The organism is Streptomyces roseicoloratus, from assembly GCF_004117935.1.
GTDB classification, from domain to species: domain Bacteria; phylum Actinomycetota; class Actinomycetes; order Streptomycetales; family Streptomycetaceae; genus Streptomyces; species Streptomyces roseicoloratus.
In genome coordinates this window covers 57,083-113,370 of record NZ_SDOY01000118.1, presented here as the reverse complement: position 1 = coordinate 113,370, position 56,288 = coordinate 57,083, and the positions used below count along the sequence as shown (strand labels likewise).

Sequence of the window (56,288 nt, the reverse complement as noted above, 5' to 3'; positions counted from 1 at the left end):
TCATCTGCTCCTGCCACAACGTGACCAAGCACGCCATCACCCAGTGCACGAGCCTGCCCGAGGTGAAGAAGTGCACCAAGGCCGGCACCGGCTGCGGCAGCTGCGTGAAGGTCATCGAGAAGCTGCTGCCGGCGGCCACCGACAAAGGGCTCTGCGGCTGCTTCTCGTACACCCGCAGCGAGCTCTACGAGATCGCCCGCACTCTCCGCGTGACCTCGTTCGCCGCGCTGCTCGACTCGCACGGCCGCGCGGAGGCGAAGGGCGGCGAGGGCTGCGAGGTGTGCAAGCCGACCGTCGGCTCCATCCTCGCCTCGCTCAACAACGGCTACATCCTGGACGGTGAGCAGGCCGCGCTCCAGGACACCAACGACCACCACCTGGCCAACCTCCAGCGCAACGGCTCCTATTCCGTCGTGCCGCGCATCCCGGGCGGCGAGATCACGCCCGAGAAGCTGATCGTGATCGGCGAGGTGGCCCGCGACTTCGGGCTCTACACGAAGATCACCGGCGGCCAGCGGATCGACCTCTTCGGCGCCCGGGTCGACCAGCTCCCCTCGATCTGGACCCGTCTCGTCGACGCCGGCTTCGAGTCGGGGCACGCGTACGGCAAGGCGCTGCGCACGGTGAAGTCCTGCGTGGGACAGACCTGGTGCCGCTACGGCGTGCAGGACTCGGTCAGGATGGCCATCCAGCTGGAGCTGCGCTACCGCGGTCTGCGCGCCCCGCACAAGCTGAAGTCGGCGGTCTCCGGCTGCGCCCGCGAGTGCGCGGAGGCCCAGTCGAAGGACTTCGGGATCATCGCGACGGCGAGCGGCTGGAACCTGTACGTGGGCGGCAACGGCGGCGCGACCCCGCGCCACGCGGACCTGCTCGCCCAGGACCTGTCGGACGCCGAACTGGTGCGCCTGATCGACCGGTTCCTGATGTTCTACATCCGCACCGCCGACCGTCTGGAGCGGACCTCCACGTGGCTGGAGCGCCTGGAAGGCGGCCTCGACCACCTGCGGGACGTGGTCGTGCACGACTCGCTGGGTCTGTGCGACGAGCTGGAGGCGCTGATGGCGGCGCACGTGGCGGGCTACCAGGACGAGTGGGCGGCGACCCTCGACGACCCGGACCGGCTGCGGCGGTTCGTGTCCTTCGTGAACGCGCCGGACGCGCCGGACCCGTCGGTGCGGTTCGTGCCGGAACGCGACCAGATCAAGCCGGACCTGCAGATCCTCACGATCGGCACCCTGGAAGGAGCCACCTCCCGATGACGACGCTCGAACTCTCGCTGTCCGACGACTCCTGGATGGCCGTCTGCGAGGAGTCCCGGCTCACCCCGGGCCGGGGCGTGGCGGCGCTGCTGCCGGACGGCCGGCAGGCCGCGGTCTTCAAGGACCGTGCGGGCCGCACGTACGCGATCGACAACCGCGACCCGTTCACCGGTGCGCAGGTGCTCTCGCGCGGGCTGATCGGCTCGGCGGCCGGCCGGCCGTTCGTGGCCTCGCCGCTCCTGAAGCAGCGCTTCGACCTGGAGACGGGCCGGTGCCTGGACGACGACGAGGTGACGGTGACGGTGTATCCGGTGCGTACGGTCCGGCCGACCGCCGACGCCCGGCCGACCACCTGACGTGCGCGTACGGCCGGCCGCCCGGGGCACCCGCCCCCGCGGCCGGCCGTACGGCCGTTCCACGCCGTCCGGCCGTTCAGCCCTGCGGGGCCTCGCCCGCCACCGCCGCCGGGTCCATCCAGAAGACCTCCCAGTGGTGGCCGTCGGGGTCGGCGAAGGAACGGCCGTACATGAAGCCCATCTCCAGCGGCTCCTTCGCCGGAGCGCCGCCGACGGCCAGCGCCCGGTCGGCCAGTTCGTCGACCTTCTCGCGGCTCTCGGCGCTCAGCGAGAGCATCACCTCGGTGCTCTTGGCGGCGTCGGAGATCTCCTTGCCCGGGGCGGTGAAGCTCCGGAACTTCTCCTCGGTGAGCAGCATCACGCAGATCGTGTCGCTGATGACGACGCACGAGGCGGTCTCGTCCGTGAACTGCCGGTTGATGGTGTACCCGAGCTTCTCGTAGAACGCCTTGCTGGCGTCGAGGTCCGTCACCGGCAGGTTCACGAAGATCATCTGCGGGGCCATGGTGTCACTCTCTCTTCCGTGGGTGCCGTGTCGGCGCTTTCAGGAGTGGAGACGGCCGGGCCCGCCGGAACTCATCGGTGTCCCGGCACCTTCCTCGAAAATTCTTTCCGCTCAGGCCACCGACCGCAGTCTGAGCGCCGCCAGCGGTACGAAGCCGCCGCTGCCACCGACGCCCTCGGGCGCGTCGGTGGACGCGTCCCGCCCGCCGAGCCTGCGGAGCATGGCCAGGGCGATCCGCTCGCCCTGCGCCTTGGCGCGCTCGGCGACCGGGCCCTGGTGGAGCCCGTCGACCGTGGCGTGCCAGAGCTGCACCCAGCGCCCGAAGTGGGCGGCGGTCAGCGGCCGCGCGGAGTGCAGGGCGGCGTGCGGCGCGAAGGCGTCGCGCCGGTACTCGGCGGCACGGAAGAGGGCGCGCTCCCAGAAGTCGGTGATCCTCGGCAGATGGGCGTCGAGGTCGGTGCCGGCGATCTCGGTGAAGAACGGCCCGATGAGCGGGTCGGCGAAGGCCGCCTCGTAGAAGCGGCGCAGCAGGACGTCGAGATCGTCACGGGAGCCGATGTCACGAACGGCACGAGAGGCACGCATACGCCCAGGATCCCCGATGCGGCCCCGCCGGGGCCAGTGCCGAAGGTCCCCTCCTGACCCCGCTCGCGCCGCGTACCGCTCGCGCCCGTACCGGTGCCGGAGGGCCGTCCGTGACCGCCGGCCGTCACCGCGCCGCCGTACGGACGCCGCAGGCCGCGCCGCCGAGGGGCGGGACGGGCCTCTCGGCGGCGCGGCCGGCCGGCGGCCGGACCGTTGCGGGGCGGCCGCCCGTCCTACGACGTCACCGTGCCGTTCCGCGCGTAGGCGGTCCGCTCGTAGGCGGGCGTCTGCACCGGGGCCTGGCCGCCGTTGCCGCCGAGGAGGGCGGCGCCCAGGGGCGTCAGGGTGTGCAGGACCGCGTTGCCGTGGCGCAGGGTGGTGACCAGGCCGGCCTCCCGCAGGACGCCGGCGTGCTGGCTCGCGGAGGCGAGGGACACCCCGGCCCTGCGGGCCAGTTCGCTGGTGGTGCCGCCGTCGCCGATGGCGTTCAGCACCGCGGAGCGGGTGTGCCCGACCAGCTTGGCCAGCGACGGCAGGCCGGGGGCGCGTACCGTCGGCGCCTCGCAGTAGGTGATCGGGTAGACCAGGACCGGCGGCAGGTCGGGATCGCGCAGCACGACCGGGGTCCCGCGGCAGAAGTACGAGGGCTGGAGCAGCAGCCCGCGGCCGTCGAGGTGGACGTCGCGGTCGACCGGGTAGTCGGCCTCCAGGACGGGGCTGCGCCAGCGCAGCATCGGCGGCAGGGAGGCGAGGAGCTCGTCCGCGCCGCCGTCGAGCAGGGCCCGGCCGCGGCGTGCCCGGTCGGCCTCGACCCGGGCCTGGATGTGGGTCCAGTACGGCTCGACGGCGGCGCGGTGGTAGCCGCGGAGCGCGGTGAGGAGCCGGCCGAGCATCCCGGCGCCGCCCTCGGCGAGGGACCGCAGGGCGGACGGGACGGCCGGGCGCCCGGAGCGGGCGGCGCCGATCAGCGCGAGCTCGGAGCGGAGCCGCGCGGGCGGCGTGGCGCGGACGGCGTCAAGCCCCTCGTCGAGGCCGAGGATGCCCTGGGGCGGGGTGAGGAAGTCGGGGAAATAGCCGCGGCTCGGCACGAGCGCGGCCAGCAGCCGCGTCTCGCCGCCCAGCCGTATCCGGGCCTCGGACCGCCATTCCCCGTAGACCACGGAGCCGCGCCGGTCCCTTAAACGATGAAAACTGAGAATCGTTTCCCACAGAACGTCCGGCTGTGCGGCCATCCGCACCCCCGCCAAGTCGTTTCCGGTGAAATGAATCCGCAGCATGGAACCCCCACCTGTGCACTCGCAACCACCCCCGCGGACGAGTATGCACACCATCACTGCACGTTACCAGGGTGTTTCAGCCACACTTGAAAAGCCTCGCGGCGAACGGCCGGGAACCGAAAAGCTGTGCACGTCGGACGGGAAACCTTCAGGACCGAGGTGACGCGACGAAGACCGTGGGGGGCTTTGGCGCGTCCGGCGGCGGTCGGCGAGGGTTGCGGCTCACCCGCCCGACGAACCCAATGGGCGCGGCCACCGGGTGGGGATCCGGGGGCCGCGCCCGTCTCATTCTTTGCGAATGTTCAAGGAAGAATAATTCAATGTTCGCCCGCCACGCGGTGAACAGGAACCCACATTTCCCCAAGGATCGCCCAACAGTCCAACGGGACGAAACACGACGGGGCGGACACCTCCGCACAAGGTGTCCGCCCCGTCTCTCCTGGAAACCGGAGCCGCCGCCCATCGGTTTGAGGGTCGGGGACGAACGGCGGCTCCGGTGGTCTTTGCTACTGAACCGAAGGTCAGCGGCTGTCGCTGCCCTTCGACTCGGCGGCCGCGCGGCCGGCCTCCAGACGCGCCACCGGGATCCGGAACGGCGAGCAGGAGACGTAGTCGAGGCCCACCTCGTGGAAGAAGTGCACCGACTCCGGGTCACCGCCGTGCTCGCCGCAGACACCGAGCTTGATGTCCGGGCGGGTGGCGCGGCCGGCCTCGACGGCCTGGCGGACCAGGGAGCCCACGCCGTCCTTGTCGATGGTCTCGAAGGGGCTGACGCCGAAGATGCCCTTCTCCAGGTACGCGGTGAAGAAGCTGGCCTCCACGTCGTCGCGGGAGAAGCCCCAGACCGTCTGGGTGAGGTCGTTGGTGCCGAAGGAGAAGAACTCGGCGGCCTCGGCGATCTGACCGGCGGTCACGGCGGCGCGGGGCAGCTCGATCATGGTGCCGAGGGCGAGCTTCAGCTCGATGCCGGTCTGCGCCTGGACCTCGGCGATGACCGCCTCGGCCTCCTCGCGGACCAGCTCCAGCTCCTGGACGGTGCCCACGAGCGGGATCATGATCTCGGCGCGCGGGTCGCCCTTGGCGTCGATGCGCTGGGCGGCGGCCTCGGCGATGGCGCGGACCTGCATGGTGAACAGGCCGGGAATGACCAGTCCGAGGCGGACGCCGCGCAGACCCAGCATCGGGTTCTGCTCGTGCAGGCGGTGCACGGCCTGGAGCAGCCGCAGGTCGTTCTCGTGCGGCTCCTTGCGGGCCTCGGCGAGGGCGACGCGCACCGACAGCTCGGTGATGTCGGGCAGGAACTCGTGCAGCGGCGGGTCGAGCAGGCGGACGGTGACCGGCAGGCCGTCCATCGCCTCGAACAGCTCGACGAAGTCCTGCTTCTGCAGCGGCAGCAGGGCCTTCAGCGACTCCTCGCGCTCCTCGTCGGTGTCGGCGAGGATGAGGCGCTCGACGTACTGGCGGCGCTCACCGAGGAACATGTGCTCGGTGCGGCACAGGCCGATGCCCTGGGCGCCGAAGCGGCGGGCGCGCGAGGCGTCCTCGGCGTTGTCGGCGTTGGCGCGGACCCGCAGGCGGCGGACGCGGTCGGCGTAGGCCATGATCCGGTGGACGGCCTGGACCAGCTCGTCGGCGTCGTCGGCGCCGGCGTGCATGCGGCCCTCGAAGTACTCGACGACCGGGGACGGCACGACCGGTACCTCGCCGATGTAGACCTTGCCGGTGGAGCCGTCGATGGAGACGACGTCGCCCTCCTCGACGACCACGCCGGAGGCGGTGGTCATGCGGCGGCGCTTGGTGTCGACCTCGAGCTCCTCGGCGCCGCAGACACAGGTCTTGCCCATGCCGCGGGCGACGACGGCGGCGTGCGAGGTCTTGCCGCCGCGGGAGGTGAGGATGCCCTCGGCGGCGATCATGCCGTCCAGGTCGTCGGGGTTGGTCTCCCGGCGGATGAGGATGACCTTCTCGCCGGAGCGGGACCACTTGACGGCCGTGTACGAGTCGAAGACGGCCTTGCCGACGGCGGCACCCGGGGAGGCGGCGATGCCGCGGCCGATCTGCTCGACCTTCGCGTTCTCGTCGAACTTCGGGAACATCAGCTGGGCGAGCTGGGCGCCGTTGACGCGCTGCAGCGCCTCGGCCTCGTCGATGAGGCCCTGGTCCACGAGCTGGGTCGCGATGCGGAAGGCGGCACCGGCGGTGCGCTTGCCGACGCGGGTCTGCAGCATCCACAGCTGGCCGCGCTCGATGGTGAACTCGATGTCGCACAGGTCCTTGTAGTGCGTCTCGAGGGTTTCCATGATCTGCATGAGCTGGTCGTACGACTTCTTGTCGATCGACTCGAGCTCGGCGAGCGGCACGGTGTTGCGGATGCCGGCGACGACGTCCTCGCCCTGGGCGTTCTGCAGGTAGTCGCCGTAGACGCCCTGGTGGCCGGAGGCGGGGTCGCGGGTGAAGGCGACGCCGGTGCCGGAGTCCGGGCCGAGGTTGCCGAAGACCATGGAGCACACGTTGACGGCGGTGCCCAGGTCGTGCGGGATGCGCTCCTGGCGGCGGTACAGCTTCGCGCGGTCGCCGTTCCAGGAGTCGAAGACGGCCTTGATGGCCAGATCCATCTGCTCGCGCGGGTCCTGCGGGAAGTCGCGGCCGGTCGCACCCTTGACGATCTTCTTGAACTGCTTGACGAGCTTCTTCAGGTCGCCGGCGTCGAGGTCGGTGTCGCTGGTGACCTTCTTGGCGGCCTTGGCCTCGTCGAGGGCGTCCTCGAAGAGCTCGCCGTCGACGCCGAGGACGGTCTTGCCGAACATCTGGATCAGGCGACGGTACGAGTCCCAGGCGAAGCGCTCGTTGCCGGCCTGCGCGGCGAGACCCTCGACGGACTTGTCGGAGAGGCCGATGTTGAGGACGGTGTCCATCATGCCGGGCATCGAGAACTTGGCGCCGGAGCGGACGGAGACGAGCAGCGGGTTGTCGGCCTGGCCGAGCTTCTTGCCCATCTTCTGCTCGAGGGCGTCGAGGTGCGCGCTGACCTCGTCGCGGAGCGCGGCCGGCTCGGAGCCGGAGTCGAGGTAGGTCTTGCACGCCTCGGTCGTGATCGTGAAGCCGGGAGGAACCGGGAGACCGAGGTTGGTCATCTCGGCCAGGTTCGCGCCCTTGCCACCCAGGAGATCCTTCAGATCCTTGTTGCCCTCGGTGAAGTCGTACACGAACTTCTGATCATTGTTTTCCGACACGGGTCTCGACTCCTCGACGACTCGGTTGGCTGCCCTGACGGCGAGGAACATACCCAGATCGAAGGCTTCTGGGGAGGTACGCCTACCGGTCACCCGGTCTTAACCACCCGTCCGCCAGCACTTCGAAAGTAACTGACAGGTAGCTTCCGCTTTCAGACCCCGAAGACCCTTTGACCCACACCAGGCCTACGGCGCTCACATGAGCGCGTAATCGAGCATCTGCGTTCAACTCTTGAACACAAAAAGGGTGGCACCCAGTGCCACCCTTCAAGCGGGAGAGGAGCCCGTAACCTGCTCATCTGAGCGGCACCCCTATCAGGGGTGGCGAGAATCACTCGCTCGGGAGCCCTCCGACCAGCCCGTATCTCAGCCTCCGGACGTGTCCAGCTCGGCGTCCTCGCTCACTCCCGCGCAGTCGTACGGGTCCTTCAACCAGCCATCCGGCAGGACGACCCGGTTGTTTCCGGACGTACGGCCCCGCGGGCCGTCCGCGCCCGCCGGCCACGCCTGATCCAGGTCCAGCTCGCTCAACTGAGCGCGCAGCTCGTCCAGGGACGAGGTGATCGCCAGCCGCTTGCGCATCTCCGAACCGACCGAGAAGCCCTTCAGGTACCAGGCCACGTGCTTGCGGAAGTCGATGACACCGCGGGTCTCGTCGCCGATCCACTCGCCGAGCAGCGTCGCGTGCCGCACCATCACCTCGGCGACCTGCCGCAGCCCCGGCGTCGCGTAGGCGCCCGTGCCCTCGAAGCCCGCCACGAGGTCGCCGAACAGCCACGGCCGGCCCAGGCAGCCGCGGCCCACGACCACGCCGTCGCAGCCGGTCTCGCGCATCATCCGCAGCGCGTCGTCCGCCGACCAGATGTCGCCGTTGCCGAGCACCGGGATCTCCGGCACGTGCTCCTTCAGCCGGGCGATGGCGTCCCAGTCGGCCGTGCCGCCGTAGTGCTGGGCGGCCGTCCTGCCGTGCAGCGCGATGGCGGTGACGCCCTCCTCGACCGCGATCCGGCCCGCGTCGAGATAGGTGATGTGGTCGTCGTCGATGCCCTTGCGCATCTTCATGGTGACCGGCAGGTCACCCGCGTTGGTCACGGCCTCGTGCAGGATCGCCCGCAGCAGCGGCCGCTTGTACGGCAGCGCGGAGCCACCGCCCTTGCGGGTCACCTTGGGCACCGGGCAGCCGAAGTTCAGGTCGATGTGGTCGGCCAGGTCCTCGTCGACGATCATCCGGACCGCCTTGCCGACGGTCACCGGGTCCACCCCGTACAGCTGGATCGAGCGCGGCTTCTCGGTCGCGTCGAAGTGGATGAGCTGCATCGTCTTCTCGTTGCGCTCGACCAGCGCCCGCGTCGTGATCATCTCGCTGACGAACAGGCCCTTCCCTCCGGAGAACTCACGGCAGAGGGTGCGGAAGGGGGCGTTGGTGATGCCGGCCATCGGCGCGAGCACCACCGGCGGCTGCACGATGTGCGGCCCGATGGCGAGAGGGGAGAACGCGGTCATTGGCCCATTGTCCCGCACCGCGCGCGTGGGGCTTCCTTTCGGACCCGGCCGGGATCCGGAAGGGACGCCCCGGTCCTCAGACAGCCGTGAGATCCGCCGGCGCCGCCGTACGGTCCGCCGTGAGGTCCGCCGGTGCCGCCGTACGGTCCGCCTCCGCGGCGTCCGGCGCCCCCGCGCGGGAGCCCACCGCCGGTCCCGTCGGTCCCGCCGGCCCGGCGCCGGCGGCCTCGGTGACGTCCACGGCCCCGGCCCGCGCGGCCTCCTCCGCCAGGACCAGGGCGTGCAGGCGCTCGATCCCGGCGCGGGTCGCCTCGTCCACCGGCACGTAGGTGACCAGGCGCGGACCGGCGGCGGGGCCGAGCCACAGATTGGTGTGGTCGAGGCGGAGCAGGCCGACGTGGGCGTTGTCGATGAGCTTGGTGCGGCCGGACTGGTCGACCACGTCGTGCCGGGCCCAGAGCTCGCGGAACTCCGGCGAGGCCTCCTGGAGCCGCCGGAGCAGCGTCTTCCAGGCCGGCTCGGCCAGGTGATCGGCCATCGCGGCCCGCAGCTTGCCGGCCAGCGCGCGCAGCATCGCGGGCAGGTCGGTGACGACGGCCCGGAACTCCTCGTTGGTGAAGGCCAGCCACAGGCTGTTGCGGTCCTCGCGGGGCAGCGCGTCCAGGTCGCAGAAGAGCCGGCCGAAGGTGCGGTTGTACGCGACGAAGTCGTAGCGGCTGTTCTGCACGGCGGCCGGGATCGGTTCCAGCTGGTCGAGCAGGGCACGCAGGGTGGGCGTGACGGTCGGGCAGGCCGTCTCGGGGTGCGGGTCGGACTGGCCGGCGAGCGAGAAGAGGTGGGCGCGCTCGGTGGGGTCGAGCTGCAGGGCGCCGGCGAGGGCATCGAGGACCTGCGGGGACACCTGGATCGGCCGGGCCTGCTCCAGCCACGTGTACCAGGTGACGCCGACGGCGGAGAGCTGGGCGACCTCCTCGCGGCGCAGCCCCGGCGTGCGGCGGCGCCGCCCGCGCGGCAGCCCGACCTGCTCCGGGCTGATCCGCTCGCGGCGGCTGCGCAGGAACGCGGCCAGCTCGTGGCGGCGCACGTCGCTCTCGGCGGCGGGCTCTGCGGCGGCGGTCGGGGCGGCGGCGGATGCTGCGGCGGCGGTCCCGGTCGGCGTGGCCGTCCCGGACGGTGCGGCGGCCGTTCCGGCGGCGGGCGCGACGCCTGCCGAGTCGAGCGTCATGACGGTCATGCTCCCAGGGTGCCGGGGCCCTCAGCCCGTTGCCAGGTACTGCTTGTACCAGGATAAACGCACTCTGGTACCAGGCTGAGAGGGGCGCGAGGCTCGATCGCGTGACTACGAGAACCTCCCTGTCCACCGTCCGTACCGCCGCCGTACCGGTCGTCGGCCACGCCCGCCCGGCGCTCGGTCCGCTCGGTCTCTTCACCGTGCTGCTCGGCGCGGCGCTGCCGCTGGTCGACTTCTTCATCGTCAACGTCGCCCTGCCCACCATCGACCACGACCTGGGCGCGGGCCCCGCGATGCTGGAACTGGTCGTCGCCGGGTACGGCCTCGCGTACGCCGTCCTGCTCGTGCTCGGCGGCCGGCTCGGCGACCAGTTCGGCCGGCGCCGGCTCTTCCTCGCCGGCATGGCCGCCTTCGGCCTCACCTCGCTCGCCTGCGGGCTCGCGCCGGACGCCTGGACGCTGGTCGGGGCCCGGGTGGCACAGGGTGCCGCAGCGGCGCTGATGCTGCCGCAGGTGCTCGCGACGATCCACTCCTCGACGTCCGGCGCCCGGCACGCCCGCGCCCTCAGCCTCTACGGGGCGACCGCGGGCCTCAGCATGGTGGCCGGCCAGATCCTGGGCGGCGTGCTGGTCGCCGCCGATGTCGCGGGCACCGGCTGGCGGTCGGTCTTCCTGGTCAACGTGCCGGTGGCGCTCGTCGGCCTCGTCCTCGCGGCCCGCGCCGTGCCCGAGACCCGCTCGGACCGGCCCGCGCCGGTCGACCTGCCCGGCACCCTGCTGCTCGCGCTCACGCTGCTCACCCTGCTCGCCCCGCTGACCGAGGGCCGGGCGGCCGGCTGGCCGCTGTGGACCTGGGTGGCGCTGGCCGTCTTCCCGTTCGCGGCCGGCGCGTTCTGGTGGGTCGAGGTACGCGCGGACCGCGCAGGCCGGACGCCCTTGGTGCCGCCGAGCCTGCTCGGTCTGGTCCCGCTGCGCCGGGGCCTCGCGGTGGTGCTGCCGCTGTGCCTGGGCTTCAGCGGCTTCATGTTCGTGATCGCGATCGCGCTCCAGCAGGGCCTCGCGGTGGGCGCGGTGGCCTCCGGCCTGGCCCTGGTGCCGATGGCGCTCGCCTTCTTCGGCGCCTCGCTCGCGGGCCCGCGGCTCGTCGGGCGCTGGGGTGCGAGCCGGGTGGTCCCGGTGGGCGCGGTGTTCCAGGGGCTCGGCATCGGGCTGATCGCCTGGACGGTGGCGCGCGACTGGCCGGGGCTTTCGGTGGGGAGCCTGCTGCCGGGCATGGCGATCGCGGGCCTGGGCCAGGGACTCCAGCTGCCGGTGCTGTTCCGGGTGGTGCTGTCGGAGGTGCCGGCGGAGCGGGCGGGCGTCGGCAGCGGCGTGATGGTGACGACGCAGCAGTCGGCGATGGCACTCGGCGTGGCGACCATGGGCTCGCTCTTCCTCTCGCTCGGCTCCTCCCCCGCGGACATGGGTGCGGCACTCACGACGACGCTCCTGGCGCAGCTGGGCGTGGTGGCCCTGACGCTGCTGCTGAGCCTGCGCCTGCCGTCGTCGAAGGCCTGAGGGGCCGAGCGCGCGAGGGTGCCGACGGCCCGAGGGGACGAGCGTGGGAGGGAGTAGTGATGACAGATATTGAAATCTGTCATCGCTCATGCCATAGTCGAACCATGAGCACACAGACCACCACCTCCCTCCCCACCCGTCCTCTCGGCGCCACCGGACCCCGGGTCTCCGCCCTCGGTCTCGGCTGCATGGGCATGTCCGCCCTGTACGGCGAGGCCGACCGCGCCGAGTCGATCGCGACGATCCACGCCGCCCTGGACGCGGGCGTGACGCTCCTCGACACCGGCGACTTCTACGGCATGGGCCACAACGAGCTGCTGATCAACGAGGCGCTCCGCACCGCCCCCGCCGCCGCCCGCGAACAGGCCCTCACCAGCGTCAAGTTCGGCGCGCTGCGCACGGTCGAGGGCGGCTTCACCGGCTACGACGGCCGGCCCGCGGCGGTGAAGAACTTCGCCGCGTACTCGCTCCAGCGGCTCGGCACCGACCACATCGACGTCTACCGGATCGCCCGCGTCGACCCGGACGTGCCGATCGAGGAGACCGTCGGCGCCATCGCCGAGCTGGTCGAGGCGGGCCACGTCCGGCACATCGGCCTCTCCGAGGTCGGCGCGGACACCCTGCGCCGGGCCGCCGCCGTCGCCCCGATCGCGGACCTCCAGATCGAGTACTCGCTGATCTCCCGCGGCATCGAGGACACGATCCTGCCGACCGCGCGCGAGCTGGGCGTCGGCATCACCGCGTACGGAGTCCTCTCGCGCGGACTGATCAGCGGCCACGTCACCCGCGAGCAGTCCTTCGCGCCGGGCGACTTCCGCGGCATGTCGCCCCGCTTCCAGGGCGACAACCTCGGCCGGAACCTGGACCTGGTGGACCGGCTGCGCGCCGTCGCCGAGGCCAAGGGCGTCACGGTCGCCCAGATCGCCATCGCCTGGGCCCTGTCCCGCGGCGAGGACGTCGTCCCGCTGGTCGGCGCCCGCCGCCGCGACCGGCTCGCGGAGGCCCTCGGCGCCCTGGACGTCACGCTCGACGCGGCCGACCTGACGGCGATCGAGGCGGCCGTCCCGGCGGGCGCGGCCTCCGGTGCCCGCTACCCGGAGAACCAGATGGCGCACCTGGACAGCGAGCGCTGAGGCACCGTCCGGGTGACAGGTACTGTCATTCCATGGCCACCACGGAGACCCTGACCGCCGAGCGCATCCTCGAAGCCACGGAGGAGGTGCTGCGCCGCTACGGCCCGGCGAAGGCGACCGTGGTCGACGTGGCCAGGGCCCTGGGCGTCAGCCACGGCAGCGTCTACCGCCACTTCCGCACCAAGGCGGCGCTGCGCGAGGCGGTCACCGAGCGCTGGCTGCGGCGGACCATCGACGCCCTCCGGCCGTACGCGGACGCGCCCGGGCCGGCCGACGAGCGGCTGACCGGCTGGCTGACCGCGCTCTTCGCCCTCAAGCGCGAGAAGGCGGGCGGCGACCCGGAGCTGATGGCCACCTTCCAGGTGCTGATCGGCGAGAACAGCGCGGTGGTCGACCGCCACGAGGACCATCTGGTCGAGCAGATCGCCGGGATCCTGGCCGCCGGCCACCGTGAGGGCGTCTTCACCGTGCCGGAGGCGGACCTGCCGGCCACGGCGCGCGCCGTCTTCCACGCCACCGACCGGTTCCACAACCCGGCCCACTCCGCCGAGTGGTCGGCCCCGGACAGCGGGGCCGCCTTCGCGGCGGTGGTCACCCTGGTCCAGCGCGCCCTGAAGGCCTGACCCCCCGCGCGTACGGCGAAGCCCCCGGTTCCCTCTCGGAGATGCTCTCGGAACCGGGGGCTTCGCCGTACGTCCACGACCGAGGTCAGCAGCCCAGCAGGCGGGTGGCCAGGTAGCCCTGGATCTGGTCGAGGGAGACGCGCTCCTGCTTCATGGTGTCGCGCTCGCGCACGGTCACCGCGTTGTCCTCGAGGGTGTCGAAGTCGACGGTGACGCAGTACGGCGTGCCGATCTCGTCCTGGCGGCGGTAACGGCGGCCGATGGCGCCGGCGTCGTCGAACTCGATGTTCCAGTTCTGCCGCAGGTCGGTGGCGAGGCCCTTGGCCTTCGGCGAGAGCTGCGGGTTGCGGGACAGCGGCAGGACGGCGACCTTGACCGGGGCGAGGCGGTGGTCGAGGCGCAGCACGGTGCGCTTCTCCATGACGCCCTTGGCGTTCGGGGCCTCGTCCTCGGTGTACGCGTCGAGCAGGAAGGCCAGCATGGTGCGGCCGACACCGGCGGCGGGCTCGATGACGTACGGCGTGTAGCGCTCGCCGGACTCCTGGTCCATGTAGGTCAGGCTGGCGCCGGAGGCCTTGGAGTGCGCGGTCAGGTCGTAGTCGGTGCGGTTGGCGACGCCCTCGAGCTCGCCCCACTCGCTGCCGCCGAACTGGAAGCGGTACTCGATGTCGGCGGTGCGCTTGGAGTAGTGGGAGAGCTTCTCCTGCGGGTGCTCGAACCAGCGCATGTTCTCCTCGCGGAGACCCAGGCCGGTGTACCAGTTCCAGCGCTGCTGCATCCAGTACTCCTGCCACTGCTCGTCCTCGCCCGGCTTGACGAAGAACTCCATCTCCATCTGCTCGAACTCGCGGGTGCGGAAGATGAAGTTGCCCGGAGTGATCTCGTTCCGGAAGGACTTGCCCATCTGCGCGATGCCGAACGGGGGCTTCTTGCGCGCCGTCGTCTGCACCTGGGAGAAGTTGGTGAAGATGCCCTGGGCGGTCTCGGGACGCAGGTACGCGACGGAGCCGGTGTCCTGGGTGGGGCCGAGGTGGGTGGAGAGCAGGCCGGAGAACTGCTTCGGCTCGGTGAAGGTGCCCTTGTTGCCACAGTTGGGGCAGTTGAGGTCGGTGAGGCCGTTCTCGGGGAGGCGGCCGTGCTTCTCCTCGTACGCCTCCTCCAGGTGGTCGGCGCGGAAGCGCTTGTGGCAGGAGGTGCACTCGGTCAGCGGGTCGGTGAAGGTCGCGACGTGGCCGGAGGCCTCCCAGACCTCGGTGGCCAGGATGACCGACGAGTCGATACCGACGACGTCCTCGCGCGCGGTGACCATGTAACGCCACCACTGACGCTTGATGTTCTCCTTGAGCTCGACGCCCAGGTGGCCGTAGTCCCAGGCGGCGCGCTGACCGCCGTAGATCTCACTGCAGGGGAAAACGAAGCCACGGCGCTTGCTGAGGCTGACGATGGTGTCGATCTTGTCGGCGGCCACGGTGCTCTCTTCATTACGACGACGAAGTGCGAATGCCTCAGGTTACCGGCGCCCGCACCCCCACTATCAAATCGGTTCCCCATGGGGACGGCCCGAGGGGCCGGCCCGGCGCGGCCGAACGGCAGTGCGCCAGGACACACGTTCGGCAATTGACAACCGTTTCCAGTTTTGTTGAAAATGAGTGTCATGAACGTACGCCGACTGATACCCACCACCGCCGTCGCCGGAGCCGTCGCCCTCGGCCTCGTGACGCTCTCCGCCTGCGGCGGGGGCTCGGACGCCGCCGACAAGGGCGGCAGCGAGAGCGGCGGCAAGCTGGACGTCGTCGCGTCGTTCTATCCCCTGCAGTTCCTGGCCGAGCAGATAGGCGGCTCGTACGTCACCGTCGACACGCTCACCAAGCCCGGCGTCGAGCCGCACGACCTGGAGCTCAAGCCGAAGCAGATCGGCGAGCTCGGCACGGCCGACGTCGTCCTCTACCTCAAGGGCATCCAGCCCGCCGTCGACGACGCCATCGCGCAGTCCGACGCCGACACCAAGATCGACGCCGCCACCCTCACCAAGGTCGAGGAGCACGGCACCGAGGTCGGCCACGACCACGGCGCGGAGCACGGCTCCGAGGAGCACGCCGGAGAGGGCGAAGCCGGCACCGACCCGCACATCTGGCTCGACCCCGTGAAGTACGGCGAGGTCGCCCAGGGCGTGGGCGCCGCCTTCGAGAAGGCCGACCCGGCCCACGCCGCCGCGTACAAGGCGAACACCCAGGCCCTGATGACCCGGCTCGCCGCCCTCGACGGCGAGTTCCGGACCGGTCTGAAGAACACCTCCACCAAGACCTTCATCACCACCCACTCCGCCTTCGGCTACCTCGCCGAGCGCTACGGCCTGGAGCAGGAGGGCATCTCCGGCATGGACCCCGAGTCCGAGCCGAGTCCCGCCCGCATCAAGGAGCTCCAGGACATCGCGAAGAAGGACAAGGTCACCACCGTCTTCTTCGAGACCCTGGCCAGCGACAAGACCGCCAAGACCCTCGCGAGCGACACCGGTCTCAGGACCGACGTGCTCGACCCGCTGGAGGGAATCACGGACGCGTCCAAGGGCGATGACTACATCGAGGTCATGCAGTCCAACCTCGCCGCGCTGAAGAAGGCCCTCGGCGCGAAGTGAGCGCCCCCCCGAGGAACAGGCGAGCGCGAAGTGAGCAGCAAGTGATCCACACCCAGCAGGAGGCAGTCGTGAGCTCTCTCGTGAGCGACGAGCCCGTCATCTCCGTGCGCGGCGCCACCGCCGCCCTCGGCTCGCGCCCCGTCCTGCGCGGCGTCGACCTCACCGTGTGCCGCGGTGAGGTCGTCGCGCTGCTCGGCGCCAACGGCTCCGGCAAGTCCACCGCCGTCCGCTCCGTCATCGGCCAGGTGCCGCTGACCGGCGGCACCATCGAGCTGTTCGGCACCCCGCAGAAGCGCTTCCGCGACTGGGCCCGCGTCGGCTACGTGCCGCAGCGCACCACCGCCGCCAGCGGCGTCCCGGCGACCGTCCGCGAGGTCGTCGCCTCCGGCCGGCTGTCCCGCCGCCGGTTCGGCCTCACCACGAAGGCGGACCGGGCCGCGATAGCCCGGGCCATGGAGCTGGTCGGCCTCGACGACCGCGCCGGCGACTCGGTCGGCGCCCTCTCCGGCGGGCAGCACCAGCGCGTGCTGATCGCCCGTGCGCTCGCCTCCGAGCCCGAGCTGCTGATCATGGACGAGCCGATGGCCGGCGTCGACCTCGCCAGCCAGGAGATCCTCGCCGGCACCCTGCGCGAGCAGGTCGCCGGCGGCACCTCCGTCCTCCTCGTCCTGCACGAGCTCGGCCCGCTCGAGCCCCTCATCGACCGGGCGGTCGTGCTCCGCGACGGCTGCGTCGTCCACGACGGCCCGCCGCCCCGGGCCGTGGGCCAGCACGCCCTGCCCGGCCACGACCACGTCCACCCCCACGCGGCCGACGAGCCGCTCCGCACGGGACTGCTGACCTGACGATGGAATTCCTCGAACCCGCCTTCATGCAACGGGCGCTCCTCGCGGCCGTCCTCGTCGGCATCACCGCGCCCGCCGTCGGCATCTACCTCGTCCAGCGCCGCCAGGCGCTGATGGGCGACGGCATCGGCCACGTCGCCATGACGGGCGTCGGCCTCGGCTTCCTCATGTCCGCCAGCCCGGTGTGGATGGCCACCCTGGTCGCCGTCGCCGGCGCGGTCGCCATGGAGCTGATCCGGGCGTACGGCAGGACCCGCGGCGACATCGCCCTCGCCCTGCTGTTCTACGGCGGCATGGCCGGCGGCGTGATGCTGATCCAGGTCGGCGGCGGTTCCAACGCGAACCTGCTGTCGTACCTCTTCGGCTCGCTGTCCACGGTCTCCACCGAGGACGTCACCTCGATCAGCGTGCTCGCCGCCTTCGTGGTCCTCGTCACCGTCGGTCTGCGCCGGCAGCTCTTCGCCGTCAGCCAGGACGAGGACTTCGCCCGCGTCACCGGCCTGCCGGTGCGCGCCCTGAACCTCCTCATCGCCGTCACCGCCGCCGTGACCGTCACGGTCGCCATGCGCGTGGTCGGCCTGCTTCTGGTCAGCGCCCTGATGGTGGTGCCGGTCGCGGCCGCCCAGCAGCTGTCCCGGTCCTTCCGTACGACCTTCGTGCTCGCGGTCGTCATCGGCACCGGCGTCACCCTGTCCGGCACGATCACCTCGTACTACCAGGACGTGCCGCCCGGCGCGACGATCGTGCTCCTGGCGATCGGCGTCTTCGTCGCGCTCGCGGTCCTCGCCGCGCCGCTCGCCCGCCGTCGGGCCCGCGCCGCCGAGCGGGCCGCCGCGGAGTGCGACGCACGCTGCGTCCCGGCCACCCGCCGTCCCACGGACGACGTGAAGGTCTGACGGCGCAGCGACAAGGTCTGACGGCGCAGCAACGGGGGGCTGGCAGAATGGCGGGGGCAGACAAGGAATCAAGGAGGCCCCCGTGGCGACGGCAGGACCCCCCGTAAAAGGCCGCTCGACCAAGCAGCGGGCCGCAGTCTCGGCGGCCCTGAACGAGGTGGACGAGTTCCGCAGCGCCCAGGAGCTGCACGACATGCTCAAGCACCGCGGCGATTCCGTCGGCCTCACCACCGTCTACCGCACGCTGCAGTCGCTCGCCGAGGCCGGCGAGGTCGACGCGCTGCGCACGAGCGACGGCGAGACGGTCTACCGCCGCTGCTCGACCGGCGACCACCACCACCATCTGGTGTGCCGGGTCTGCGGCAAGGCCGTGGAGGTGGAGGGCCCGGCGGTGGAGCAGTGGGCCGAGACGATCGCGTCGGAGCACGGCTTCGTGAACGTGGCGCACACGGTGGAGATCTTCGGCACGTGCGCCGAGTGCGCGGCGAAGTGACGCGGTGACCTGACATACGCGGAAGGGCCCGCACCGGAGGATCCTGGGTTCCGGTGCGGGCCCTTCCGCGTGCTCAGAGGCGGTAGAGGTTGCGGTCCAGGAGCATCCTCAGCCGGACGAGATCGCCGGGACCGGCGAGCCGGCGCTTGGGCAGGGCGACCCCGGGGCCGGACCCGTCGAGCGCCGGCAGGACGAACGACCGGGAGGTCTCGACGTACACGTGGACCTCCCGCGTCTCCTCCGGCGGTCGGCCGGGCCGCGCCTGGGTGTAGCGGGGAGTCACCAAGAGCCCCCCGTCGGACACCCGGGCCCAGTAGCCGCCCGCCCTGGCGACCGTCGGATACGCACGGAGCGCCATGGCCCAGGGCGCGAGGGGCCACAGCAGGGCGGCGACGACCCCGAGGCCCGTCAGCAGGGCCCCGTGCACCGGATCCAGCGCGCCGTGTCCGACGAACCGGTCCGCGGCGACCACGAGGAAGGCCACCGCCGCGGCGAGCGGCATCACCCACCTCATCGGCCGGTTGTCGCCGAGTCGCAGCTCCACGCGGCAGGCGTCGGCCACGTCGGCGAGCGTCGGCAGGTAGACCAGCTCGACGGCCCCTCCGGCGGCCGGTCCGACGGCCAGCTCGAAGAGCGGCTCGGCGGGCTCCGCCGCCCCGGCGCCCGCCGCGGCGCCCGCCGCGTCCGATCTCACGCCTTGTCGAGCACGGCCAGGTCCGCCGGGTCCACGCCGCCGAACCGCCGGTCGCGCTGGGCGTACTCCACGCACGCGCGCCACAGGTCGCGGCGGTCGAAGTCGGGCCACAGGACGTCCTGGAACACCATCTCGGCGTACGCGCTCTGCCAGATCAGGTAGTTCGACGTGCGCTGCTCGCCGCTGGGCCGCAGGAAGAGGTCGACGTCCGGCATGTCCGGGTAGTAGAGGTACTTCTGGATGGTCTTCTCGGTGATCTTCGACGGGTCGAGCCGGCCCGCCTTCACGTCCTCGGCCAGCGCCTGCGCCGCGTCCGCGAGTTCGGCCCGCCCGCCGTAGTTCATGCAGAAGTACAGCGTGAGCTTCGTGTTGTCCTTCGTCTGCTCCTGGGCGATCTGGAGCTCCTTGGCGACCGACTTCCACAGCTTCGGCATGCGGCCGACCCACCGCACCCGGATGCCGAGCTCGTCGAGCTGGTCGCGGGTCTTGCGGATGAAGTCGCGGTTGAAGTTCATGAGGAAGCGCACCTCCTCGGGCGAGCGCTTCCAGTTCTCCGTGGAGAAGGCGTACAGCGAGATCGCGCCGACGCCCATCTCGAGCGCGCCCTGCAGCACGTCGAGCACCTGCTCGGCGCCGACCTTGTGCCCCTCGGTGCGCGGCAGGCCGCGCTCCTTGGCCCAGCGGCCGTTGCCGTCCATGACGATCGCGACGTGCTCGGGCACGAGCTCCGACTGGAGCTTCGGCGGGCGGGCGCCGGACGGGTGCGGCTCCGGGGTCCTGTACTCCCGACGCTGCCGCCCGAGGAGTCGTGCGATGGCCATGGCGTGGTCTCTCCTAGCTCTTCTCTACGTACCGCAGCGAGCGCAGCCCGCGCTCCAGGTGCCAGTGCAGATAGGCGGACACCAGTCCGCTGCCCTCTCTGACGTGACGCGGCTCGGCCGCGTCCGCCGTCTCCCAGTCGCCGGTGAGCAGCGCGCTGAGCAGGCCTACGGCCTCCGCAGAGGGTACGACGCTTCCGGGCACCCGGCAGTCCCCGCAGATGACTCCGCCCGCGGCGACCGAAAAGAAGCGGTTCGGCCCGTGAAGTCCGCATTTCGCACAGTCCTCGAAGCTGGGCGCGTAGCCGTTGACGGCGAGGGAGCGCAGCAGGAAGGCGTCGAGGATGAGGTGCGGGGCGTGCTCGCCGCGCGCGAGGGTGCGCAGCCCGCCGACGAGCAGCAGGTACTGCTGCACGGAGGGCTCGCCCTCGTGGTCGGTGAAGCGTTCCGCCGTCTCCAGCATGGCGGTGCCCGCCGTGTACCGGGCGTAGTCGGTGACAATGCCGCTGCCGTACGCGGCGATGGTCTCGCTCTGCGTGCACAGCGGCAGCCCCCGCCCGACCAGCTCACTCCCGCGGGCGAAGAACTGCACGTCCACGTGCGAGAACGGTTCGAGCCGCGCCCCGAACTTCGACTTGGTCCGGCGCACTCCGCGCGCGACGGCGCGCACCCGCCCGTGACCGCGCGTGAGGATCGTGATGATGCGGTCCGCTTCGCCCAGCTTCTGGGTGCGCAGCACGATGCCGTCGTCGCGGAACAGACTCATGGATCCATTGTCCTGTACGGCTCGGACATCCCGGACCGCGGCCGGAGGCCCTCTTGCCCGGAGTGACATGCCCTCGTCATGATGCTGCCCGAGGCAACCTTCTACCCGCATAGATCAGCTAGGGCACTCCCCGCACCTCCCGCACCTCCCGCACTCCCTGCACCTCCCGAACCTCCCGCACTCCCTGCACCTCCCGCACTCCCTGCACCGTCTCCGGTCTCCACTCCCGTGCAGACCCCTGCTCTCCTTCGTCGCACCATCGACCACTCCCCCAGGAGGAGCGATCACCGTGAGACCTCGTCCCGCCCGTCGACGCGGCACCCTCACCGCCACCGCGGCCGCCCTCGCCGCCCTCTGCGCGGCCCAGACCCTCGGCGCGACCTCCGCCGCCTCCGCGACCTCTGCCACCTCCGCCACACCCGCGCCCGCGCCGGGCCGCGCCGTGTCGGCGACCGAGGCCGCCGTCGGCTCCGCCCAGGACCGGGCCGCCCGCGACATCGCGCGCTCGCTCGGCGACAGCTCCTGGCGTACGAGCCTGCGCACGGCCACCCTGAAGGCGCCCGGCGCGGCCGGCCTGCCCGTCACCGAACGGGCGACCGGCGCCCTGAAGGACCGGCTCACCGCCGCGGACCAGGACATCGCCGAGGCCAAGGGCCTGGCCGCCAGGACCGGCTCGCTCCTCCGGCTGCGCCTCGGCGATCCGTCGATGCGCACCGCGCTCGCCGCCGGCGTCACGCCCTGGGTCGCGGCGGCCGTCTCGGACGACGACACCGACGGCACGGTGACGGCCTACGACAGCGAGGGCCGGGCGCACCGGCTGGACGCCCGCACGGCGCCCGGGCACCCGGTGTACGTCGTCGACATCGACAGCACGAAGGCGCTGGCGGCGGGCCTGGACGTGCTGCGGAAGGAACTGGCGAAGGCCGGCATCGCGTCGGCCGACCGCCGGGCCGTCAACACCCTGGGGACCACGGCCGGCTTCTGGACCACGAAGATCACCTCGGTGCGCCTCAACGACGACGAGGAGCCCTGGGTCAAGGGCGACGCCGAGGTCTACACCCTGGTCAGCGGCTTCGGCCACGACGGCAAGGTCCGCGTCGACCCGGTCGACATGCCGTACCTCGACAACGACGGCACGACCTACCGGCCGAACCAGATCCTGGTCAACTGGTCGAACTACAAGTACAACCTGGCCGACGCCGTGATGATGGAGGAGGACGGCAGCACCAACTACCGCGACCTCGCCAAGGCCATCGCCACGGTGCTCCTCACCATCACCGACCAGGGCGCGTACGTCCCGCTCGTGAACGCGATCCTGGACGCCATCCCGGACGACTGGTGGACCGACGACCCCGACTACGTCGACTCCTGGTACACGCTGGCCCAGCAGAGCACCGGCACGCGCTACGGCGCCCGCGGCAACGGCACCCTGACCGTCGAGCCGTACTACGTGCAGCAGTTCTGACGGCCCGAGCGGGGACGGGGACGGGGACGGGCGGCGGGACGGGAACGACGGGCGGGGGCGGAGGCGGGGCCGCGGGAGTCGCTACGAGACACCGCGGCCCCTCCCCCTCTCCCCACTCTCCCCCTCTCCACCTCTCCGCCCCGCCGCCCCGCCGCCCCGCCGCTCAGGGCACCTCCCCACGGCTGCGGGCGTTCGCGTGCGCCGTGGCGGCCGACAGGCGCTCGGCGGCGGTGGCGACCCGGACGCCGTCCGGCTCGCAGTCCCACTCGCGCCCGCCGCCGAGCGGCCGGACCTGAAGGTAGGGGCCCTCGTGCCCCATGACGGTGCCGACCTTGCCGGTGCGGATGTCGACGACGTACGCGCCGATGGGCGGTTTCATGGGCGGCCTCCTTCGTCCCTGGGGGTGAGCGCGGCGGCGAGCAGGCGAGCCGTCGCCGCCGTACAGCGCCCGAGCTCGATCAGCGGCCGGGGAGGATCGGCAGCGAGCGTCACGGCGTCGAGCCCGAGCGAGGGCAGCGTGATTCCCGCCCGTCCGAGCGCCTCGCGCAATTCCCTCACCACCTCTCGCGCCTCTTCAGTTTCCGTCGGCCGCATGCTGTCTTCCTTCACCAACGCGCTCCTTTCCGAATCCATTTCCCGTTTTCCGCATCCAGGGTGACGGCCGATCCGTAGAATCGGCAGTTGCGCTGGGGATACAACTACGGTGTGGGGTTCGGGAGTTAATCCATGGCCAAGGCCAAGCGGGAAGAAGTCTGGGAGTTCTTCGGCGAGCTGCTGAAGGAACGCCGGGAGACGGCGGGGCTCTCACAGAGCGAGCTGGGGGCACGGGTGTTCGTCTCGGCGGCGTACATCGGCCTCTTCGAGCAGGGAATCAGGAAGCCGCAGCTGGAGCTGGCCCAGCGATTCGACGAGATCCTACAAACCGGAGGTATTTTCGAACGGACCTGGCGCAAGCTCATCGACAAGTCGCCGTACGCGGAATACTTCAACGCGGCGGCTGAGCTGGAGGCCGTGGCGACGAAGATCTGCGAGTTCGCGCCGACGGTGATCCCGGGGCTGCTGCAGACGCCGGAGTACATGCGCGCGCAGATCCTCGCGATGTATCCGTTCGCCTCAGAGGAGTTCGTCGAGGAGAAGGTCGGCTCGCGGGTCGAACGTCAGGTCATTCTGAAGGACGCTACAAGGCCCGAGTATTGGGTTGTCCTGCACGAGAACGCGGTACTCACGCCCGTGGGCGGCCCGGCGACCATGGCCGCGCAACTGGAGCGGATCGCGACCCTGATCCGCCAGCGATGGGCGTTGGTCACAGTGCTGCCTCGCGCTGTAGGTGCACACGCCCATATGACCGGATCCCTGAAGCTGATGGAGTTCAAAGACCAGCCGCCAACGGCCTACACAGAAACGGAGTTTTCGGGAACGCTTCTCGATGATCCAAGTGTGGTGAAGCAGGCTCAGCGCGCCTACGATCTGCTCAGGGTCGCCACGCTGTCGCCGGAGGCGTCCCTGGCCCTGATCGAGTCGGCGGCGGAGGACTACAGACGATGCGCGCGTACGACCTGAGCAACGCCCAGTGGTTCAAGAGCTCCTACAGTAACGCTTCAGGCGGCGACTGCGTCGAAGTCACGTACGACTTCGTCGGCGCCACCGCCTGGCGCAAGAGCTCCTACAGCGACGGCGACGGCGACAACTGCCTCGAAGTCCTCGACGACGTCCCCGGTGTCGTCCCCGTCCGTGACAGCAAGGTTCCCGACGGTCCCGCGCTCGTCGTGCCCGCCGCCGCATGGGCGGCGTTCGTGGCCGGCGTGAAGAAGTGAGTGACGCGGCCGCGGCCGGGCCGCTCGCGTCGCTGCCCGTGCGCAGGGTCAGGACGACGGGCTGGATCGTGACGGCGCTCGGTCCGGCGGTCGTGGCGTTCGCCGCCACGAGCGCACTGCTCGTGGCGAGCGGGCGGACGGCCCTGCTCCTCACCGCGACGATCGTGGGTGTCGTCGCGGTCCTCCTCAACCTGTGCAGCGCGGCGGTGACGACAAGCGTCGTCGACCTGTGGGTCCTGCCGCGACGCGGCGTCACGGTGACGGCCGTGCGCAGCACCCCGTCCCCGTACGGCACGCCGGGGTTCTACGTGTACCGGGACCGGGACGGCCGGACCCACCACTACCTCCGACGGTCGACGTCGAGCGAGGTCGAGGTCGGTTACGACCCGAGGAACCCGGTGCGCCACGCCGGCGTCTACCCGCTGCCGCTGCGCCTGCTGGCGACGCTTTCGGCCGTGCTGCTGTGGGCCCTGACGGCCGGTGTGGTCGTCGCCCTGATGCTCATCGGGTTCGACCGGTGACGGACACGGCGTACACGGCGGACGTGACGTACCCCCGCCCGGTCATCCGGCTGGACGACCGCCTCGGCATCCGCCGTCCCGAGTACCCCGCCGACCTGTCCGAGCTGCACCGGCTGTTCGACGAGTCGGTGGAGCACCTGCGGCCGTGGATGGGCTGGGTCGAGAACCACAGCCTGGAGGCGACCACCGAGTACCTGTCGCAACGGGCCGCGCGGTGGGCGGCGGGTCTGGACTTCACGTACGTCATCGTGCTCGACGGGGCGATGGTCGGCTCCTGCAGCCTGCACCGGCGCGAGGACACGCCGGAGGGCGCGTACGAGATCGGCTACTGGCTCCACCCGGCCGTCACGGGCCGCGGCCTGGCCGTCCGGTCCGCGCAGGCCCTGGTCACCGAGGGCTTCCGCATGCCCGACGTCGAGCGCCTGCTGGTCCTGCACCTGCCGGACAACCACGCGAGCGCCGCCGTCCCGGCGAAACTCGGCTTCACCGAACGGTCCCGACTGCGCGACGCCGAGGGCGAGTTCCGCGTCTGGGAGCTGACGCGGCCCGGCGAACAGCCTTCCTGACCCTCACGGGTCGGCGCGGCAGCCCGTTCCCGCGCGCTGGCGCGTCCGGACGGGCCCTAGGAGGTCGGCCCCTCCGTCCCGGCCCCGTCCACGGCGACCGTAGGGTCCCTCGGGTCCGTACTCCGCGGCCCGCCGGTCAGGATGGCGCGGGCCTGTTCGGCGGCGCGGGTGATGCTCTCCGAGACGAAGTCGGCGAAGCGGGCGATGTTCTCCAGGCGGATGCCGGCGGGGGTGTCGCGGCCGAGGACCGCCACGCCCTCGCGGGCGGTCTCGGTGACGTGGGCGGTGGCGCGGGCGCTGGCCATGACCGACTCGTACCAGACGTCGTCGTCGACGATGTAGCGCTCGCGGCGGCCCTCCGCCCGGTCGCGGCGGACGAGGCCCTGGCTCTCGAGGAACGCGACGGCCTTGGACACCGAGGCCGGGCTCACCTGGAGGCGTTGCACCAGCTCGGGCGCGGTGAGGCTGCCCTCGTCGCTGATGGTGATGGCGGCCATGACCCTGGCCATCATCTTCGGCATGCCCGACTGCATGAGGACGGTCGTGAACATCTCCTGGTACGCGCGCACGGCCTCGGCGTCCCGGCCGTAGGCCCGCTCGTCGGCGGTGGAGCCGGGGCCGGTCCCGGCTCCGGTGCCGCGCGGCGGGGCCGGCTTGCGGCGCTGGGCTCGGCGTTCGGCGGCGCGGTGGGCGAGGTCGGCGCGGTAGCCGGCGGGGCCGCCGTTGCGCATGACCTCGCGGGTGACGGTGGACGTCGGACGGTCGAGGCGCCGGGCGATCTCGGCGTAGGCGAGTCCGTCGGCCAGTCCGAGGGCGATCTGCTGGCGTTCGGGCTGGGTGAGCCTGCCTCCGGGCATCGCCGGCCTCCTTCGGGGTGTGCGGGGTGCGGCGGCCTCAGCATAGCGTTCGCTGTCATTTCATTGCAACGCAGCTTGGCCTGACGTTGCATTATGCGGAAGTCGGTTGCAACGATTTCAGCATCTCTACCTGCAATATCTTCGATTACACGCAACATGCACGTTGCTGGATCAGTGAAGGCAACGTAGCTTTTCCCGTGTCGGAAACGCCGACGCAACAGCCAGGAACACCGAAGGAACGAGGAACCCACCATGCAGCAGTTCGCCACCCCGGCCGCCTTCACCGCCTCCTCCACCCTCTCCGCCGTCCTCGGCATCCCCGCCGGCCACATCCGGGTCATCGCCGCCGACCGCGCCGACGCCACGGTCGAGGTGCTGCCCGCGAACCCGGCCAGGAGCCGCGACGTCAAGGCCGCCGAGGGGACCCGGATCGGCTTTGCCGACGGCGTCCTGACCGTCACCGGCCCCGACGGCGGGAACCAGCTCTTCGGGCCCTCCGGCTCCGTCGAGCTCACCGTGCAGCTGCCCGCCGGTTCCCGCGTCGAGGTCGAGGGTGCCGCCACCGCGTTCCGTGGCGTCGGGCGCCTCGGCGACGTAGCGGTCACCGCTGCCCAGGGCCCGGTCAAGGTCGACGAGGCCGCCGGACTGCGGGTCACCCTCCAGGACGGCGACGTCACCGTCGGCCGGCTCACCGGCCCGGCCCGGATCAGCACGATGCGCGGCGACATCCGCATCGCCGAGGCCGAGCGCGGCACGGTCGACGTGACGACCCGGAAGGGGGACATCACCCTCGGCACCGCCCCCGGGGTCTCCGCCACCCTCGACGCCGGCACCTCCTGCGGCCGCGTCGACAACGGACTCCGCAACGGCGAAGGCGCCGCCGCCCCTCTCACCTTCCGCGCCACCACCGCGTACGGCGACGTCACCGCCCGCAGCCTCTGAGGCCTCCGACCTGTACGGTCGTCGACCGTGATCACACGCGATCACTTATGGAGGCCATAAGTCCACCTTATGAGGCCATAGACCGGGGGCGGGTACTCTCTCGCGACCAGCATTATTTAGGGTGACCTAAGTGGCGGTGCCTTCGCCGCCACGTCGCTTGCGAAGGGAATCCAGTCATGCCCCGCCCCCTCCGGGTCGCGATCGTCGGCGCCGGCCCCGCCGGGATCTACGCCGCTGATGCGCTGCTGAAGTCCGAGGCCGCCGCCGAACCGGGTGTGTCCATCGACCTCTTCGAGCGGATGCCGGCCCCCTTCGGCCTCATCCGCTACGGCGTGGCGCCCGACCACCCGCGGATCAAGGGCATCATCACCGCCCTGCACCAGGTCCTCGACAAGCCGCAGGTCCGCCTCTTCGGCAACGTGGACTACGGCACCGACGTCCACCTCGACGACCTCCGCGCCTTCTACGACGCGGTGGTCTTCTCCACCGGCGCCATGGCCGACCGCGAGCTGAAGATCCCCGGCGTCGAGCTCGAAGGCTCGCTCGGTGCCGCCGACTTCGCCTCCTGGTACGACGGCCACCCGGACGTGCCGCGCACCTGGGAGCTGTCCGCCGAGAAGGTCGCCGTCCTCGGCGTCGGCAACGTGGCCCTCGACATCGCCCGCATCCTCGCCAAGACCGCCGACGAGCTGCTGCCGACCGAGATCCCGCCGAACGTGTACGAGGGCCTCAAGGCCAACAAGGCCGTGGAGATCCACGTCTTCGGCCGCCGCGGCCCGGCGCAGGCCAAGTTCAGCCCGATGGAGCTGCGCGAGCTGGACCACTCCCCCAACATCGAGGTCATCGTCAACCCCGAGGACATCGACTACGACGAGGGCTCGATCGCCGAGCGGCGCAAGAACAAGCAGACCGACATGGTCGCCAAGACCCTGGAGAACTGGGCGATCCGCGACGTCGGCGACCGCCCGCACAAGCTGTTCCTGCACTTCTTCGAGTCGCCCGTCGAGATCCTCGGCGAGGACGGCAGGGTCGTCGGCCTGCGCACCGAGCGCACCGAGCTGGACGGCACCGGCAACGTCAAGGGCACCGGCCGGACCACCGACTGGGACGTCCAGGCCGTCTACCGCGCCGTCGGCTACCTCTCCGACGAGCTGCCCAAGCTGCCGTGGGACACCGTCAGCGGCACCGTGCCGGACGAGGGCGGCCGGGTGATCGAGGAGGGCGGCGCGCACATGGCCTCCACCTACGTCACCGGCTGGATCCGGCGCGGCCCCGTCGGCCTCATCGGTCACACCAAGGGTGACGCCAACGAGACCGTGGCCAACCTGCTGGACGACTTCGCCAACGGCCGGCTGCTCACGCCCGAGACCCCGGAGGAGGACGCGGTCGTGTCCTTCCTGGAGGGCAAGGGCATCACGTACACGACGTGGGAGGGCTGGTACGCCCTCGACGCCGCCGAGAAGGCGCTGGGCGAGCCGCAGGGCCGCGAGCGCGTGAAGATCGTCGAGCGCGAGGACATGCTGCGCGCGAGCGGCGTCGAGCTCGCCTGACACACCTGACACACCCGAACCGTGGGAAGCCGCGCGGAGCCTGACACGGCTCTCGTCGTACGGTGCGAGCGGAGCCTGACCGTTCCCGTGTCGTACGGCGCGCGCGGCCTGACACGGCTCCCGTCGTACGGCGCGAGCGGAGCCTGACACCGCTCCCGCCGTACGGGCGCGCCCCCCCTTCCCGCCTCCGAGCGGCCACGGCTCCTTCCCGGTCCTACTCTGAAAGGGCCGGGAAGGAGCCGTATGGCTATGACCGTGGCCGTGCTGGAGCGGGCCAGGAGCGCGGCGGCCCGCGAGGACTGGGCCGGTGCGTACGCGCTCCTGCACGAGGCCGACCGGCACCCCGCCGGCGCCCTGACGCCCGCCGACCTCGACGCGCTCGCCGACTCCGCCTGGTGGTGCGGCCACGTCGACGAGTCCGTCGCCGCCCGGCTGCGCGCGCACGCCGCGTACGTCGCCGCCGGCGACCGGCGCGGCGCCGGGCTCACCGCCTGGTGGCTGGCCGACGAACACCGCCGCCTCGGCCGGCCCGCGGCCGCCGCCGGCTGGCTGCACCGTGCCCGGCACCAGCTGGAGGACCGGCCCGACTGCCCCGAGCAGTGCTACCTCGCCTGGACCGACGCCGAAGAGGCCGGCGAACACCACGACCCGGCCGCGGCCCTCGCCGCCGCCCGCCGCATGACCCGCCTCGCCGTCCGCTCCGGCAGACCCGACCTGCTCGCCCTCGGCCACCAGGCCGAGGCCTCCGTACTCCTCGCCCAGGGCCGCCGCGCGGAGGCCCTCGCCCTCCTCGACGAGGCGATGGCCCCGGTGACGGCCGGCGAACTGGGCGGCCTGGCCACCGGCCGGCTCTACGACCTGGCCCTCACCCGGTGCATGGCCGCCGCCGACCTGGACCGCACCGCGCGGTGGACGGACGCGGCGATGGCGTGGTGCGCGGCTCCCGGCAATCCCTTCCGCGGGCCGTGCCGGATCCACCGGGTCGAGGTGCTCGACCTGCTCGGGGAGTGGGCGCGGGCCGAGGACGCGGCGCGGCTGGTCCACCAGGAGGTCCTCGTCGACGAGCTCGACGCCGCGGCGGCGGCCTCGTACGCGGCCGGCGAGATCCAGCGGCGGCAGGGGCGCGTGGAGGAGGCCGTGCGCTCGTTCTGGCGGGCGCACGAGCTGGGGCGCGTACCGCAGCCGGGGCTGGCGCTGCTGCGGCTCGCGCAGGGGCGCGCGGACACGGCGCTCGCGGGGCTGCGGCTCGCGCTCGACTGCCAGTCCGACCCGGGGCACGACCTGCTCGGCCGGGCCCGGCTGCTGGGCGCCCTCACCGAGACGCACCTCGCGCTCGGCGACCGCGCCGCCGCCTCCGCGGCCGCCACGGAACTGGAACGGCTCGCCCCGCCCGACGCACCGCTGCTCACCGCGATGGCCTCGGCCGCCCGCGGCTCCGTCACGCTCGCGCACGCGCCGCTGCGGCGCGCCCTGTCGCTCTGGCTCCGGCTGCACGTGCCGTACGAGGCGGCGCGGGTCCGGATGCTGCTCGCCGCGGCCGACCGCGCGGCCGGCGACGAGGAATCGGCCCGCCGGGAGCTGCGCGCCGCGCGCGCCTCCCTCGACCGCCTCGGCGCCGCGCCGGACGCCCGCCGCGCCACCGCCCTGCTGCCGGAGGGCTCGCGCCGGGGGACGGCGCCGTCGTACGCGTGACGCCGACGGGCGGGCGCGGGCGGGCAGGAACGGGCGGGCTGCTCGGGGCGCGTGGGGCGTGGTCCCGCGGCGCCCCTCGGCCGGTCTCAGCCGACCTTGCGGGCCGTCGCCAGCAGCCGGGCCGTGTCGTCGGCGCAGAGGGCCAGCGCGTTGCCGACCGTGGTGAGGACCTCGCGCTCGGCCGGCGTGTACGGCCCGTCCGCGAGGGCGATGCGGGCGCCCTGGAGCAGGATCGATTCGCGGCCGGACGGCGCGAGGTGCGGCGAGAGCGGTTCCAGCGCCTCGTGGAGCTCGATGGCGAGGGCCGCTCCTCCGCTGGTGGCGTCCGGCAGGAAGCGGCCGGTGTCGGCGGCGAGCGCCTCCACCAGCTCGATGAGCTGGAGCCCGGTGCAGTCGGCGAAGCCGGCCGCCCGTACCCCGCCCGCGGCGATGTCGACGGCGGTACGGGAGGAGGTGCCCCCGGCGGCGAGGACGGCGAGGGCGACGGTGTGCACGGCGTCGCGCAGCATCCCGGAGAAGCGGCTCGTCGTCGGGTGGGCCAGGACGTCCGTGTCGAACCGGGTGTGGCAGGCCGCGCACTCCACGACCGGTCCGGTGTGGCCCCGGGGCAGCAGCGGCACGCCCAGGACGGCGAACCGGCGGCGGCCGGTGCGGCGGCGGTAGTTGCGGTCGCCGCCGCACTCCTCGCAGAAGAACTCGCCGTCGCCGATGGTGTTCCACGAGGTGCGAATTCCGCAGAGAACCCTGCTCCGGTCCCGTGACTTCCGCGCTGACCGCACGCCGCACCTCCTTCACGTCCCGGCAACACTGCCGGCGTTGGCGTGATGTTAGCCACATCGATGATGTGGCGTCAGCACCTCGTCAGCAGAACGCCACGGAGATGGCCGAGACCCGCCGGGCTCCGGAGGGGCTCAGGAGGCGCGCCTGCGGAGCTTCGCGAAGGCCACCAGGCCGCCACCCAGCACGAGCACGCCGGCGGCGACGCCGAACGCGGCAGGTCCCAGGGACGAGCCGGTCCGCGCGAGATCACCCTCCGGGGTGGACGACGGCGTGGGCACGGGCGCCGCGGCCGATGTGGACTGTGAGGGAGTGGGGGCGGAAGTGGCCGGAGAGGACGGTTCCGGGGAGCCGCTGCCGGTGGGCGTCGGCGTCGCCGAAGGGGTGGCGGGGGCCGTCGGGACGGGGGTGTCGGTCGGCGTCGGCTTGTCCGGGGTGGGGATCGGGCCGGGCTCGGTCCCGCCGGGGAGGCAGCCGGTGAAGTTCATCTGGTGGGTCTCGGCGCCGGGGACGGTGACGAGCTTCCTGGCGATCACGGAGCCGTTGACGTGGCCGGGGCCGACGTTCGGGCCGCCCATGGCGACGGTGGCGTGGGGCGCGAGGAGGGTGCCGGGCCAGGAGGTGTAGTTCTTCTTGACGCTGGTGGCCTGGGGGAAGTTCCACAGCAGCTTGGCGCGGATCTGGCGGTAGGCGTCGGACGGGACGTGGTAGTCGTCGACGACGGGGGCGCCGCCGTCGAGGTTCTTGTAGTAGACGCCGTAGGTGGCCGAGGCGTTCATGTCGTACGAGCTGCCGAGGACGTTCACCAGGGTCGAGGCGCCGACCGGGACGTCCAGGGTGATCGCGCGGGCCTTCTCCAGGTCGGCGGCGTTCACGGCGAAGACGTTGAGCCGCTTGTCCGTACCGGCGAGGAAGATGCCGTCGCCGGAGGCCGAGACGGTGCCGTTGGCCCGGGTGGCGGCCCAGCCGGTGGAGAGGGCGCGCAGGGAGCCGAACTCCTTGCCGAAGTCGATCGGCGAGGGGCCTTCCTTGACCTTGTCGCCGTCGACGCCGAAGCCGGCGCCCGGAGTGGAGCGGTCGACGACCCTGGCGGCGACGCCGGTGCCCTTGTCGAGGACGACCTGGTTGGCGTGGAGGGTGCCGCCGACGACGAGGCTGTGTCCGCCGGGCAGGGCGGCGAGGTCGGCGGCGGTGAGCCGGGAGCCGATGGAGAAGCCGTGGTGGGTCTTCGCGTCGCCGAAGTACGCGTCGCCGCCGACCGCGACGGCGCCCTCGGAGTCGGAGTAGCGGGTCGAGTCCTGCTCCACGAACTCGGCGTAGCGGCCGGCCGTGCCCAGCGGGTTCGTCGCGCATTCCGTGGCGGCGGAGGCCGTGGGGGCCCAGGTGAGGGCGGCACCGGTCACGGCGAGGACGGCGGCCACGGCGGCGGGCGTGCGCATGCGGAACTCCAGGTCGGGAGTGCGGGGAAGGGGGCGTCCGAGGGGACGGGGCGACCTTCCGCCAGACCCCGATGTGCCGTCAACACACCTGATATGCCGTCGATTACGGCATGTCCGAACAATCTTCCTTAAGTGAACCTGAAGCCGTGACGCACCTCACAGAATCGCCCGGATCGGCCGTCCGGTTCGTGAGACCGGACGGTGTGCGGACACCGCACACGCGGACCGCCCCGCACTCCTCGGTGGAGTGCGGGGCGGCCGGTGGAGGCGGGTGTCAGCGGGCCGAGCGGTTGACCGCCGAGACCACGGCCTTCAGCGAGGCGCGGGTGGTGTTGGCGTCGATGCCGATGCCCCACAGGACCTTGCCGTCGATGGCGCACTCGATGTACGAGGCGGCCTGCGCGGAGGCGCCCTCGCTCATCGTGTGCTCCTGGTAGTCCAGCAGGCGGGCGTCCACGCCGATCGCCTGCAGCGCGGCGAAGAAGGCGGAGATCGGGCCGTTGCCGGAGCCGGTCAGGACGGTGTCGACGCCGTCGACGACCGCCTCGACCTTCAGGGTGTCGGTGCCGTCGGTGTCGGAGGTGGACTGGCCGGAGCGCAGCTGGATGCGGCCCCAGGCGTTGTCCGGGTTCGGCAGGTACTCGTCCTGGAAGACGGACCAGATCTCCTTCGGCGTGACCTCGCCGCCCTCGGCGTCGGTCTTCGCCTGGATGATCCGCGAGAACTCGATCTGCATCCGGCGGGGCAGGTCCAGCTTGTGGTCGTTCTTCAGGACGTACGCGATGCCGCCCTTGCCGGACTGCGAGTTGACGCGGATGACGGCCTCGTAGGAACGGCCGACGTCCTTCGGGTCGATCGGCAGGTACGGGACGGCCCACTCGATGTCGTCGACGGTCTTGCCCTGGGCGGCCGCGTCGGCCTCCATGGCGTCGAAGCCCTTCTTGATGGCGTCCTGGTGGGAGCCGGAGAAGGCGGTGTAGACCAGGTCGCCCGCGTACGGGTGGCGCGGGTGGACCTCCATCTGGTTGCAGTACTCGCTGGTGCGGCGGATCTCGTCGATCTGCGAGAAGTCGATCTGCGGGTCGACGCCCTGACTGAACAGGTTCATGCCCAGGGTGACCAGGTCGACGTTGCCGGTGCGCTCGCCCTGGCCGAACAGGCAGCCCTCGATGCGGTCGGCGCCGGCCATGACGGCCAGCTCGGCCGCCGCGACGGCCGTACCGCGGTCGTTGTGCGGGTGGACGGACAGGCAGACGTACTCGCGGCGGGTCAGGTTGCGGGACATCCACTCGAAGCGGTCCGCGTGCGTGGACGGCGTCGAACGCTCCACGGTGGCGGGCAGGTTCAGGATGATCTCGCGGCCCGGGCCGGGCTGCCACACGTCGCAGACCGCCTCGCAGACCTCCAGGGCGAAGTCCAGCTCGGTGTCGGTGAAGATCTCGGGGCTGTACTGGTAGCCGAAGGTGGTCTCCGGGCCCAGCAGCTTCTCCGCGTACTCCATCACCAGGCGGGTGCCGTCGACCGCGATCTGCTTGATGTCGTCCTTCGAGCCGCGGAAGACGACCCGGCGGAAGGTGGGCGCGGTCGCGTTGTACAGGTGGACGGTGGCGCGCCTGGCGCCCTTCAGGGACTCCACGGTCCGCTCGATCAGGTCCTCGCGGGCCTGAGTCAGGACGGAGATGGTGACGTCGTCCGGGATCGCGCCCTCTTCGATGATCGACCGTACGAACGCGAAGTCGGTCTCGCCGGAGGACGGGAAGCCGACCTCGATCTCCTTGTAGCCCATGCGGACCAGCAGGTCGAACATCTCGCGCTTGCGGGCCGGGCTCATCGGGTCGATCAGCGCCTGGTTGCCGTCGCGCAGGTCGGTCGACAGCCAGCGGGGCGCCTTGGTGATGCGCTTCTCGGGCCAGGTGCGGTCGGGGATGTCGACGGCCTCGTACTGCCCGTACTTGTGCACGGGCATTCCGGACGGCTTCTGCAGGTGCGTCGCGTTGGTGACGGGCGTGGGGCGGCTGATGAACGGCGACTGGGACATTGCGTAGGGCTCCTCGGAGTTCCTGCGAGAGAGGGACGGCCGACTGTCGAACGCAACACCGAAACCCGCGGGGAGGGGGTCGGCCTACGACTACAGGCCCTCGCCGCGGCAGCTAAGGAGAAGCAGCCCGAAACGCATGATGTGCGTCACCATAGCCCAGGACCGGCGGAGGCGGACGTCCCGTTTCAGTATGCGGGACGGCTCCCGCGTCAAGGGCGAAAGGTGACCTATCACTCCATTTCGCCAATCACTGTCGCTGCTCGTGACAGTGACGCCACACAGTGCCACATTGCTGGGATGACTCCCCACACGTCAGCCCACGCGTCCGCCGACGCCCCCGTCCACTGCTCGATCGTGCCGCCGCACATGCTGGAGCGGCTCGCCGAGTCCGACAACCCGGCCTACGCCGCCGCCGCACGGCGTACCCTCCTCGTGGACGTCACCCAGCGCTCGGCCCGCGAGGAGGCACCGCCGGCGCCGGCCGGCGAGGTCTCCGACAAGCCGCGGCGGACCCTGTACGACGCCGAGCACGGCACCGGCCTGCCGGGCGTCAAGGTGCGCGACGAGGGCGAGGCGGCGGTCTCCGACACCACCGTCAACCGCGCGTACGCCGGGCTCGGCGCCACCTTCGACCTCTTCGCGAAGGCCTACGGCCACCGCTCCATCGACGGGGCCGGGATGCCGCTGATCGCCACGGTCCACTTCGACGAGAAGTACGACAACGCCTTCTGGAACGGCGAGCAGATGGTGTTCGGCGACGGAGACGGCGAGCTGTTCCTCGACTTCACCATCCCGGTCGACGTCATCGGCCACGAGCTGGCCCACGGCTTCACCCAGCACTCGGCGAACCTCGCCTACTTCGGCCAGTCCGGGGCGCTCAACGAGTCCGTGTCCGACGTCTTCGGCTCGCTCGTGAAGCAGCACGCCCTGGGCCAGACCGCCGACCGGGCCGACTGGCTGATCGGCGCCGGGCTGCTCGGCCCCGCCATCGACAACGGCGTGGCGCTGCGCTCCATGAAGGAGCCGGGCACCGCGTACGACGACGACGTCCTCGGCAAGGACCCGCAGCCCGCCACCATGGACGACTACGTCCGCACGAACGCCGACAACGGCGGCGTCCACATCAACTCGGGCATCCCCAACCACGCCTTCTACCTGCTCGCGACCGAGCTCGGCGGCTTCGCCTGGGAGCGGGCGGGCCGGATCTGGTACGACGTGATGACCGGCGACACCCTGGCCGAGGAGGCCCGGTTCACCGAGTTCGCGCGGGCGACGGTGGCCTCGGCGCGCAAGCTCTTCGGTGACGGCGACGAACTCGCGGCCGTCCTCAAGGCCTGGTCGCTGGTCGGCGTGCGGACCTCCTGAGATGCGGATCAAGGTACGGCGCACGGGCGGCTTCGCGGGCATCGAGCGGTCGGCGGAGGTGGACACCACCGGCGTCGCCGACGCCGACGAGTGGCACACCCTGGCCGAGGCGATGCTGGCCGAGCCCCGGGCGGACGAAGAGGAGTCCGCCCGGCGCGGGGGCGTCCCGGACGGCTTCGCGTACGAGATCACGGTCGACGGCCACACGATCCGCTGCTGGGACCCCGACCTCACGGAGGCCCAGCGGGCCCTCATCACGAGGGTCCTGAAGGAGGGCGCGTGACCCGGGCCAGGGGCCCGGAGGTCCAGGGCGTGTGCCGGAAGCGGCGTCGTCTGCCCGAAGGGCGGGCGGGACGTCGACGCGCGCCCTAGAAGCCCAGCCTGCGGAGCTGCTTGGGGTCCCGCTGCCAGTCCTTCGCGACCTTCACGTGGAGGTCGAGGAAGACCGGGGTCCCGAGCAGCGCCTCGATGTGCTTGCGGGACTTCATGCCGACCTCCTTGAGGCGGCTGCCCTTGGGGCCGATGATGATGCCCTTCTGGCTGGGGCGCTCGATGAAGACGTTCGCGTGGATGTCGAGCAGCGGCCGGTCCGCGGGGCGGCCCTCGCGCGGGATCATCTCCTCCACGACCACCGCGATGGAGTGCGGCAGCTCGTCCCGTACGCCTTCGAGCGCGGCCTCGCGGATCAGTTCGGCGACCATGACCTGCTCGGGCTCGTCGGTGAGGTCGCCCTCCGGGTAGAGCGGCGGGGACTGCGGCAGCAGCGGGATGAGCAGGTCGGCGACCAGCTGCACCTGCTTGTCGCCGACGGCGGAGACGGGCACGATCTCGGCCCACTCGATGCCGAGCTCCTTGCCGAGCTGGTCGATGGCGATCAGCTGCTCGGCGAGCGTCTTGGAGTCGACCAGGTCGGTCTTGGTGACGATGGCGACCTTGGGGGTCTTGCGGATCTCGGCGAGCTCCTTGGCGATGAACCGGTCGCCGGGGCCGAGCTTCTGGTCGGCGGGCAGGCAGAAGCCGATCACGTCGACCTCGGCCCAGGTGGTGCGCACGACGTCGTTGAGCCGCTCGCCGAGGAGGGTGCGCGGCTTGTGGAGGCCGGGGGTGTCGACCAGGATCAGCTGGGCGTCCGGGCGGTGCACGATGCCGCGCACGGTGTGCCGGGTCGTCTGCGGCCGGTTGGAGGTGATCGCCACCTTCTGGCCGACCAGAGCGTTCGTGAGGGTGGACTTGCCCGCGTTGGGTCGCCCGACGAAGCAGGCGAAGCCCGCCCGGTGGGGGGCGGTGTTCTCATCGGTCTCAGGGGTGCGAACGCTCATGGGGGCCATTGTCCCCGATGAGCGCCCGCCTCACGTACTCAGTGCCCTCCGACGGCTTCCCGTGGCCCGTCGGCTGCTGCTCCGCCCGCCCTCCGACGGCGCAGCCGCAGGGCCAGGACGCCGCCGGCGGCGCCGGTGACGAGGACGGCCAGCGGCAGCCAGGGCAGCGCGAGGAAGGAGACGCGGGCGGACTCGCGGACGCCCTCGGCCGTCGCGGTGAGCGTCACCTCGCCGCGGTCGAGCTGCGGCGAACCGGCCCAGCGGGCGGTGAGCCGGATCTTCTGCCGGGGCAGCAGTTCGGCGGGCAGCCGGTCCAGGTCGCGGGAGAGCAGGGTGCGGCCGAAGAGGCCCTGGGCGGTGAGGGCGACCTTCGGGTTGAGGGTGACGTTGCCGCGGTTGTGCAGGGTGTAGGTGACGGTGGCGACGCTGGTGCGGGTGCCGGGGACGAGCGGCCGGTCCTGGCTGAGGGTGAGGTCCTCGACGGACAGGGCCGGGACCGTGGGCCCGCCGACCCGCAGGTAGACCCGGGCACCGACGGCCCGCTGCACGCCGAGCGCGACGGAGCCGTCGCCCCCGCCGCGGGCGATCCGCTCGTCGAGGGCGATGACGGCGCCGGGATGGTCGCCGGGCTCGGCGTCGGCGGGGACGGTGAGGGTGTACGGCACGGTGACGGCGGACCGCGCGGGGACGGTGACCCGGTCGCGGGCGGGCCTGATCCAGGCGCCGGCGCCGATCTGCTTCTCCTGCCGGGTGCGGACGGCGAAGCCTCCGTCGCGTTCGGTGTTGTAGGCGTCGGCGCCGTACAGCAGGAAGGTGAGCGGGGCGGCGGTCTTGTTGGTGACGGTGACCCGGTCGGTGAGGGTGGTCCCGGGATCGGCGGAGAGGTGGAAGTACGGGCGGCTGCCGAGCCGCGACGCGGCCGGGTAGACGGCCCACTCGCCGTTCTCGGCGGCGGTGGCGGGTGCGGCGGCGGGCAGCTGCCCGAGCAGCGCCAGGGCGGTGCACAGGAGGAGGACGTACAGCGTGCGCACGGGTGCGGACCCCTTGAGGTAGGTGACGGGCCGGCCCCGGGGAGGGATGCCGGGCAGCCCTGCGGAGCCGGTGCGGGGGGGCGGGCCCCTGAGGCGGGTGGCGGGCCGGCCGGGTGCGCGTCCGGCCCGCACGTGGGTCGGGCGGGTCAGGACAGCGTCAGCGTGAGCACGCCCGCGTACGAGCCCGGCGCGGTGAACGCGGGGACGTCGAGGGACAGGCCCGCGTCGACGGTGAACTCGCCGCCGGTGAGGGTGCCGTTGGGCGTGGAGGCGAGGGTCGCGCCGGTGCCGCCGACGGGGCCCGCGCTGCCGGGCACGCAGGTGCTGGGGCTGCCGGCCTTGGTGGTGCAGGCCGGGGTCCAGCTCAGCTTGCCCGCTCCGATGGCGCCGCCGGGGCCGGTGAAGTCGGTGACCTTGCCGGTCAGGGACCAGCCCGCGGGGCCGCCGCGGAAGTCCTTGACCGTCACCGTCCGCAGCGCGCCGGTGGCCGCGCCGCCCTGCCCGAAGTCGACGGCCGAGAGCTCGACGGCGTCGCCCGCCTGGGTCATCGACAGCTCACCGGCCTTGACCGACGCGGTGACCTTCTGGCTGTCCGGCGGGGCCGGGGTGTCGTCGATGACCTGGTACGCGACGGGGCCGGCGCCCTTGTCGGGATCCCAGGCCGCGCCCTCGTACGCCACGATCCCGGTGGTCGCCAGGTCGCTGACCCTCAGGCGCGCGGCGAAGCCGCCCTCGCTGTCGGTGGTGACGGTCATCCGGTCGGCTGTCTCGGCCGCCCCGGCCCGCCCGGTGACGGTGACCTCGGTGAGCGGCGTGAACCTGCTGCCGGTGACGGTGACCCGGACGCCGGGCGCGCCGGAGGCGCTGTCGAGCTGGAGCGCCCGCTCGTTGGCGCCGGGCTGGGCCGTGGCGGTGACCGTCTCGGAGACGGGCGCGGGCGGATCGGTCACCGTGCAGGGCGTGTCCAGCTCCATGATGTAGCTGGTGTGGATGTTGTAGTCGCCGGGCGAGAGGCCGATCGCGCCGGGCGCGGTGACCGTGAAGGTGCCCTTCATCGAGAAGGGCGGGAAGGCGCCCTTGCCGGGGACGGGCGGGTTCTTCTTCTCGCCGGTGACGGTGACGGACCCGGCCTGGGCGCCGCCGAGGGTGACCTTGCCGGTCGGCGTCATGATGTCGGCGGGCAGGGCCAGGTCGACGGGGTTGGAGGCGGCGGGTTTGGTGACCGTGTAGGTGACGGTGACCGTGTCGCCGACCTTGGGCGTCGGGTTGTCGACCGTGATCTCGGCGGTGGTGGTGCCGTCGATGGGCGGGATGCCGGCGATCGGCGGCGGTACGCAGTGGGTGGCGAAGTCCACGGCCTGGGAGGCGGTGGAGGCCGCGCCCGCCGGCGCGGCGAGTGCCCCGCCGGCGGTGAGCGCGAGCGCGCCGGCGCCGAGGACGGCGGTCCAGCGACGCCGTCTTCGGGCCGCCGTCGCGCGGCTTCGGGTCTGAGCTGCCATGTGGGTCCCCTCCTGAGGGATGAGAGGGCGCCATTGACGGCTGCGGGCCGAGAGAAGTCAATGGACGCGAAACGCATCGACTGATGACCCATCAGATACTGTCAAGATCGGCGACCGGCAGGGAGTTTGCCCAGGTCAGGAAGGCCGCAGGCACACGACAGCGACCGGTACCGCGTACGGCGGTACCGGCCACTGCCGTGCGGGACGGACCGGGCTCAGCCGAACACGAAGGGCCCGGGCGACTGCGAGGTGAGCGCGTCGCAGTTCACCGTGACGCCGAAGATCACCATCTTGAGCGCGGTGCCGGCGAAAAAGGAGTCGAGGCTGTCGCCGGAGGCCACCGTCCCGCCGAGCGGGCCGATGGTGACGGCCTGGTTCGCGGCGAGGGCCGGGTTCTTCTTGCCCGCGAAGACCCGGGTGCCACCGCCGGCCTTCGCGAGAACCAGCGTGGCGTCGATCCGGTCGGCGCCGACCGCGACCGGCGTCTTCACCGCGGAGGTGAGGGTGACGGTCGCGGCGGTGCCGCTCTGGGTGGCGGTGAGCGTGGCACCGCCGCCGCCCCACATCCCGCAGTCGTACGTGGCCGTGGCCGCGCCCGGCGACACGGCGGCGGCGCCCGGCGCGAGGACGAGACCGGCGGCGGCGAGGGCCCCGGAGAGCACCGCGACGATCCCTAAGCTGCTGCTGCTCCTCATGGCAGGTCGTACCCCTTCCGTTTCCTGAGACGAACGCAGGGGTGCGGACACTGCGTCAGGGAGTTCCGCGCGAACGGCGGAGAACTGACGGCCCGTCGGACCGGTCGCCGTTATTGACGCGCATTCTTCACAAGAGCACAAGACCCATGCGGGAGCGGTACCACGAAGGCCCGGCGCGCGGGTACGGCGAGGGCCCGGCGCGCGGTCCGGCCCGATCCCGGCGCGCGGGTACGGCGAAGGCCCGGCGCGGTCCGGCCCGAACCCGGCGCGCGGGTACGGCGAGGGCCCGGCGCGGGTTCGCGCGCCGGGCCCCTGGGGCGCGTGCGCCTCGCCCGGGGCGCACGGGTGGTTCAGCCCGCCGTGACCGCCACGCGCAGCCGCCCGTCGGGACCGGCGAGCAGCACCGGGGTCTCCGGACCGCCCAGGTCCCGCACGGCCGCGCGGTCCTCGTCGGACGCGGCCTCCGCGGTGGAGACCACGGCCGCGGCCTCCAGCGACTGCGCGCCGCTGGCCACGGCCATCGCGACGGCCGTCCGCAGCGCGCTCAGCCGGAGCGAGTCGAGGGCGACGGTCCCGGCGACGTACGTCCGCCCGGTCTCGTCCCGTACCGCCGCGCCCTCCGCGACCCCGTTGCGGGCGCGGGCGCTGCGCGCCAGCGTGATGATCTTGAGGTCCTCGGCGCCGAGGTCGTCGTGCTCGCGGTTGAGTGTCATGATCCGAGGATAGGTCGGAGCCGGACTCAGCCCCGAGCGGCCTTGGCGAACTTCTCGGTGGCCGTCCTGGCGAGCGCGTCGAAGTCCTTCTTGGTGGTGGCCGGGTCCGAGAGGTAGAGGAAGCGGGCCACGCCGGTGCCCTGGCGGGCGACCACGACGTTCGGCTCGATGACCATGCCGGGGGCGACCTCGATGCCGAGCGTGACGGCGTGCGCCTCCTCGGCGCCCTGCGGTGCGGTGCGCTTCGTCACCGTGATCTTCTGCTTCGTGCCGTCGGACGTGGCGGTGAACGTGGAGCAGCCGTCGATCGCCGTCGCGAACTTCTTGACGTAGTCGGCCGCGCCGGTGCCGGCGAAGGTCAGCACCGTCTCGCTGATCTCGGAGTCGTTGTTGCCCACGGTGAAATCGACGTCCGCGCCCTTGGTGGCACCGGCGACGTCACCGCCGAACATGCCGACGAGCTCCTGGCACTCGGGCTTGTCGGCCTTGTACCCGCCCGCGAGCGACCGCTTCGTGGTCTTCCAGCCCGACGGCAGGTCCTTGAGCTCCAGGGCGGCGGCCTTCATCTGAGCGGCGGTCAGTGCCGTGGCCGGCGCCTCGGACGTGGGCGCGGCGGTGGTCGGCGCGGTGGCGGCCGGCTTGTCGGCGCCGTCCTTCCCGGCGTCGTCCTTCGCCTCGCCCCCGCACGCGGCGGTCAGCGAGAGCGCGGAGACGGCGAGGGCGGCGGCCAGGCCGCGTCTGATGCGAGTACGCATGGTGAACTGCCTTACGTGAATCGGTGAGCGGAAACAGAAGGAACCACCGGCGGCGCGGACCGGGCCCGGTCCTCAGCCCGCCACCGGGTACATCGCCCCGCGCCGGCCCTCCGGCGACGTCAGCCATTCCAGCTTCGCCGCCGTGTCGGCCTCCGGGAGCGGGGTGTGCAGCACGATCACCAGGTCGGGGCGGGCCGGTACGCGGAGCTGGGTGGCCTCCACGTGCAGCGGACCGACCAGCGGATGCTCCAGGACCTTGCGGGTCTGGCCGCCCGGCATGACGTCCCGCCGCTCCCACAGCTCCGTGAACTCGGCGCTGGCCGCCTTCGCCTCCTCGACCACCTCACGGAAGCCGTCGTCGTCCGGCCGCTCCGAGCAGGCGGCCCGGAACTGGGCGACGACCATGGGCGCCAGCTCCTCCCAGTGGCTGGACCGGGAACGGTAGATCGGGTCGGTGAAGAACGAGATCAGGCAGTTCTGGACGATCTCCGGCCGCAGCCCGAGGACGAACGACGCCGCGTCGTTGTACATGACGGTGTTCCAGTACGCGTCCATGATGTGCGCCGGGAACGGCATCCACGCGTCGATCAGCCGGCGCAGCCCGTTGCACATGTCCGCGGACCGCGGATCGACCTCCGGCGCGGGCGGGTTGAGGCCCGCGAGGACGTACAGGTGGCGCCGCTCGGCGGGGCTCAGCCGCAGCACCCTCGCGACGGAGTCGAGCACCTGCGGGGAGACGGTGATGTCACGTCCCTGCTCCAGCCACTGGTACCAGGAGACCCCGACGCCGGCGAGGACGGCGACCTCCTCGCGCCGCAGCCCCGGCGTGCGGCGCCGGGCGCCGCCGTCGGGCAGACCGGCCTCGGCCGGTGTCACGCGGGCCCGACGGTTCATCAGGAACTCGCGCAGTTCGGCGAGTCGGTGGGCCTTGCCGTCGGTGCTCTCCAGCGCCGTCGCCACGTGTGCTTCCTCCCCCTGGATGCCCGGTGTGGTGCCTGGTCGTGCCTGGTCGTGCCTGGTGGTGCCTGGTGGTGCCTGGTGGTGCGACCAACAGGATAAGTTCCCGCTCCCCACGGAGATTCCCGCGCCGCGAGAGTCGTGGCCATGGCAACCGTCACCTCCCCCGAGATCTCCCCCACGTCCTCCCCCGACGACACGTCCCCGAAGACCGCCCCGGCGCTCACCGGCCGCGCCCGGCTCATCCTCCTCGTGCTGTGCGCCGCCCAGTTCATGGTGTCGCTGGACTTCTCCGTCCTGAACGTGGCCCTCCCCGCGCTCGGCGCGGACCTCGGCCTCAGCACCTCCGCGCTCCAGTGGGCGGTCACCGCCTTCGCCCTGCCGTCCGGCGGCTTCCTGCTGCTGTCCGGCCGGATCGGCGACCTCTACGGACGCAAGAAGCTGTTCCTCACCGGCCTCGCGCTCTTCGGCGCGGCCTCGCTGCTGGCCACGTTCGCCTGGAGCCCGGCGTCGTTCCTCACCGGACGTGCCCTGCAGGGCCTCGGCGCGGCGGCGATCGTGCCGACCGGCATGGCGCTGCTGACCACCACCTTCCCCGAGGGCCCGCAGCGCGATCGGGCGCTCGGCATCTCCGGGACCGTCCTGTCGCTGGGCTTCACCATCGGCATGGTCCTCGGCGGCGTCATGACCGACACGTTCGGCTGGCGCTCCACCATGGGCCTGCTCGCCCTGTTCAGCGCGCTGGTGCTGCCCTTCGCCCCGGGCCTGCTGCCCGAGTCCCGCACTCCCGAGCGGCCCCGACTCGACGTGCCGGGCGCGGTGACCGTCACCGGCGGTCTGCTGTCCCTGATCTACGCCCTGTCGACGGCGGCCCAGCGCGGCTTCGGCGGCACGGACGTGCAGATCACCCTGGTGGCGGGCGTGGCCCTGCTGGTGGCCTTCGTCGTCGTCGAGTCGCGGCACGAGTCCCCGCTGGTGTCGCTGCCGATGCTGAAGCGGCGCACGGTCGCCTTCGGCAACCTGGGCGGACTCGTCACCTTCGCGATGATGTCGACGGTCGTCTTCGTCCTGACCCTCTACCTGCAGGAGACGCTGGGCCTCTCCGGCTTCCAGACCGGTCTGGTCTTCGGCGTCCAGGGCGTGCTGTCGGTCCTCGCCGGCTCCTTCGCCGCGAAGGTGATCGGCCGGATCGGCGCCCGCCGCACCCTGGTCCTCGGCCTCGCCGGCCAGGGCCTGCTCACCGCCGCGCTGCTCGCCGTCGGCGCGGACTCCGGCGCCGTCCTGGCGACGGTCGCGGTCTCGCTGGCCTCCATGTGCCACCTGGCCGCGATCATCTCGTACGGCGTGACCGTCACCTCCGGCGTCCCGGACGAGGAGCAGGGCCTGGCCACCGGTCTGGTGACCACGACCCAGCAGGTCGGCCTCACCGTCGGCATCCCGCTGCTCGGCGTCCTCGCCACGACCGGCGACAGCCTGTACGGGGGCGTGCGCACGGTGCTCGCGCTGGACGCGGCGATCGTCCTGGCGGCGGCCGTCCTGGTCGCCCTCGGTCTGCGGCGCACCAGGTGAACCACGCCGTCGCGGGACGGGGGCCGGGCCGGCCGGGTCAGGGCCGGCCGGGTCAGGGCCGGCCGGGTCAGGGCCGGTCGAGGCGGAGCCGTACCGCCTTCGGCAGGCCGGCGACGACCAGGTCGTACGAGTCCTCGACCAGCTCCCGGACCGTCCGGTCCGGGAGCTCCGGCACGGTCACGGTGTTCCAGTGCCGCTTGTTCATGTGGTAGCCGGGTGCGATCGCCGGATGCCCCTCGCGGAGCCGTACGGCGTCGTCCGGATCGCACTTGAGGTTGACGCTCAGCGGCTCGGCGTCCAGCCGCGACAGCGCGAACATCTTCCCGGCGACCTTGAACACCGAGGTGTCCGGGCCGAACGGGAACTCCTCCGTCGCGTCGTTGAAGTCCAGGCAGAACGCGCGCAGCTGGTCGGGCGTCACCGCTCCGCCCCCTCCTCCTCGCCGGTCTTCCCGAGCGGTTCGACGAGCACCGTCACGATCTTGTTCCGGCGGCCGGCCGGGGACTCGGCGGTGAGCCGCAGGGTCCGCCCGTCGGGCAGTTCGACGACGGCGTGGGCGCCGGCGATCGGCACCCGGCCGAGGGCCTTGGCGAGCAGTCCGCCGACGGTCTCCACGTCCTCGTCGTCGTACTCGTCGGGGCCGAAGCCGTAGAGCTCGCCGAGGTCGCCGATGTCGAGGCGGGCGGTGACCCGGTAGCGGTCCTCGCCGAGCTCCTCCACGGGCGGCAGCTCCCGGTCGTACTCGTCGGTGATCTCGCCGACGATCTCCTCCAGGATGTCCTCGATGGTGACGATCCCGGCCGTGCCGCCGTACTCGTCGATGACGACGGCGACGTGGTTGCGCTCCTGCTGCATCTCGCGCAGCAGGTCGCCCGCGTTCTTGGTGTCGGGCACGAAGGCCGCCGGGCGCATGGTCGTGGAGACCACGTCCGACTCGGCGTCCCGGTTGATGTGCGTCTTGCGGACCAGGTCCTTCAGATACACGATGCCGACGATGTCGTCCTCGTTCTCGCCGGTCACCGGGATGCGCGAGAAGCCGGAGCGCAGCGCCAGGGTGAGGGCCTGGCGGACGGTCTTGTAGCGCTCGATGCAGACGAGGTCGGTGCGCGGCACCATCACCTCGCGCACCAGGGTGTCGCCGAGCTCGAAGACCGAGTGCACCATGCGGCGCTCCTCGTCCTCGATCAGCGACTCCTGCTCGGCGAGGTCGACCATGGCCCGCAGCTCGGCCTCGGACGCGAAGGGGCCCTTGCGGAAGCCCTTGCCGGGCGTGACCGCGTTGCCGATGAGGATGAGCAGCTGCGGGATCGGACCCATGATCCGGGCCAGCGGCAGCAGCACGTACGCGGCTGCGGTCGCCGTGTTCAGCGGGTGCTGGCGCCCGATGGTGCGCGGCGAGACGCCGACGGCGACGTACGAGACGAGCACCATCACGGCGATCGCGACGAGCAGCGCCTGCCAGGTCTCCGGGAACTCCTCCAGGCAGGCGTAGGTGACGAGGACGCCGGCCGCCATCTCGCAGGAGACCCGGACGAGCAGCGCCACGTTGAGGTAGCGGGTGGGGTCGGAGGCGACCTGCGCCAGCTTGTCCGCGCCGCGCCGCCCGGACCGTACGGCCTCGGCGGCGCGGAAGCTGGACACGCGGGCGATGCCCGCCTCGGCGCAGGCGGCGAGCCAGGCGACGATGACGAGGGCGACGGCTCCGAGGATCAGTTGTGCGCTCATGACCGGCCGGGGGTCAGGAGACGGTCGGCGCCGGCGACGGGCCGGTCAGGCCCCGCTCCGCGCGCCAGCCGTCCACGATGGCGGCCTGGAGACCGAACATCTCGGCCTTCTCGTCCGGCTCCTCGTGGTCGTAGCCGAGCAGGTGCAGCACTCCGTGGACGGTGAGCAGCTGGAGCTCCTCGTCCATGGAGTGCCGCGTCGGGGCGTCCTCGCCCTGCTTCTTCGCCACCTCGGGGCAGAGCACGATGTCGCCGAGGAGTCCCTGCGGGGGCTCCTCGTCGTCCTTCGACGGCGGACGCAGCTCGTCCATCGGGAAGGACATGACGTCAGTGGGGCCGGGCAGGTCCATCCACTGGATGTGGAGCTGCTCCATCGCCTCCGCGTCCACGACGATCACCGAGAGCTCGGAGAGCGGGTGGATGCGCATGCGCGCGAGCGCGTAGCGGGCGATGTCGAGGATCGCCTGCTCGTCGACCTCGGTGCCGGACTCGTTGTTGACGTCGATCGACATGTGCTGTTGCTTCTACTTCCCGTTGCGGCTCTCGCGACGGCCTTCGTTCCGGCCGTCGGTGCGGCCGTCGTTGCGGCTGTCGTACTTCTCGTACGCGTCGACGATACGGCCGACGAGCTTGTGCCGTACGACATCCTGCGACGTGAGCGTGGAGAAGTGCACGTCCGGGACCCCGTCCAGGATCTCCCGGACCTGGCGCAGACCGCTCTTCGTGCCGCCGGGCAGGTCGACCTGGGTGATGTCACCGGTGATGACGATCCTCGAGTCGAAGCCGAGGCGGGTGAGGAACATCTTCATCTGCTCGGGGTTCGTGTTCTGCGCCTCGTCGAGGATGATGAACGCGTCGTTGAGAGTGTTGTGCGTCAGCAGGTAGTCCTGCGTGACGTACAGCGAGTCCTCGGCCGCGACCTGGATGCAGACGGTCTCCTCGCGGCCGGCCGGCTCGATGGAGTCGATGAACCGCATGGGGCGTCCGCCACCGCCCGCCGCGCGGTAGCCGTCCCGCTTCCGGGCGAGCCGGAAGGGCTCGATGCCTTCGGGAAGACGGATGTCGACGACGTGGGCGTCCTGCTGGTGCCGCGCGGCGGCCGTGCCCTGGCGCCGGCCCTCAGCCTGAGGGCGCCGGGTGTACGCCACGCCACCCAGGGACCGCACCAGGTCGACCACATCGTCACGCAGGGCGGTCGACGTGGTCGTGTACGAGATGCGGCACGTGCCGTCCTGCTGCGCGCCCGGTCCGCCGTCGGAGTCGAGGAGCCCCTGCAACAGCGCCAGCCTGACCTCGGCGGAGTTGTACAGGTAGTCGTCCGGGACGAACCTCGTGTGCGCGCGCGTGCCCGAGGGGTCGAGCGTGCGCAGCATCCCCGTGACCGGGTTCTCCGCGGTGAGGACGCCGCCGCGGGCCGAGACCCCGTTCGGCACGTGGTCGGGGCCGCCCTCGGCACGCGCCACGACGCCGGACAGCGCCGCTTCGCGTGCGTGGGCGAGTTCGGGATCCCCGGTGGAGAACGACGTGGTGGGCCCGGTCAGGCAGCCGTCGCCCAGGAGCAGCCCCAGCGCGTACGGGTCCATGGGCACCTCCCGGTCCGGGAGGCGGACCGGCTCGGTCAGCATGGGCAGCTCGTAGCGGTGGGCGTGCCCCGCACGCAGCTTGCCGATCATCTCCTGGGTCTCCAGGACCCGCCACGGCTCGTCCGGCCGCTGATCGGCGGCCGCACGGACCGTCCACAAGTGCTCACCGCAGCACAGGGTCCAGGACCCGTCCTGCGCGGAGATCCGGTAGATGTCACGCTCGCCCTGCGGGTAGACACCGAGGACGGGAGTGGGCTCGCCGTCGGACCCGATGACGAGGTCGCCGACCTCGAGGGAGCCGATGGGGCGCCAGCCGTCCGGCGTCAGCACGTTCGTGAAGGTCGGCTGGGCCCGGCCCCGCATGTACGCGAGCGGCGCGACCTCGATGGTCCCGTTGGCCATGAGCTTGGGGATGGAGTCGGGGTCGAGCATGTCGTGCAGCGCGTCGTAGAGCGGGCGCAGGTACGGGTCGATCTTCTCGTAGAGCGTGCCGGGCAGGAAGCCGAGCCGCTCGCCCGCCTCGACGGCCGGCCGGGTCAGGATGATCCGGGTGACCTGCTTGGACTGCAGGGCCTGGACCGCCTTGGCCATGGCCAGATACGTCTTGCCGGTGCCGGCGGGGCCGATGCCGAACACGATCGTGTGCTTGTCGATGGCGTCGACGTAGCGCTTCTGGTTGAGCGTCTTGGGGCGGATGGTCCGGCCGCGGCTGGAGAGGATGTTCTGGGTGAGCACCTCGGAGGGCGTCTCGACCGCCGCTTCCCCGTTCTCGTCACGCAGCATCGCGATCGAACGTTCCACGGCATCCTCCGTCATCGGCTGACCGGTGCGGAGCACCAGCATCATCTCGTCGAACAGGCGCTGGATGACGGCGACTTCCTTCGCGTCACCGACCGCGCTGATCTCGTTTCCCCGTACGTGGATGTCCGTCGACGGGAAGGCGTCCTCGATCACGCGCAACAGGGAGTCGCCGGAACCGAGCACCATCACCATGGGGTGCTTGGCGGGGACCGTGAACTGGGCGCGTGCCTGCCCCGGCGCGAGGGCCTGGTCTGTGGGTGTCTGAGTCATGGGCCGGCACTGTGGCCTGCACATACCTCCTGTTGCAGGGTTCTCGCTGCTCGACAACCTCTCGGGTACCAAGCCTACGACTCGCCCCGGACATCACCGAAGCCTTTTCCGTGAAGGGCCCGGGGCATCCCGGTCAGGTGGCGGGCGCGGGCCGGAAGCCGATGGTGGGCACGGCGCGGCGCAGCGGCCACGGGCGGGCCGGGCGGTCCCGGAGCAGCCGCTCCAGGAAGGCGTAGCGGGCGCGCAGGGCGGCCGGGTCCTGGCACTCGTGGCCCTGGACCCGCTGCCACCAGGCGGCGATCTCGCCCCAGGTCGGCGCGGACAGCGAGCCGCCGAACTCCTGGACGGACAGCGCGGCGGTGAGCCCGGCGAAGGCGAGCCGGTCGGCGAGCGGCCAGCCGGCCAGGGTCCCGGTGACGAATCCGGCGACGAAGACGTCGCCCGCACCGGTCGGATCGAGCGCGGAGACCTGGATGGCGGGCACCTCGGCGGTCTCGCCGGTGGCGCCGTCGACCGCGTAGGCACCCTCGGAACCGAGCGTGACCACGGCGTAGCGCACCTTGTCGGCGAGCGCGCGGGCGGCGGCACGGGGACAGTCGGTGCGGGTGTAGCGCATCGCCTCGGCGGCGTTGGGCAGGAAGGCCTCGCAGTGCCGGAGGTCGGCGAGTCCGGCGAGGTCCCACCGCCCGGTGTCGTCCCAGCCGACGTCGGCGAAGACCTTGGCGCCGCTGCGGGCGGCCCTGGCCACCCACTCCTCGCTGCGCCCGGGCACGAGGGAGGCGACGGCGGCGCGGGCGTGCGGCGGGTAGGCGGGGAGTGCGCCGTCGAGGGGCGGCGCGGCGTGGCCGTGCGACACCATGGTGCGCTCGCCCTCGTAGGCCATGGAGACGGTCACGGGCGAGTGCCACCCGGGCACCGTCCGCGACAGCGAGAGGTCGATCCCCTCGCCCTGTTCGAGGGCGTCCCAGCAGTACTCGCCGTAGTGGTCGTCACCGAACGCGGCGGCGAGCGAGGTGCGCAGACCGAGCCGGGCGAGGGCGGTGGCCATGTTGGCGACGCCGCCGGGGCTGGAGCCCATGCCGCGGGCCCAGGACTCGGTGCCGCGGACGGGGGCGGAGTCGAGGCCGGTGAAGATGATGTCGAGGAAGACCGTGCCGGTGAGGAAGACGTCACAATCGGGGTCGGTGGGCTCGCGCAGGCACACCAGGGGGTCGACGTCGGTGTCGCGTTCGGTCACGGCAGGCTCCCCGGTCGTGGTGCGGCGGATCGGCACGTGGTGCTGGTTTTGACAGTGTGCCCGAAGGGGACGGTGAGACGAACGTGTCGCAACGAGTTCGCCACGTCGGCCCGCGGAGTGCCCGGTATCCATGGTGCCGCGCCGCAGTGGATCACCGGGGCTCCGTCTCACTGCGGTGTCCGGTGAGTGGAACGCGAGGAGCCGTCCAGCCCCCCACGCGCGAGGCTTACGGCGAGCCTGACCACCGCCCCCGCCTGGCCGCCGGCGCCGTCTGTCCGCCGGCCCCGTCTGACCACCGGCCCGTCTGACCACCGACCGCCTGGCCACCGACCTGCCTGACCACCGCCCCGGCCGCGCCGGCTTACGCCCCGGCCGCGCCGAACTCGTACGCCTCGACCTCCGCCAGATACCGCTCCCGCCGCCCCTCGTCGTCCTCCAGGAACGACGCCAGGAAGGAATTCCGGGCGAGCGTCCTCAGCTCCTCCGGGCCGAGCCCCAACGCCGCCCGCACCGCGTCGAAGTTGTCGCCCGCGTACCCGCCGAAGTACGCCGGGTCGTCGGAGTTGACCGTCGCCACGAGCCCGGCGTCCAGCATCGTCCGCAGCGGGTGCGCCTCCAGGACGTCGACGGCCCGCAGCCGTACGTTCGACAGCGGGCACAGCGTCAGCGGCACCCGTTCGCGGACCAGGCGCTCGACGAGCGAGGGGTCCTCCAGGCAGCGCAGGCCGTGGTCGACGCGCTCCACGCCCAGCACGTCGAGCGCCTCGCGGACGTACTCCGGAGGGCCTTCCTCGCCCGCGTGGGCGACGCGCCGCAGGCCGAGCCGCGCGGCCTCCTCGTACACCTCGCGGAACGTCACCGGCGGATGCCCGACCTCCGCGGAGTCCAGGCCCACCCCGGTGATCCGGCCGAGGTACGGCTTCGCGGCCTCCAGCGTGGCCATCGCGGACGCGGCCGGCTCGTCGCGCAGGAAGCACATGATGAGCCGGGTGGAGACCCCGTGCCGCTCCTCCGCGCGGTCGAGCGCCGCGCCGAGCCCCTCCACGACCACGCCCATCGGCACGCCCCGGGCGATGTGCGCCTGCGGGTCGAAGAAGATCTCGGCGTGCCGCACGCCCTGCTCCGCCGCCCGCGCCAGATAGGCGTCGGCGAGTTCGGTGAAGTCGTCCGCGGTGCGCAGCACCGCCATCAGCCCGTAGTACAGGTCCAGGAAGGACTGCAGGTCACTGAAGCGGTACGCCTCGCGCAGCGCGGCCGTGTCGGCGTACGGCAGGGGCACGCCGTTGCGCTCGGCGAGGGCGAAGGCGAGCTCGGGTTCGAGGGTGCCTTCGATGTGGAGGTGGAGTTCGGCCTTGGGTACGGGCATGATCGCCGGTCCGTCCGTGCTTCTTCGGGGTGCGGGGTGCGGGAAGGGGGTCTCGCCCGGTGCGCCGGTGCGCGGTGCATCTGTACGACGTCGGTGCGTCGGTGCACCTGTACGACGTCGGTGCGCCGGTACGGGCTCCGTGCGGGCCCTATCGCTTCGGTACCGGAATCCTCATCAGGTCCTGCGCGATGCTCAGCTCCCCCTCGAACCCGGCCGCCCGCGCCTGCCGTTCGAACTCCCCGGGATCGGCGTACCGCTGCGAGAAGTGCGTCAGGACGAGGTGCCGCACACCCGTGTCCCGGGCGACCGCGGCGGCCTGGCCGGCCGTCAGGTGCCCGTGGTCCACGGCGAGCTGCACGTCCTCGTCGAGGAAGGTCGACTCGATGACGAGCATGTCCGCGCCCTCGGCGAGCGCGTACACGCCGTCGCACAGCCGGGTGTCCATGACGAACGCGAACCGCTGCCCGCGCCGCACCTCGCTCACGTCCTCCAGCGTGACGCCGTTCAGGGCGCCGTCCCGCTGGAGCCGGCCCACGTCGGGGCCCGCGATGCCGTGCGCGGCCAGCCGTTCGGGCAGTATGCGGCGCCCGTCCGGCTCGGTGAGCCGGTAGCCGTAGGACTCCACGGGGTGCGAGAGCCGGCGCGCGTCGAGCGCGAACGCGCCGGTGACGGCGAGCGGCCCGTCGGCGGTCACCGGCGCCTCGGTGAGCTTCACCGTCTCGCGGTAGGCCGTGGCGTACCGCAGCCGCTCGAAGAAGCGCTGCCCGCTCGCCGGATAGTGCGCGGTGACCTGGTGCGGCACCTGGTCGAGGTTGATCCTCTGGATCACCCCGGCCAGACCGAGCGAGTGGTCGCCGTGGAAGTGCGTGACGCAGATCCGGTTCAGGTCGTGCGCGGCGACCCCGGCCCTGAGCATCTGCCGCTGGGTGCCCTCGCCGGGGTCGAAGAGGATGCCGTGGCCGTCCCAGCGCAGCAGGTAGCCGTTGTGGTTGCGGTGCCGGGTCGGGACCTGGCTGGCCGTGCCGAGGACGACCAGTTCGCGTACGGACAAGGGTGCTTACTCCGTCCGGTCCGTCCGGGCCTATCCGGGCGGCCAGTTGAGGCCACGGCCGCCGAGGACGTGGGCGTGGGCGTGGAAGACGGTCTGCCCGGCGCCGGCCCCGGTGTTGAACACGATCCGGAACCCGCTGCCGTCGACCTTCTCCTGCGCCGCGACCTCGCCGGCCTCGCGCAGTATGTCGGCGGCGACGGTGGGCGCGGCGGCGGCGAGGGAGGCGGCGTCCGGGTAGTGCAGGCGCGGGATGACCAGGACGTGGGTCGGCGCCTGCGGGTTGATGTCGCGGAACGCGAGGGTCGTCTCCGTCTCGCGCACGATCGTCGCGGGGACCTCCCCTCCCACGATCCTGCAGAACAGGCAGTCGCTCTGCGGCTCTCCGGCCATGGCCCGGGCCTCCTCGCCTCCGTCGGTCATCCGTACACGCGCATGTTATCGGTGCGGTCGGACACCGCTCACGACCGGCGGGCCGGTGGCCGGCGCCGTACGGCGGCGGCTCACGACGTGCGTGATGGCCGGGGCCGTACGCCCGGGGCCGTACGCCCGGGGCCGTACGCCCGGGGCCGTACGCCCGGGGCCGTACGCCTGCCGGTTCGTACGGCCGGCGGTCCCGGGGCCCGGCCCGGCGGCGTCCGCGCCGCGCCGCTCAGGACCAGCGGCCGGTGCGTCCCAGGACCAGTGCCGCGGCCGCCGTACCCGCCGTGGAGGTGCGGAGCACGCTCGGCCCGAGGCGGTACGGCCGGGCGCCGGCCGCCTCGAACAGCACCAGCTCCTCCGGCGACACGCCGCCTTCGGGCCCGACGACGAGCACGATCGAGCCGCGCTCCGGCAGTTCGGCGGTCGCCAGGGCGCCGCTCGGGTGGTCGCGGTCCTCGTGCAGCACGGCGGCGAAGTCGGCCTCCGCGAGGAACGCGGCGACCTGCTTGCCCGTCATGAGTTCGGCGACCTCCGGGAAGCGGGTGCGGCGCGACTGCTTGCCCGCCTCGCGGGCGGTCGCCCGCCACTTCGCGAGCGCCTTCAGGCCGCGCTCGCCCTTCCACTGGGTGATGCAGCGCGACGCCGCCCACGGCACGATCGCGTCCACGCCCGTCTCGGTCATGGTCTCGACGGCCAGCTCGCCGCGGTCGCCCTTGGGGAGGGCCTGGACGACGGTGATCCGGGGCGCGGGCTCGGGCTCCTCGTGGACGGCGGTGACGTCGACCGTCAACTGGTCCTTGCCCTCGGCGGCGGTGACCACGCACGCGGCCCAGCCGCCCCGCCCGTCGGTGAGCACCAGCTCCTCCCCGGCGCGCAGCCTCTTCACGGACACGGCGTGCCGGCCCTCGGCTCCGTCGAGGAGGAAACCTCCGGGGCCGGGGACGGTGTCGACGACGAAGACGGGTGCGGTCATGTGGGGTTCCTTCGGACGAGATCGTGGAGCGCGGTGCCGAGCTCGGCGGCCAGGACCTCGACGAGCCGGCCGGCCGGCAGTTCGCGGGCGAGTCGGTGGCCCTGCCCGGCCCACAGGGCCATGCCCTGCGGGTCCCCGGCGGTCGCGGCGGCCTTGCGCAGCGGGGCGGTGAGGTGGTGGACCTCGGGGTAGGCGGCGGGGGCGTAGGGGCCGTGCTCGCGCAGGAAGCGGTTCACCAGTCCGCGCGCCGGCCGCCCGGAGAACGCCCGGGTGAGCTCGGTGTGGGTGAACAGCGGATCGGTCAGTGCCCGCTTGTGCAGCGGATGGGCGCCGGACTCGGGACAGACCAGGAACGCGGTGCCGAGCTGGGCGGCGTCGGCGCCCGCCGCGAGGACGGCGGCGATCTGCCGGCCGCGCATGATCCCGCCGGTGGCGACGATCGGCAGCCGGACGTGCTCGCGGACCTCGGCGAGCAGCGCGAGCAGCCCGCGACCGCCCCCGCCGGTTCCGGCGGCCCCGCAGGCCGGATCGTCGCGGTGGGTGCCCTGGTGTCCGCCCGCCTCGACGCCCTGCACGCAGATCGCGTCCGCGCCGGCGCGCTCGGCGGTCCGGGCCTCCTCGACGGAGGTGACGGTGACGATCGTGAACGTGCCGGCCCGGGCGAAGGCGTGGAGCGCGTCGCGGTCGGGGCAGCCGAAGGTGAAGGAGACGACCGGCACGGGGTCGTCGAGCAGGATCGCCACCTTGGCGTCGTACGCGTCGTCCCGGCCCTGGTCCGGGTCGCCGAGCCCGGTCTCGTACCAGCCGGACTCGCCGGCCAGCTGGTGGCGGTACACCTCGACGGCGGCGCGGTCGGCGGACTGCCCGACGGGCGGCATGAAGAGGTTGACGCCGAAGGGCCGTGCGGTGAGTGCGCGGACCTGCTTGATCTCCTGGTAGAGCCCGCCGGCGGTCTTGTACCCGCCGGCCAGGAACCCGAGCGCCCCCGCCTCGCAGACGGCGCCGACGAGCTGCGGGCAGGAGGGGCCACCGGCCATGGGGGCCTGCACGATCGGATGACGCGAGAGATCGTTCAGTGCGGTGGACATGCAGGCATCGTGCCATGCCACGCAGGCGCCACCGAAACGCGAAGGACGCCCCGCACAAGTGCGGGACGCCCTTCACGGAACGTACCGGCAGAGCGCCTACCGCCCGTTGAACGCATCCTTCAACCGCGAGAACAGCCCCTGCTGCCCCGGCTGACAGTGCCTGCCCGGGGGACGACCCCCGGACCCCCGGCAGAGCGGCGCCTACCGTCCGTTGAACGCATCCTTCAACCGCGAGAACAGGCCCTGCTGCCCCGGCTGGAACTGTCCCTGCGGGCGCTCCTCGCCGCGGAGCTCGGACAGCTCGCGCAGCAGGCGTTCCTGCTCCGGGTCGAGCTTCGTCGGGGTCTGGACCTCGACGTGCACGATCAGGTCGCCGCGGCCGTTGCCGCGGAGGTGGGTGACGCCGCGGCCGTGCAGCGGGATCGACTGGCCGGACTGGGTGCCCGGACGGATGTCGACGTCCTCCAGCCCGTCGAGGGTCTGGAGCTGCACCTTCGTGCCGAGCGCGGCCGCCGTCATCGGCAGCGTCACCGTGCAGTGCAGGTCGTCGCCGCGCCGCTGGAAGACCTCGTGCGGGGTCTCGTGGATCTCCACGTACAGGTCGCCGGCCGGACCGCCGCCCGGGCCGACCTCGCCCTCGCCGGCCAGCTGGATCCGGGTGCCGTTGTCGACACCGGCCGGGATCTTGACCGTGAGCGTGCGGCGGGAACGGACCCGGCCGTCGCCCGCGCACTCCGGGCACGGGGTCGGGACGACGGTGCCGAAGCCCTGGCACTGCGGGCAGGGCCGGGAGGTCATGACCTGGCCCAGGAAGGACCGGGTGACCTGGGAGACCTCGCCACGGCCGCGGCACATGTCACAGGTCTGCGCGGAGGTGCCGGGCGCGGCGCCCTCGCCCGAGCAGGTGGTGCAGACGACGGCCGTGTCGACCTGGATGTCCTTGGTGGTGCCGAAGGCCGCCTCGTCGAGGGTGATCTCCAGACGGATCATCGCGTCCTGGCCGCGCCGGGTGCGCGAGCGCGGGCCGCGCTGGGACGCCGTTCCGAAGAAGGCGTCCATGATGTCCGAGAAGTTGCCGAAGCCGCCCGCGCCGAAGCCACCGGCCCCGCCGCCGCCCGAGCTGGACAGGGGATCGCCGCCGAGGTCGTAGACCTGCTTCTTCTGCGGGTCCGACAACACCTCGTACGCGGCGTTGATCTCCTTGAACCGCTCCTGCGTCTTCGGGTCCGGGTTCACGTCCGGGTGAAGCTCGCGGGCGAGCCGGCGGAAGGCCTTCTTGATCTCGTCCTGGGACGCGTCTCGGCGCACGCCGAGTACGGCGTAGTAGTCCGTGGCCACTTACGACTCCGCCAGGATCTGTCCGACGTAACGTGCCACTGCGCGTACCGCTCCCATCGTTCCGGGGTAGTCCATGCGGGTCGGTCCGACCACGCCGAGTTTGGCGACTGCCTCGCCGCCGGAACCGTAGCCGACCGAGACGACGGACGTGGAGGTCAGGCCCTCGTGGCCGTTCTCGTGCCCGATGCGTACGGTCATGCCGGATTCCTTGGCCTCGCCGAGCAGCTTGAGCAGCACCACGTGCTCCTCGAGAGCTTCAAGGACGGGCCTGATCGTGAGGGGGAAGTCATGTCCGAAGCGGGTCAGATTGGCGGTTCCGCCGATCATCAGCCGCTCCTCCTGCTCCTCCACCAGGGTTTCGAGCAGGGTCGCGAGCACGGTCGAGACCGTGCCGCGGTCCTCCGTGTCCTCGAAGGACTCGGGCAGGTCCTGCACCAGCTGCGGCACGTCCGCGAAGCGGCGGCC

The 56,288-nt window shown here is 72.1% G+C and carries 54 protein-coding genes and 1 pseudogene (2 of these 55 running past the window's edge); 20 read left to right on the top strand and 35 right to left on the bottom strand.

From position 1 onward, the window contains the following. Positions 1–1,259: the end of a nitrite reductase large subunit NirB gene (gene nirB / locus ESG85_RS16315; protein WP_128979927.1), read on the top strand. It extends 1,276 nt beyond the left edge of the window; the window shows 1,259 of its 2,535 coding nt (coding positions 1,277–2,535); its start codon lies beyond the left edge, outside the window; the stop codon is at positions 1,257–1,259. After that, the gene (gene nirD / locus ESG85_RS16310; protein ID WP_128979925.1) at positions 1,256–1,615 is read left to right on the top strand and encodes a nitrite reductase small subunit NirD; all 360 of its coding nucleotides are present in this window, start codon (positions 1,256–1,258) and stop codon (positions 1,613–1,615) included. The genes nirB and nirD overlap by 4 nt, the downstream gene beginning before the upstream one ends. A 76-nt stretch (positions 1,616–1,691) precedes the next feature. Here the strand turns inward: nirD and ESG85_RS16305 are convergent, their stop codons facing one another. The 6 genes and pseudogenes from ESG85_RS16305 to ESG85_RS16280 all read right to left on the bottom strand — a co-directional run. After that, positions 1,692–2,120: a VOC family protein gene (locus tag ESG85_RS16305; RefSeq protein WP_128979923.1), complete on the bottom strand. Its 429-nt coding sequence runs from the start codon at positions 2,118–2,120 to the stop codon at positions 1,692–1,694. Between the two features lie 111 nt (positions 2,121–2,231). Further along, positions 2,232–2,705 (bottom strand): group III truncated hemoglobin, encoded by a 474-nt coding sequence (locus ESG85_RS16300; RefSeq protein WP_128979921.1) that lies wholly within the window; start codon positions 2,703–2,705, stop codon positions 2,232–2,234. Positions 2,706–2,938: 233 nt separating this feature from the next. Then, entirely contained in the window at positions 2,939–3,982 is a 1,044-nt protein-coding gene (locus ESG85_RS16295) for an ArsR/SmtB family transcription factor (RefSeq protein ID WP_181019048.1), read from the bottom strand. A gap of 521 nt (positions 3,983–4,503) precedes the next feature. Further along, the gene (gene ppdK / locus ESG85_RS16290; RefSeq protein ID WP_128979919.1) at positions 4,504–7,215 is read right to left on the bottom strand and encodes a pyruvate, phosphate dikinase; all 2,712 of its coding nucleotides are present in this window, start codon (positions 7,213–7,215) and stop codon (positions 4,504–4,506) included. Between the two features lie 366 nt (positions 7,216–7,581). After that, entirely contained in the window at positions 7,582–8,718 is a 1,137-nt protein-coding gene (gene dusB, locus ESG85_RS16285; protein ID WP_128979917.1) for a tRNA dihydrouridine synthase DusB, read from the bottom strand. 259 nt (positions 8,719–8,977) lie between these two features. Next, positions 8,978–9,943, bottom strand: a pseudogene (locus ESG85_RS16280) (helix-turn-helix transcriptional regulator); the annotation flags it as partial. Positions 9,944–10,053: 110 nt separating this feature from the next. On the opposite strand from ESG85_RS16280, the gene ESG85_RS16275 reads away from it, so the two are divergent. The 3 genes from ESG85_RS16275 (at position 10,054) to ESG85_RS16265 (ending at position 13,261) form a co-directional block, all read left to right on the top strand. Beyond that, positions 10,054–11,505: an MFS transporter gene (locus tag ESG85_RS16275; protein ID WP_374050327.1), complete on the top strand. Its 1,452-nt coding sequence runs from the start codon at positions 10,054–10,056 to the stop codon at positions 11,503–11,505. 104 nt (positions 11,506–11,609) lie between these two features. Further along, positions 11,610–12,638: an aldo/keto reductase gene (locus tag ESG85_RS16270; RefSeq protein ID WP_128979915.1), complete on the top strand. Its 1,029-nt coding sequence runs from the start codon at positions 11,610–11,612 to the stop codon at positions 12,636–12,638. Positions 12,639–12,670: 32 nt separating this feature from the next. Next, positions 12,671–13,261 carry a TetR/AcrR family transcriptional regulator gene (locus ESG85_RS16265; RefSeq protein WP_128979913.1) on the top strand — a complete coding sequence of 197 codons (591 nt, stop codon included), beginning with the start codon at positions 12,671–12,673 and terminating at the stop codon, positions 13,259–13,261. 85 nt (positions 13,262–13,346) lie between these two features. Here ESG85_RS16265 and ESG85_RS16260 read toward each other — a convergent pair whose 3' ends face one another. Then, positions 13,347–14,729, bottom strand: a complete 1,383-nt coding sequence (locus tag ESG85_RS16260) for a glycine--tRNA ligase (protein WP_128979911.1) — start codon at positions 14,727–14,729, stop codon at positions 13,347–13,349. Positions 14,730–14,915: 186 nt separating this feature from the next. On the opposite strand from ESG85_RS16260, the gene ESG85_RS16255 reads away from it, so the two are divergent. The 4 genes from ESG85_RS16255 to ESG85_RS16240 all read left to right on the top strand — a co-directional run bounded on the left by ESG85_RS16255 (position 14,916) and on the right by ESG85_RS16240 (position 18,130). Then, a complete protein-coding gene (locus tag ESG85_RS16255) occupies positions 14,916–15,896 on the top strand; it encodes a metal ABC transporter substrate-binding protein (RefSeq protein WP_128979909.1) in 981 nt (326 codons plus the stop codon). A 68-nt stretch (positions 15,897–15,964) separates the two neighbouring features. Further along, on the top strand, positions 15,965–16,741 hold the full coding sequence (locus tag ESG85_RS16250) for a metal ABC transporter ATP-binding protein (protein ID WP_181019047.1): 777 nt from the start codon (positions 15,965–15,967) through the stop codon (positions 16,739–16,741). Positions 16,742–16,743: 2 nt separating this feature from the next. Then, the gene (locus tag ESG85_RS16245) at positions 16,744–17,637 is read left to right on the top strand and encodes a metal ABC transporter permease (RefSeq protein ID WP_128979907.1); all 894 of its coding nucleotides are present in this window, start codon (positions 16,744–16,746) and stop codon (positions 17,635–17,637) included. A gap of 82 nt (positions 17,638–17,719) precedes the next feature. Next, entirely contained in the window at positions 17,720–18,130 is a 411-nt protein-coding gene (locus tag ESG85_RS16240; protein WP_128979905.1) for a Fur family transcriptional regulator, read from the top strand. A gap of 73 nt (positions 18,131–18,203) precedes the next feature. On the opposite strand, the gene ESG85_RS16235 is transcribed toward ESG85_RS16240, so the two are convergent. The 3 genes from ESG85_RS16235 to recO are packed head-to-tail and all read right to left on the bottom strand — an operon-like array spanning position 18,204 to position 20,408. After that, positions 18,204–18,824, bottom strand: coding sequence for a hypothetical protein (locus tag ESG85_RS16235; protein WP_128979903.1), 621 nt, complete (start codon positions 18,822–18,824; stop codon positions 18,204–18,206). Then, positions 18,821–19,645, bottom strand: a complete 825-nt coding sequence (locus ESG85_RS16230) for an isoprenyl transferase (RefSeq protein WP_128979901.1) — start codon at positions 19,643–19,645, stop codon at positions 18,821–18,823. The genes ESG85_RS16235 and ESG85_RS16230 overlap by 4 nt, the downstream gene beginning before the upstream one ends. A gap of 13 nt (positions 19,646–19,658) precedes the next feature. Beyond that, a complete protein-coding gene (recO, locus tag ESG85_RS16225) occupies positions 19,659–20,408 on the bottom strand; it encodes a DNA repair protein RecO (protein WP_128979899.1) in 750 nt (249 codons plus the stop codon). 289 nt (positions 20,409–20,697) lie between these two features. Here recO and ESG85_RS16220 point away from each other — a divergent pair, with 289 nt between their 5' ends. Continuing rightward, entirely contained in the window at positions 20,698–21,873 is a 1,176-nt protein-coding gene (locus ESG85_RS16220; RefSeq protein WP_128979897.1) for a DUF3103 family protein, read from the top strand. A 163-nt stretch (positions 21,874–22,036) separates the two neighbouring features. Here ESG85_RS16220 and ESG85_RS16215 read toward each other — a convergent pair whose 3' ends face one another. Together ESG85_RS16215 and ESG85_RS16210 are read right to left on the bottom strand one after the other, a co-directional pair. After that, positions 22,037–22,252, bottom strand: a complete 216-nt coding sequence (locus tag ESG85_RS16215) for a hypothetical protein (RefSeq protein WP_128979895.1) — start codon at positions 22,250–22,252, stop codon at positions 22,037–22,039. Then, complete coding sequence (locus ESG85_RS16210) at positions 22,249–22,467, bottom strand: hypothetical protein (RefSeq protein ID WP_128980193.1); 219 nt, start codon at positions 22,465–22,467, stop codon at positions 22,249–22,251. Before ESG85_RS16210 ends, ESG85_RS16215 begins: the two co-directional genes overlap by 4 nt. 132 nt (positions 22,468–22,599) lie before the next feature. On the opposite strand from ESG85_RS16210, the gene ESG85_RS16205 reads away from it, so the two are divergent. Genes ESG85_RS16205 through ESG85_RS16190 form a run of 4 tightly spaced genes read left to right on the top strand, consistent with a single transcriptional unit; the run spans position 22,600 to position 24,774 of the window. Then, the gene (locus tag ESG85_RS16205; RefSeq protein WP_128979893.1) at positions 22,600–23,433 is read left to right on the top strand and encodes a helix-turn-helix domain-containing protein; all 834 of its coding nucleotides are present in this window, start codon (positions 22,600–22,602) and stop codon (positions 23,431–23,433) included. Beyond that, positions 23,415–23,687 carry a DUF397 domain-containing protein gene (locus ESG85_RS16200; protein WP_128979891.1) on the top strand — a complete coding sequence of 91 codons (273 nt, stop codon included), beginning with the start codon at positions 23,415–23,417 and terminating at the stop codon, positions 23,685–23,687. Before ESG85_RS16205 ends, ESG85_RS16200 begins: the two co-directional genes overlap by 19 nt. Then, a complete protein-coding gene (locus ESG85_RS16195) occupies positions 23,684–24,208 on the top strand; it encodes a hypothetical protein (RefSeq protein ID WP_128979889.1) in 525 nt (174 codons plus the stop codon). The genes ESG85_RS16200 and ESG85_RS16195 overlap by 4 nt, the downstream gene beginning before the upstream one ends. A gap of 23 nt (positions 24,209–24,231) precedes the next feature. Beyond that, complete coding sequence (locus ESG85_RS16190; RefSeq protein ID WP_246095069.1) at positions 24,232–24,774, top strand: GNAT family N-acetyltransferase; 543 nt, start codon at positions 24,232–24,234, stop codon at positions 24,772–24,774. A 56-nt stretch (positions 24,775–24,830) separates the two neighbouring features. On the opposite strand, the gene ESG85_RS16185 is transcribed toward ESG85_RS16190, so the two are convergent. Beyond that, positions 24,831–25,631: a GbsR/MarR family transcriptional regulator gene (locus tag ESG85_RS16185; protein WP_128979885.1), complete on the bottom strand. Its 801-nt coding sequence runs from the start codon at positions 25,629–25,631 to the stop codon at positions 24,831–24,833. 252 nt (positions 25,632–25,883) lie between these two features. On the opposite strand from ESG85_RS16185, the gene ESG85_RS16180 reads away from it, so the two are divergent. From ESG85_RS16180 to ESG85_RS16170, 3 genes are all read left to right on the top strand, one after another. Beyond that, positions 25,884–26,573, top strand: coding sequence for a DUF4097 family beta strand repeat-containing protein (locus ESG85_RS16180; RefSeq protein ID WP_128979883.1), 690 nt, complete (start codon positions 25,884–25,886; stop codon positions 26,571–26,573). Positions 26,574–26,749: 176 nt separating this feature from the next. Then, on the top strand, positions 26,750–28,123 hold the full coding sequence (locus tag ESG85_RS16175; protein WP_128979881.1) for an FAD-dependent oxidoreductase: 1,374 nt from the start codon (positions 26,750–26,752) through the stop codon (positions 28,121–28,123). Positions 28,124–28,366: 243 nt separating this feature from the next. Beyond that, entirely contained in the window at positions 28,367–29,815 is a 1,449-nt protein-coding gene (locus ESG85_RS16170; protein WP_181019046.1) for an ATP-binding protein, read from the top strand. Between the two features lie 86 nt (positions 29,816–29,901). On the opposite strand, the gene ESG85_RS16165 is transcribed toward ESG85_RS16170, so the two are convergent. From ESG85_RS16165 to leuA, 3 genes are all read right to left on the bottom strand, one after another. After that, positions 29,902–30,594: a tellurite resistance TerB family protein gene (locus tag ESG85_RS16165; protein ID WP_128979879.1), complete on the bottom strand. Its 693-nt coding sequence runs from the start codon at positions 30,592–30,594 to the stop codon at positions 29,902–29,904. A 132-nt stretch (positions 30,595–30,726) separates the two neighbouring features. After that, positions 30,727–32,031 carry a choice-of-anchor A family protein gene (locus tag ESG85_RS16160; RefSeq protein ID WP_128979877.1) on the bottom strand — a complete coding sequence of 435 codons (1,305 nt, stop codon included), beginning with the start codon at positions 32,029–32,031 and terminating at the stop codon, positions 30,727–30,729. A 274-nt stretch (positions 32,032–32,305) separates the two neighbouring features. Next, positions 32,306–34,069 (bottom strand): 2-isopropylmalate synthase, encoded by a 1,764-nt coding sequence (gene leuA / locus ESG85_RS16155; protein ID WP_128979875.1) that lies wholly within the window; start codon positions 34,067–34,069, stop codon positions 32,306–32,308. A gap of 297 nt (positions 34,070–34,366) precedes the next feature. Between leuA and ESG85_RS16145 the strand changes: the two genes are divergently transcribed. Both ESG85_RS16145 and ESG85_RS16140 read left to right on the top strand, forming a co-directional pair. Further along, positions 34,367–35,434, top strand: coding sequence for a M4 family metallopeptidase (locus ESG85_RS16145; protein ID WP_128979873.1), 1,068 nt, complete (start codon positions 34,367–34,369; stop codon positions 35,432–35,434). Position 35,435: 1 nt separating this feature from the next. Continuing rightward, a complete protein-coding gene (locus ESG85_RS16140; RefSeq protein ID WP_128979871.1) occupies positions 35,436–35,717 on the top strand; it encodes a protealysin inhibitor emfourin in 282 nt (93 codons plus the stop codon). 85 nt (positions 35,718–35,802) lie between these two features. Here the strand turns inward: ESG85_RS16140 and era are convergent, their stop codons facing one another. The 7 genes from era to ESG85_RS16105 all read right to left on the bottom strand — a co-directional run bounded on the left by era (position 35,803) and on the right by ESG85_RS16105 (position 42,406). Then, on the bottom strand, positions 35,803–36,762 hold the full coding sequence (gene era / locus ESG85_RS16135; RefSeq protein ID WP_164986254.1) for a GTPase Era: 960 nt from the start codon (positions 36,760–36,762) through the stop codon (positions 35,803–35,805). Positions 36,763–36,791: 29 nt separating this feature from the next. Next, positions 36,792–37,784, bottom strand: coding sequence for a WxL protein peptidoglycan domain-containing protein (locus ESG85_RS16130; protein ID WP_128979867.1), 993 nt, complete (start codon positions 37,782–37,784; stop codon positions 36,792–36,794). Between the two features lie 146 nt (positions 37,785–37,930). After that, the gene (locus ESG85_RS16125; protein ID WP_128979865.1) at positions 37,931–39,283 is read right to left on the bottom strand and encodes a WxL domain-containing protein; all 1,353 of its coding nucleotides are present in this window, start codon (positions 39,281–39,283) and stop codon (positions 37,931–37,933) included. A 215-nt stretch (positions 39,284–39,498) separates the two neighbouring features. Next, positions 39,499–39,978 carry a hypothetical protein gene (locus ESG85_RS16120; RefSeq protein ID WP_128979863.1) on the bottom strand — a complete coding sequence of 160 codons (480 nt, stop codon included), beginning with the start codon at positions 39,976–39,978 and terminating at the stop codon, positions 39,499–39,501. 350 nt (positions 39,979–40,328) lie between these two features. Next, complete coding sequence (locus tag ESG85_RS16115) at positions 40,329–40,691, bottom strand: cytidine deaminase (protein ID WP_128979861.1); 363 nt, start codon at positions 40,689–40,691, stop codon at positions 40,329–40,331. A gap of 26 nt (positions 40,692–40,717) precedes the next feature. Next, positions 40,718–41,446, bottom strand: coding sequence for a hypothetical protein (locus tag ESG85_RS16110; RefSeq protein ID WP_128979859.1), 729 nt, complete (start codon positions 41,444–41,446; stop codon positions 40,718–40,720). Between the two features lie 72 nt (positions 41,447–41,518). Further along, the gene (locus tag ESG85_RS16105; protein WP_181019045.1) at positions 41,519–42,406 is read right to left on the bottom strand and encodes a helix-turn-helix transcriptional regulator; all 888 of its coding nucleotides are present in this window, start codon (positions 42,404–42,406) and stop codon (positions 41,519–41,521) included. A gap of 144 nt (positions 42,407–42,550) precedes the next feature. Here ESG85_RS16105 and ESG85_RS16100 point away from each other — a divergent pair, with 144 nt between their 5' ends. Then, a complete protein-coding gene (locus ESG85_RS16100; RefSeq protein ID WP_128979857.1) occupies positions 42,551–43,972 on the top strand; it encodes an MFS transporter in 1,422 nt (473 codons plus the stop codon). Positions 43,973–44,039: 67 nt separating this feature from the next. On the opposite strand, the gene ESG85_RS16095 is transcribed toward ESG85_RS16100, so the two are convergent. The 12 genes from ESG85_RS16095 to hrcA all read right to left on the bottom strand — a co-directional run. Beyond that, positions 44,040–44,393, bottom strand: a complete 354-nt coding sequence (locus ESG85_RS16095) for an MmcQ/YjbR family DNA-binding protein (protein WP_128979855.1) — start codon at positions 44,391–44,393, stop codon at positions 44,040–44,042. Then, entirely contained in the window at positions 44,390–45,697 is a 1,308-nt protein-coding gene (locus ESG85_RS16090) for a hemolysin family protein (protein WP_128979853.1), read from the bottom strand. The genes ESG85_RS16095 and ESG85_RS16090 overlap by 4 nt, the downstream gene beginning before the upstream one ends. Before the next feature lie 13 nt (positions 45,698–45,710). Beyond that, positions 45,711–46,208, bottom strand: a complete 498-nt coding sequence (ybeY, locus tag ESG85_RS16085) for an rRNA maturation RNase YbeY (protein ID WP_128979851.1) — start codon at positions 46,206–46,208, stop codon at positions 45,711–45,713. Between the two features lie 12 nt (positions 46,209–46,220). After that, positions 46,221–48,350: a PhoH family protein gene (locus ESG85_RS16080; protein ID WP_128979849.1), complete on the bottom strand. Its 2,130-nt coding sequence runs from the start codon at positions 48,348–48,350 to the stop codon at positions 46,221–46,223. 133 nt (positions 48,351–48,483) lie between these two features. Then, positions 48,484–49,587: a carbohydrate kinase family protein gene (locus ESG85_RS16075; protein ID WP_128979847.1), complete on the bottom strand. Its 1,104-nt coding sequence runs from the start codon at positions 49,585–49,587 to the stop codon at positions 48,484–48,486. Between the two features lie 361 nt (positions 49,588–49,948). Further along, positions 49,949–50,953 carry an adenosine deaminase gene (locus tag ESG85_RS16070; protein WP_128979845.1) on the bottom strand — a complete coding sequence of 335 codons (1,005 nt, stop codon included), beginning with the start codon at positions 50,951–50,953 and terminating at the stop codon, positions 49,949–49,951. 148 nt (positions 50,954–51,101) lie between these two features. Further along, positions 51,102–52,004: a ribonuclease Z gene (locus ESG85_RS16065; RefSeq protein ID WP_128979843.1), complete on the bottom strand. Its 903-nt coding sequence runs from the start codon at positions 52,002–52,004 to the stop codon at positions 51,102–51,104. A 30-nt stretch (positions 52,005–52,034) separates the two neighbouring features. Further along, a complete protein-coding gene (locus tag ESG85_RS16060; RefSeq protein ID WP_128980189.1) occupies positions 52,035–52,394 on the bottom strand; it encodes a histidine triad nucleotide-binding protein in 360 nt (119 codons plus the stop codon). A gap of 259 nt (positions 52,395–52,653) precedes the next feature. Next, positions 52,654–53,397 (bottom strand): 16S rRNA (uracil(1498)-N(3))-methyltransferase, encoded by a 744-nt coding sequence (locus tag ESG85_RS16055; RefSeq protein ID WP_128979841.1) that lies wholly within the window; start codon positions 53,395–53,397, stop codon positions 52,654–52,656. Then, positions 53,394–54,485, bottom strand: a complete 1,092-nt coding sequence (locus tag ESG85_RS16050) for a nitronate monooxygenase (RefSeq protein WP_128979839.1) — start codon at positions 54,483–54,485, stop codon at positions 53,394–53,396. Before ESG85_RS16050 ends, ESG85_RS16055 begins: the two co-directional genes overlap by 4 nt. Positions 54,486–54,686: 201 nt before the next feature. Further along, positions 54,687–55,823 carry a molecular chaperone DnaJ gene (gene dnaJ, locus ESG85_RS16045; protein WP_128979837.1) on the bottom strand — a complete coding sequence of 379 codons (1,137 nt, stop codon included), beginning with the start codon at positions 55,821–55,823 and terminating at the stop codon, positions 54,687–54,689. Then, on the bottom strand, positions 55,824–56,288 hold the 3' portion of the coding sequence (hrcA, locus tag ESG85_RS16040; protein WP_128979835.1) for a heat-inducible transcriptional repressor HrcA. 555 nt of this gene lie beyond the right edge of the window; 465 of the gene's 1,020 nt are visible here — the last part of the coding sequence; its start codon lies off the right edge, out of view — the gene reads right to left on this strand; it ends in the stop codon at positions 55,824–55,826.

Bases quoted from the DNA above. Each gene is read 5' to 3' on its own strand.
- nirD (WP_128979925.1), top strand. From the start codon at position 1,256: ATGACGACGCTCGAACTCTCGCTGTCCGACGACTCCTGGATGGCCGTC.
- ESG85_RS16305 (WP_128979923.1), bottom strand. From the start codon at position 2,120: ATGGCCCCGCAGATGATCTTCGTGAACCTGCCGGTGACGGACCTCGAC.
- ESG85_RS16300 (WP_128979921.1), bottom strand. From the start codon at position 2,705: ATGCGTGCCTCTCGTGCCGTTCGTGACATCGGCTCCCGTGACGATCTC.
- ESG85_RS16295 (WP_181019048.1), bottom strand. From the start codon at position 3,982: ATGCTGCGGATTCATTTCACCGGAAACGACTTGGCGGGGGTGCGGATG.
- dusB (WP_128979917.1), bottom strand. From the start codon at position 8,718: ATGACCGCGTTCTCCCCTCTCGCCATCGGGCCGCACATCGTGCAGCCG.
- ESG85_RS16270 (WP_128979915.1), top strand. From the start codon at position 11,610: ATGAGCACACAGACCACCACCTCCCTCCCCACCCGTCCTCTCGGCGCC.
- ESG85_RS16265 (WP_128979913.1), top strand. From the start codon at position 12,671: ATGGCCACCACGGAGACCCTGACCGCCGAGCGCATCCTCGAAGCCACG.
- ESG85_RS16255 (WP_128979909.1), top strand. From the start codon at position 14,916: ATGAACGTACGCCGACTGATACCCACCACCGCCGTCGCCGGAGCCGTC.
- ESG85_RS16245 (WP_128979907.1), top strand. From the start codon at position 16,744: ATGGAATTCCTCGAACCCGCCTTCATGCAACGGGCGCTCCTCGCGGCC.
- ESG85_RS16230 (WP_128979901.1), bottom strand. From the start codon at position 19,645: ATGGCCATCGCACGACTCCTCGGGCGGCAGCGTCGGGAGTACAGGACC.
- recO (WP_128979899.1), bottom strand. From the start codon at position 20,408: ATGAGTCTGTTCCGCGACGACGGCATCGTGCTGCGCACCCAGAAGCTG.
- ESG85_RS16215 (WP_128979895.1), bottom strand. From the start codon at position 22,252: ATGAAACCGCCCATCGGCGCGTACGTCGTCGACATCCGCACCGGCAAG.
- ESG85_RS16210 (WP_128980193.1), bottom strand. From the start codon at position 22,467: ATGCGGCCGACGGAAACTGAAGAGGCGCGAGAGGTGGTGAGGGAATTG.
- ESG85_RS16205 (WP_128979893.1), top strand. From the start codon at position 22,600: ATGGCCAAGGCCAAGCGGGAAGAAGTCTGGGAGTTCTTCGGCGAGCTG.
- ESG85_RS16200 (WP_128979891.1), top strand. From the start codon at position 23,415: ATGCGCGCGTACGACCTGAGCAACGCCCAGTGGTTCAAGAGCTCCTAC.
- ESG85_RS16185 (WP_128979885.1), bottom strand. From the start codon at position 25,631: ATGCCCGGAGGCAGGCTCACCCAGCCCGAACGCCAGCAGATCGCCCTC.
- ESG85_RS16180 (WP_128979883.1), top strand. From the start codon at position 25,884: ATGCAGCAGTTCGCCACCCCGGCCGCCTTCACCGCCTCCTCCACCCTC.
- ESG85_RS16175 (WP_128979881.1), top strand. From the start codon at position 26,750: ATGCCCCGCCCCCTCCGGGTCGCGATCGTCGGCGCCGGCCCCGCCGGG.
- ESG85_RS16170 (WP_181019046.1), top strand. From the start codon at position 28,367: ATGGCTATGACCGTGGCCGTGCTGGAGCGGGCCAGGAGCGCGGCGGCC.
- ESG85_RS16160 (WP_128979877.1), bottom strand. From the start codon at position 32,031: ATGCGCACGCCCGCCGCCGTGGCCGCCGTCCTCGCCGTGACCGGTGCC.
- leuA (WP_128979875.1), bottom strand. From the start codon at position 34,069: ATGTCCCAGTCGCCGTTCATCAGCCGCCCCACGCCCGTCACCAACGCG.
- ESG85_RS16145 (WP_128979873.1), top strand. From the start codon at position 34,367: ATGACTCCCCACACGTCAGCCCACGCGTCCGCCGACGCCCCCGTCCAC.
- ESG85_RS16140 (WP_128979871.1), top strand. From the start codon at position 35,436: ATGCGGATCAAGGTACGGCGCACGGGCGGCTTCGCGGGCATCGAGCGG.
- era (WP_164986254.1), bottom strand. From the start codon at position 36,762: ATGGCCCCCATGAGCGTTCGCACCCCTGAGACCGATGAGAACACCGCC.
- ESG85_RS16125 (WP_128979865.1), bottom strand. From the start codon at position 39,283: ATGGCAGCTCAGACCCGAAGCCGCGCGACGGCGGCCCGAAGACGGCGT.
- ESG85_RS16120 (WP_128979863.1), bottom strand. From the start codon at position 39,978: ATGAGGAGCAGCAGCAGCTTAGGGATCGTCGCGGTGCTCTCCGGGGCC.
- ESG85_RS16115 (WP_128979861.1), bottom strand. From the start codon at position 40,691: ATGACACTCAACCGCGAGCACGACGACCTCGGCGCCGAGGACCTCAAG.
- ESG85_RS16110 (WP_128979859.1), bottom strand. From the start codon at position 41,446: ATGCGTACTCGCATCAGACGCGGCCTGGCCGCCGCCCTCGCCGTCTCC.
- ESG85_RS16100 (WP_128979857.1), top strand. From the start codon at position 42,551: ATGGCAACCGTCACCTCCCCCGAGATCTCCCCCACGTCCTCCCCCGAC.
- ESG85_RS16090 (WP_128979853.1), bottom strand. From the start codon at position 45,697: ATGAGCGCACAACTGATCCTCGGAGCCGTCGCCCTCGTCATCGTCGCC.
- ybeY (WP_128979851.1), bottom strand. From the start codon at position 46,208: ATGTCGATCGACGTCAACAACGAGTCCGGCACCGAGGTCGACGAGCAG.
- ESG85_RS16080 (WP_128979849.1), bottom strand. From the start codon at position 48,350: ATGACTCAGACACCCACAGACCAGGCCCTCGCGCCGGGGCAGGCACGC.
- ESG85_RS16070 (WP_128979845.1), bottom strand. From the start codon at position 50,953: ATGCCCGTACCCAAGGCCGAACTCCACCTCCACATCGAAGGCACCCTC.
- ESG85_RS16060 (WP_128980189.1), bottom strand. From the start codon at position 52,394: ATGGCCGGAGAGCCGCAGAGCGACTGCCTGTTCTGCAGGATCGTGGGA.
- ESG85_RS16055 (WP_128979841.1), bottom strand. From the start codon at position 53,397: ATGACCGCACCCGTCTTCGTCGTCGACACCGTCCCCGGCCCCGGAGGT.
- ESG85_RS16050 (WP_128979839.1), bottom strand. From the start codon at position 54,485: ATGTCCACCGCACTGAACGATCTCTCGCGTCATCCGATCGTGCAGGCC.